50 protein-coding genes and 6 pseudogenes are annotated in these 56,971 nt (G+C 58.2%); 35 read left to right on the top strand and 21 right to left on the bottom strand.

The window, feature by feature from the left end:
* Positions 1-37 precede the first annotated feature (37 nt).
* Positions 38-250 carry a hypothetical protein gene (locus AACY30_RS11300; RefSeq protein WP_339540325.1) on the top strand — a complete coding sequence of 71 codons (213 nt, stop codon included), beginning with the start codon at positions 38-40 and terminating at the stop codon, positions 248-250.
* 56 nt (positions 251-306) lie between these two features.
* On the opposite strand, the gene AACY30_RS11295 is transcribed toward AACY30_RS11300, so the two are convergent.
* The 3 genes from AACY30_RS11295 to AACY30_RS11285 form a co-directional block, all read right to left on the bottom strand.
* The gene (locus AACY30_RS11295) at positions 307-1,146 is read right to left on the bottom strand and encodes a hypothetical protein (RefSeq protein WP_339540324.1); all 840 of its coding nucleotides are present in this window, start codon (positions 1,144-1,146) and stop codon (positions 307-309) included.
* A gap of 282 nt (positions 1,147-1,428) precedes the next feature.
* Positions 1,429-1,758, bottom strand: a complete 330-nt coding sequence (locus tag AACY30_RS11290) for a hypothetical protein (RefSeq protein WP_339540323.1) — start codon at positions 1,756-1,758, stop codon at positions 1,429-1,431.
* Positions 1,748-2,935, bottom strand: coding sequence for an MFS transporter (locus AACY30_RS11285; RefSeq protein WP_339540322.1), 1,188 nt, complete (start codon positions 2,933-2,935; stop codon positions 1,748-1,750). The genes AACY30_RS11290 and AACY30_RS11285 overlap by 11 nt, the downstream gene beginning before the upstream one ends.
* Before the next feature lie 424 nt (positions 2,936-3,359).
* Between AACY30_RS11285 and mqo the strand changes: the two genes are divergently transcribed.
* Positions 3,360-5,006 carry a malate dehydrogenase (quinone) gene (gene mqo, locus AACY30_RS11280; RefSeq protein ID WP_339428392.1) on the top strand — a complete coding sequence of 549 codons (1,647 nt, stop codon included), beginning with the start codon at positions 3,360-3,362 and terminating at the stop codon, positions 5,004-5,006.
* A gap of 100 nt (positions 5,007-5,106) precedes the next feature.
* Here mqo and AACY30_RS11275 read toward each other — a convergent pair.
* Positions 5,107-5,374 (bottom strand): annotated as a pseudogene (locus tag AACY30_RS11275) (NADPH-dependent F420 reductase); the annotation flags it as partial.
* Between AACY30_RS11275 and AACY30_RS11270 the strand changes: the two are divergent.
* Positions 5,373-5,846 (top strand): annotated as a pseudogene (locus tag AACY30_RS11270) (LysR family transcriptional regulator). The pseudogenes AACY30_RS11275 and AACY30_RS11270 overlap by 2 nt on opposite strands.
* 4 nt (positions 5,847-5,850) lie before the next feature.
* Here AACY30_RS11270 and AACY30_RS11265 read toward each other — a convergent pair.
* Entirely contained in the window at positions 5,851-6,699 is an 849-nt protein-coding gene (locus AACY30_RS11265; protein WP_339471931.1) for a LysR family transcriptional regulator, read from the bottom strand.
* A 97-nt stretch (positions 6,700-6,796) separates the two neighbouring features.
* Here AACY30_RS11265 and AACY30_RS11260 point away from each other — a divergent pair, with 97 nt between their 5' ends.
* Positions 6,797-7,696 (top strand): DMT family transporter, encoded by a 900-nt coding sequence (locus AACY30_RS11260; RefSeq protein WP_339540321.1) that lies wholly within the window; start codon positions 6,797-6,799, stop codon positions 7,694-7,696.
* Positions 7,697-7,825: 129 nt separating this feature from the next.
* The gene (locus AACY30_RS11255) at positions 7,826-8,155 is read left to right on the top strand and encodes a YXWGXW repeat-containing protein (protein ID WP_049709392.1); all 330 of its coding nucleotides are present in this window, start codon (positions 7,826-7,828) and stop codon (positions 8,153-8,155) included.
* A gap of 154 nt (positions 8,156-8,309) precedes the next feature.
* Here AACY30_RS11255 and AACY30_RS11250 read toward each other — a convergent pair.
* The 5 genes and pseudogenes from AACY30_RS11250 to AACY30_RS27430 all read right to left on the bottom strand — a co-directional run.
* Positions 8,310-8,549: pseudogene (locus AACY30_RS11250) on the bottom strand (PIN domain-containing protein); the annotation flags it as partial.
* Positions 8,546-8,803 (bottom strand): AbrB/MazE/SpoVT family DNA-binding domain-containing protein, encoded by a 258-nt coding sequence (locus AACY30_RS11245; protein WP_339471929.1) that lies wholly within the window; start codon positions 8,801-8,803, stop codon positions 8,546-8,548. The pseudogene AACY30_RS11250 and the gene AACY30_RS11245, both read right to left, overlap by 4 nt.
* Positions 8,804-8,976: 173 nt before the next feature.
* A complete protein-coding gene (ppnN, locus tag AACY30_RS11240) occupies positions 8,977-10,350 on the bottom strand; it encodes a nucleotide 5'-monophosphate nucleosidase PpnN (RefSeq protein WP_339540320.1) in 1,374 nt (457 codons plus the stop codon).
* Positions 10,351-10,500: 150 nt separating this feature from the next.
* A pseudogene (locus tag AACY30_RS27435) lies at positions 10,501-10,680 on the bottom strand (aspartyl/asparaginyl beta-hydroxylase domain-containing protein); the annotation flags it as partial.
* Positions 10,668-10,844, bottom strand: a complete 177-nt coding sequence (locus AACY30_RS27430) for a hypothetical protein (RefSeq protein WP_445261423.1) — start codon at positions 10,842-10,844, stop codon at positions 10,668-10,670. The pseudogene AACY30_RS27435 and the gene AACY30_RS27430, both read right to left, overlap by 13 nt.
* A 309-nt stretch (positions 10,845-11,153) precedes the next feature.
* On the opposite strand from AACY30_RS27430, the gene fabV reads away from it, so the two are divergent.
* Positions 11,154-12,347: an enoyl-ACP reductase FabV gene (fabV, locus tag AACY30_RS11230; protein ID WP_339540319.1), complete on the top strand. Its 1,194-nt coding sequence runs from the start codon at positions 11,154-11,156 to the stop codon at positions 12,345-12,347.
* A 64-nt stretch (positions 12,348-12,411) separates the two neighbouring features.
* On the opposite strand, the gene AACY30_RS11225 is transcribed toward fabV, so the two are convergent.
* Complete coding sequence (locus AACY30_RS11225) at positions 12,412-13,647, bottom strand: anthrax toxin-like adenylyl cyclase domain-containing protein (RefSeq protein WP_339540318.1); 1,236 nt, start codon at positions 13,645-13,647, stop codon at positions 12,412-12,414.
* Positions 13,648-13,943: 296 nt separating this feature from the next.
* Here AACY30_RS11225 and AACY30_RS11220 point away from each other — a divergent pair, with 296 nt between their 5' ends.
* Positions 13,944-14,567, top strand: a complete 624-nt coding sequence (locus tag AACY30_RS11220) for an HAD family hydrolase (RefSeq protein ID WP_339414842.1) — start codon at positions 13,944-13,946, stop codon at positions 14,565-14,567.
* Here AACY30_RS11220 and AACY30_RS11215 read toward each other — a convergent pair.
* Positions 14,564-15,469, bottom strand: coding sequence for a LysR family transcriptional regulator (locus AACY30_RS11215; protein WP_339540317.1), 906 nt, complete (start codon positions 15,467-15,469; stop codon positions 14,564-14,566). The two genes, AACY30_RS11220 and AACY30_RS11215, sit on opposite strands and share 4 nt — an antisense overlap.
* A gap of 102 nt (positions 15,470-15,571) precedes the next feature.
* Between AACY30_RS11215 and AACY30_RS11210 the strand changes: the two genes are divergently transcribed.
* Positions 15,572-16,750: an aspartate aminotransferase family protein gene (locus tag AACY30_RS11210; protein WP_339540316.1), complete on the top strand. Its 1,179-nt coding sequence runs from the start codon at positions 15,572-15,574 to the stop codon at positions 16,748-16,750.
* Here the strand turns inward: AACY30_RS11210 and punR are convergent.
* Positions 16,722-17,645 (bottom strand): DNA-binding transcriptional activator PunR, encoded by a 924-nt coding sequence (punR, locus tag AACY30_RS11205; RefSeq protein WP_339414839.1) that lies wholly within the window; start codon positions 17,643-17,645, stop codon positions 16,722-16,724. The genes AACY30_RS11210 and punR overlap by 29 nt on opposite strands.
* 122 nt (positions 17,646-17,767) lie before the next feature.
* On the opposite strand from punR, the gene punC reads away from it, so the two are divergent.
* A complete protein-coding gene (gene punC, locus AACY30_RS11200; protein WP_339471921.1) occupies positions 17,768-18,952 on the top strand; it encodes a purine nucleoside transporter PunC in 1,185 nt (394 codons plus the stop codon).
* 42 nt (positions 18,953-18,994) lie between these two features.
* On the opposite strand, the gene AACY30_RS11195 is transcribed toward punC, so the two are convergent.
* Positions 18,995-19,828 (bottom strand): nucleoside-binding protein, encoded by an 834-nt coding sequence (locus AACY30_RS11195; protein WP_339540315.1) that lies wholly within the window; start codon positions 19,826-19,828, stop codon positions 18,995-18,997.
* Between the two features lie 158 nt (positions 19,829-19,986).
* Between AACY30_RS11195 and AACY30_RS11190 the strand changes: the two genes are divergently transcribed.
* Positions 19,987-21,489 carry a nucleobase:cation symporter-2 family protein gene (locus AACY30_RS11190; protein ID WP_339540314.1) on the top strand — a complete coding sequence of 501 codons (1,503 nt, stop codon included), beginning with the start codon at positions 19,987-19,989 and terminating at the stop codon, positions 21,487-21,489.
* Positions 21,490-21,975: 486 nt separating this feature from the next.
* On the opposite strand, the gene AACY30_RS11185 is transcribed toward AACY30_RS11190, so the two are convergent.
* Both AACY30_RS11185 and AACY30_RS11180 read right to left on the bottom strand, forming a co-directional pair.
* On the bottom strand, positions 21,976-22,908 hold the full coding sequence (locus AACY30_RS11185) for a proline iminopeptidase-family hydrolase (RefSeq protein ID WP_339471914.1): 933 nt from the start codon (positions 22,906-22,908) through the stop codon (positions 21,976-21,978).
* Positions 22,909-23,000: 92 nt separating this feature from the next.
* A complete protein-coding gene (locus tag AACY30_RS11180) occupies positions 23,001-23,765 on the bottom strand; it encodes a LuxR family transcriptional regulator (RefSeq protein ID WP_339540313.1) in 765 nt (254 codons plus the stop codon).
* 184 nt (positions 23,766-23,949) lie between these two features.
* On the opposite strand from AACY30_RS11180, the gene AACY30_RS11175 reads away from it, so the two are divergent.
* The 6 genes from AACY30_RS11175 to AACY30_RS11150 are packed head-to-tail and all read left to right on the top strand — an operon-like array spanning position 23,950 to position 30,113.
* Positions 23,950-24,837 (top strand): proline iminopeptidase-family hydrolase, encoded by an 888-nt coding sequence (locus tag AACY30_RS11175; protein ID WP_339414834.1) that lies wholly within the window; start codon positions 23,950-23,952, stop codon positions 24,835-24,837.
* Positions 24,838-24,840: 3 nt separating this feature from the next.
* The gene (locus AACY30_RS11170) at positions 24,841-25,788 is read left to right on the top strand and encodes an ABC transporter permease (RefSeq protein WP_339540312.1); all 948 of its coding nucleotides are present in this window, start codon (positions 24,841-24,843) and stop codon (positions 25,786-25,788) included.
* Positions 25,785-26,642, top strand: a complete 858-nt coding sequence (locus AACY30_RS11165) for an ABC transporter permease (protein ID WP_339456480.1) — start codon at positions 25,785-25,787, stop codon at positions 26,640-26,642. The genes AACY30_RS11170 and AACY30_RS11165 overlap by 4 nt, the downstream gene beginning before the upstream one ends.
* Entirely contained in the window at positions 26,639-27,595 is a 957-nt protein-coding gene (locus tag AACY30_RS11160) for an ABC transporter ATP-binding protein (protein ID WP_339437160.1), read from the top strand. The genes AACY30_RS11165 and AACY30_RS11160 overlap by 4 nt, the downstream gene beginning before the upstream one ends.
* Positions 27,592-28,563: an ABC transporter ATP-binding protein gene (locus tag AACY30_RS11155; protein WP_339471908.1), complete on the top strand. Its 972-nt coding sequence runs from the start codon at positions 27,592-27,594 to the stop codon at positions 28,561-28,563. The genes AACY30_RS11160 and AACY30_RS11155 overlap by 4 nt, the downstream gene beginning before the upstream one ends.
* 35 nt (positions 28,564-28,598) lie before the next feature.
* The gene (locus tag AACY30_RS11150; protein WP_339540311.1) at positions 28,599-30,113 is read left to right on the top strand and encodes an ABC transporter substrate-binding protein; all 1,515 of its coding nucleotides are present in this window, start codon (positions 28,599-28,601) and stop codon (positions 30,111-30,113) included.
* A 76-nt stretch (positions 30,114-30,189) separates the two neighbouring features.
* Here AACY30_RS11150 and AACY30_RS11145 read toward each other — a convergent pair whose 3' ends face one another.
* From AACY30_RS11145 to AACY30_RS11130, 4 genes are all read right to left on the bottom strand, one after another.
* Positions 30,190-30,930 (bottom strand): YciK family oxidoreductase, encoded by a 741-nt coding sequence (locus AACY30_RS11145; RefSeq protein ID WP_339540310.1) that lies wholly within the window; start codon positions 30,928-30,930, stop codon positions 30,190-30,192.
* Between the two features lie 95 nt (positions 30,931-31,025).
* On the bottom strand, positions 31,026-31,697 hold the full coding sequence (mupP, locus tag AACY30_RS11140; protein WP_339428404.1) for an N-acetylmuramic acid 6-phosphate phosphatase MupP: 672 nt from the start codon (positions 31,695-31,697) through the stop codon (positions 31,026-31,028).
* A 4-nt stretch (positions 31,698-31,701) separates the two neighbouring features.
* Positions 31,702-32,400: a bifunctional 2-polyprenyl-6-hydroxyphenol methylase/3-demethylubiquinol 3-O-methyltransferase UbiG gene (gene ubiG / locus AACY30_RS11135; RefSeq protein ID WP_017734479.1), complete on the bottom strand. Its 699-nt coding sequence runs from the start codon at positions 32,398-32,400 to the stop codon at positions 31,702-31,704.
* Positions 32,401-32,464: 64 nt separating this feature from the next.
* Positions 32,465-33,796, bottom strand: coding sequence for a TRZ/ATZ family hydrolase (locus AACY30_RS11130; protein ID WP_339414826.1), 1,332 nt, complete (start codon positions 33,794-33,796; stop codon positions 32,465-32,467).
* A gap of 108 nt (positions 33,797-33,904) precedes the next feature.
* Between AACY30_RS11130 and mtnA the strand changes: the two genes are divergently transcribed.
* The 18 genes and pseudogenes from mtnA to AACY30_RS11040 form a co-directional block, all read left to right on the top strand.
* On the top strand, positions 33,905-34,981 hold the full coding sequence (mtnA, locus tag AACY30_RS11125; RefSeq protein ID WP_339540309.1) for an S-methyl-5-thioribose-1-phosphate isomerase: 1,077 nt from the start codon (positions 33,905-33,907) through the stop codon (positions 34,979-34,981).
* A gap of 424 nt (positions 34,982-35,405) precedes the next feature.
* On the top strand, positions 35,406-38,075 hold the full coding sequence (gene gyrA, locus AACY30_RS11120; protein ID WP_339471898.1) for a DNA gyrase subunit A: 2,670 nt from the start codon (positions 35,406-35,408) through the stop codon (positions 38,073-38,075).
* 242 nt (positions 38,076-38,317) lie between these two features.
* On the top strand, positions 38,318-39,403 hold the full coding sequence (gene serC, locus AACY30_RS11115; protein WP_339471896.1) for a 3-phosphoserine/phosphohydroxythreonine transaminase: 1,086 nt from the start codon (positions 38,318-38,320) through the stop codon (positions 39,401-39,403).
* Positions 39,403-40,497, top strand: coding sequence for a prephenate dehydratase (gene pheA, locus AACY30_RS11110; protein WP_053132458.1), 1,095 nt, complete (start codon positions 39,403-39,405; stop codon positions 40,495-40,497). The genes serC and pheA overlap by 1 nt, the downstream gene beginning before the upstream one ends.
* A 9-nt stretch (positions 40,498-40,506) precedes the next feature.
* Positions 40,507-41,619: a histidinol-phosphate transaminase gene (gene hisC, locus AACY30_RS11105; RefSeq protein ID WP_339540308.1), complete on the top strand. Its 1,113-nt coding sequence runs from the start codon at positions 40,507-40,509 to the stop codon at positions 41,617-41,619.
* 28 nt (positions 41,620-41,647) lie between these two features.
* Positions 41,648-43,858, top strand: a complete 2,211-nt coding sequence (locus AACY30_RS11100) for a bifunctional prephenate dehydrogenase/3-phosphoshikimate 1-carboxyvinyltransferase (RefSeq protein WP_339540436.1) — start codon at positions 41,648-41,650, stop codon at positions 43,856-43,858.
* Entirely contained in the window at positions 43,855-44,544 is a 690-nt protein-coding gene (cmk, locus tag AACY30_RS11095) for a (d)CMP kinase (RefSeq protein ID WP_012722932.1), read from the top strand. The genes AACY30_RS11100 and cmk overlap by 4 nt, the downstream gene beginning before the upstream one ends.
* A gap of 119 nt (positions 44,545-44,663) precedes the next feature.
* Positions 44,664-46,355, top strand: a complete 1,692-nt coding sequence (gene rpsA / locus AACY30_RS11090; RefSeq protein ID WP_012722933.1) for a 30S ribosomal protein S1 — start codon at positions 44,664-44,666, stop codon at positions 46,353-46,355.
* 161 nt (positions 46,356-46,516) lie between these two features.
* Complete coding sequence (locus tag AACY30_RS11085) at positions 46,517-46,801, top strand: hypothetical protein (protein ID WP_049709364.1); 285 nt, start codon at positions 46,517-46,519, stop codon at positions 46,799-46,801.
* Between the two features lie 131 nt (positions 46,802-46,932).
* Entirely contained in the window at positions 46,933-47,229 is a 297-nt protein-coding gene (gene ihfB, locus AACY30_RS11080) for an integration host factor subunit beta (protein ID WP_339540307.1), read from the top strand.
* A gap of 24 nt (positions 47,230-47,253) precedes the next feature.
* Positions 47,254-47,484, top strand: a complete 231-nt coding sequence (locus AACY30_RS11075) for a hypothetical protein (RefSeq protein WP_339540306.1) — start codon at positions 47,254-47,256, stop codon at positions 47,482-47,484.
* A 392-nt stretch (positions 47,485-47,876) separates the two neighbouring features.
* Complete coding sequence (locus tag AACY30_RS11070; RefSeq protein WP_339540435.1) at positions 47,877-48,911, top strand: polysaccharide biosynthesis protein; 1,035 nt, start codon at positions 47,877-47,879, stop codon at positions 48,909-48,911.
* A gap of 3 nt (positions 48,912-48,914) precedes the next feature.
* Positions 48,915-50,033, top strand: coding sequence for a UDP-2-acetamido-2,6-beta-L-arabino-hexul-4-ose reductase (gene wbjC / locus AACY30_RS11065; RefSeq protein ID WP_339540305.1), 1,119 nt, complete (start codon positions 48,915-48,917; stop codon positions 50,031-50,033).
* 71 nt (positions 50,034-50,104) lie between these two features.
* A complete protein-coding gene (gene wecB / locus AACY30_RS11060) occupies positions 50,105-51,235 on the top strand; it encodes a non-hydrolyzing UDP-N-acetylglucosamine 2-epimerase (RefSeq protein ID WP_339540304.1) in 1,131 nt (376 codons plus the stop codon).
* 12 nt (positions 51,236-51,247) lie between these two features.
* Positions 51,248-52,501, top strand: a complete 1,254-nt coding sequence (locus AACY30_RS11055) for a glycosyltransferase family 4 protein (protein ID WP_339540434.1) — start codon at positions 51,248-51,250, stop codon at positions 52,499-52,501.
* Positions 52,502-52,672: 171 nt separating this feature from the next.
* On the top strand, positions 52,673-53,689 hold the full coding sequence (locus tag AACY30_RS11050; RefSeq protein WP_339540303.1) for an MraY family glycosyltransferase: 1,017 nt from the start codon (positions 52,673-52,675) through the stop codon (positions 53,687-53,689).
* Positions 53,690-53,782: 93 nt separating this feature from the next.
* Positions 53,783-55,804 carry a polysaccharide biosynthesis protein gene (locus AACY30_RS11045; protein ID WP_339540302.1) on the top strand — a complete coding sequence of 674 codons (2,022 nt, stop codon included), beginning with the start codon at positions 53,783-53,785 and terminating at the stop codon, positions 55,802-55,804.
* 437 nt (positions 55,805-56,241) lie between these two features.
* Positions 56,242-56,358: pseudogene (locus AACY30_RS11040) on the top strand (transposase); the annotation flags it as partial.
* 111 nt (positions 56,359-56,469) lie between these two features.
* Here AACY30_RS11040 and AACY30_RS11035 read toward each other — a convergent pair.
* A pseudogene (locus AACY30_RS11035) lies at positions 56,470-56,703 on the bottom strand (integrase core domain-containing protein); the annotation flags it as partial.
* 85 nt (positions 56,704-56,788) lie between these two features.
* Between AACY30_RS11035 and tnpB the strand changes: the two are divergent.
* On the top strand, positions 56,789-56,971 hold a 183-nt coding region (gene tnpB / locus AACY30_RS11030), incomplete at its 3' end, for an IS66 family insertion sequence element accessory protein TnpB (protein WP_339540301.1).

Below are 56,971 nucleotides of genomic sequence, written 5' to 3'. Positions count from 1 at the left end.
CGACTCCCGCGCCTCCAGCCCATAGGGAATTGAAAATATGATATCGAACCTCGTCAAGGTCGTGATGGTTGCTTGCACGTTGCTTTTGAGCGCTTGTTCGTCAGGCGTGAGCAGCGATCCTTGTTTTACCGGGGGCTGCCAAGCGTTCGGTGACCACAGCCCCAAAAACGCCGACAGAATGAATTTTGGAGGCGGTGGGCTTGGAAGCAGTTATGGCGAGTACGGGTCGGGGCTACTTCACGACGATTGATGTAGCAATGGGCTGCCGCGCAGCCCCCCCGGGAGCAGCGACCGTCGCCACCTGCATTAGCTCGTCACGACGATTCCTTTAAGGAAAATTTCGCGCCGTGCTCGGCGGCTGATAGTTTCATGTTTGCTTGCTGCGTACACCTCGTCAAAACGCTCCTGATCAACGCCCGCATATTTGGCCAACTCGTCTACAACCATCCGGTCGTAATCCTCCTCGATCACGAACCGAAAAATTTCCCGCCGGTAAAAGAATCCGAATTGAAAGGCCAAGACCTCACTCAGGAAATCCGACGGGGTGAGGAAACAGTTTTCCAGGTCGATGGCCTTGGCGAGAGTGGGCTGTTCTAAGTTGACCATCACGTTGTTGGCCCAGAAATCCATGTGCACCACGCCTTTGCCGTGCAGGCAGTGCAGCAGTTTGAAAGAAGCGCTGATCAGGCTCTGGATGTCGCGCTCCTGCTTGAGCCATTCCATTCCGTTGAGGTAGCCATCCAGCATTTGGGTGAAGATGAAGAATTCCTGGATCAAACCCAATGCCGACTTTCTGTAGCCGAAGCCATACAGGCCAGCAACCGGAGCGCCACGTTTCTGTGCGCCGAGGGTGTTGATGACTTCTTCGACTGGCCAGTCGAATGTGCCGTCGCGCTTTGAGCGGCCGAATGTCACTCTCAGTTTTGGTTTGAGGCTGTCGAGCGGTTGGGACTTGGCGAACAGGTCATTCTCCATCCCTTTCAGCGGGGCGCTGACGCGATCTTTGAGCTCATAGTGAGTGTCGATCAGGTCTTGAATCGCCTGCTGGGCGCTGTCGTCGGCACTCTCCGTGATGAAGATCGTGGCGTTGCGGTGGTTGAGCGTAGAGGGGAAGTTCTGGAGCACGCTGCTGTCGGGAAAGCTCAAAACACGTCCTTGTCATATCATTAATATGACAAGGATATTACAGGCTGGCGCCATTGGATCCAACCTGAGCATTGCCTGAACAGAGTTTAAATGGCCGCTGATGCTGGCCTTTTTATCTTGACGTGCCTGTATGAGTCCTGGGCTTTTCGCGACCTCATCAAAAAAATTGCCGTGAAAAAACCGTGCGCGGCGAAATAATGGCTTAAGGCCGTTATTCCACTTCCCTGCTGGTCTGCGCTGGCTATTTCCTGATCGACAGAGTTTCTGTAATACAGCCTTCCATCAGTTTGACTGCTTGTACTGCCGAATAAAAAACCTGCCTAGTACAAAGACGCTTCCGAGTATCAGCCCTAAAAAGGCACCCAGGAAGGCATACTTTTTGGTGTTCTTAGTGGTGGACGTTTTGATTTCATCCAGGGTAGTGAATGCCTTTAGCGTATTGCCCGCAGCCAGCGCTGCCGTGGTCGCAGTGGTGCGAGCGATATAAAGAACAGGATCACTTCCACCTGGCTTGGGAGGAGTGTCTTTCAGGGCAACGGAATTGGCTGTCATGACACCCATGGCGGAATAGAAAATATCCTTTTGTAGGGTGCTGTACGGCTCAGTGCCCACCCTGCATCCGTCGCGCTATCAGGTAAACGCCCAGCCCGACCAGTGCGGTGACCGCGCCGATATACCCGGTGCTCGTCCACCCCAACCCAGCCGTAATCGCCATCCCACCCAACCACGGCCCCAGTGCATTCGCCAGGTTGAACGCCGCATGATTGGACGCCGCCGCCAGGCTCGGGGCTTCGTGCGCGATGTCCATCAGACGGATTTGCAGCGGCGCAGCCAGGGCGACCATGGTGCCGACGAGGCCCATGCTCAGCAGGACGCCCCATAACGAGGACGCCGCGAAGGGGAAGAACAGCAGCACGGCCATCGACCAAACCAATATCAAACCCACCGCCCGGAACTGCATGCGGTCGAACAGCTTGCCGCCGGCGATGTTGCCGATGATGCCGCCCACGCCAAACGCGGCGAGGCCGAAGGGGATCCACTGCGGCGATACTTTGGTCACTTCGAGCATGGTTGGCGCCAGGTAGCTGAATACGCAGAACATCCCGGCAAAACCAATGGCGCCAATGGACAAGGCCATCCACACCTGGGGTTTGGTAAACGCGCGCAATTCTTTGCGTGGGTCGCTGCGTTGTTCGTCGTGGCGGTGGGGGACGAATTGCCAGACCAGCGCGATGGTGCATAGGGCGATCACGCTGACCAGCGCGAACGCGGAGCGCCAGCCCAGGTGTTGGCCGAGAAAGGTGGCGATGGGGTTGCCCAGCAGCATGGCCAGGGTCAGGCCCATCATTACGCGGGCGACTGCGCCGGCGCGTTTGTCGTTGGGCACCATGCTTGAAGCCACCACGGCCGCAATGCCGAAGTAGGCGCCGTGGGGCAGGCCGCTGATAAAGCGGAAGGCGATCAGTGAGCCGAAGGACGGGGTGAAGGCGGTGGCGAGGTTGCCCAGGGCGTACAGGGCCATCAGTAACAGCAACATGTGTTTGCGCAGCAATTTGGCGCCGAGGATGGCGAGGAGTGGCGCGCCGACCATCACGCCGAGGGCGTAGGCGCTGATGGCGTGGCCGACTTGCGGTTCGCTGAGGTTCAGGTTGTGGGCGATGTCCGGCATCAGGCCCATGATCGCGAATTCGCCAGTACCGATAGCGAAAGCGCCCACGGCCATGGCAGCTTCCATTTTGGCGGCACTGCGCGCGGGCAGCACGTGCCCGTGTGTTTGCTGGATAGTCATGGGTAACTCTGTTTGGATGGATCGCACGAAGGACAGCCACTGATGCTACGCAAGCAGCGACAAAGGTGTCTAGAACAGCCTTTTGTGTGAGAGTTCCTGCCCTGTGACCCCACGTCGCGCCTGCCAAGCTTGACACCGGTGCGTTAAAACCCTCGATTTAGAGCTGTCAATTGGCCAAACGGCGCATAAACGCTGTTTGCCGTGATATTCTGCGCGCCGTCCTGGTCTAGCCTTTCCTGGGTACGTACATCCGTATACGTCCCAGCGATTGGCTGTTGCCCAGGTAGCTGAAGCCAATAATGATAAGAAGTCAGCGCAGAAGGGACTAAAAGTGAGGTCGATACGTCGGTCTTGTGTGCCCACCCTGCGACCTTGAAGACTCAGGGGCGGTAGGGCGGATGGCGTTTTATCATAGGTGCTACTGATGTTTAAAAAAGTAAACACTGCCCTGCTGGGGCTGGCTTTGTCGATGGGGATCACGTCCGTTCACGCGGAAGAGGCAAAGAAAGTCGATGTGCTGCTGGTCGGCGGCGGCATCATGAGTGCGACCCTGGGTGTATGGCTCAATGAGCTGGAGCCGGGCTGGTCGATGGAAATGGTCGAGCGCCTTGATGGCGTTGCCGAAGAAAGCTCCAACGGCTGGAACAACGCCGGTACCGGTCACTCGGCCCTGGCTGAGCTGAACTACACCCCGGAAGACAGCAGCGGCGTCGTTCAGATCCCGAAAGCGGTCGAGATCAACGAAGCGTTCCAGATCTCCCGTCAGTTCTGGTCCTGGCAGGTCCAGCAGGGCGTGCTGAAGAACCCGCGTTCGTTCATCAACTCCACACCGCACATGAGCTTTGTGTGGGGCGATGACAACATCAAGTTCCTGAAAAAACGCTACGAAGCCCTGCAAGCGAGCCCGCTGTTCGCCGGTATGCAGTACTCCGAAGACCCGGCGCAGATCGCCAAGTGGGTTCCGTTGATGATGGAAGGGCGTGACCCGAACCAGAAAATCGCGGCCACCTGGAGCCCGCTGGGTACCGACATGAACTTTGGCGAGATCACCCGCCAGTTCGTCGCCCACCTGCAAACCACGCCGAAGTTTGACTTGAAACTGTCGAGCGAAGTGCAGGACATCACCAAGAACGCCGACGGTTCGTGGCGTGTGAGCTACAAAAACCTGAAAGACGGCACCAAGACTGAAACCGACGCCAAGTTCGTGTTCATCGGCGCCGGCGGCGGTGCACTGCACCTGCTGCAAAAGTCGGGCATTCCTGAAGCCAAGGAATACGCGGGCTTCCCGGTGGGCGGCTCGTTCCTGGTGACCGATAACACGGCCATCGCCGAGCAGCACATGGCCAAGGCCTACGGTAAGGCTTCGGTTGGCGCGCCACCGATGTCGGTTCCGCACTTGGACACCCGCGTGCTGGATGGCAAGCGCGTCATCCTGTTTGGCCCATTCGCGACCTTCTCCACCAAGTTCCTCAAAGAAGGCTCGTACCTGGACCTGCTGACCAGCACCACCACCCACAACATCTGGCCCATGACCAAAGTCGGTATTCGTGAATACCCGCTGGTCGAGTACCTCGCTGGTCAACTGATGCTGTCGGATGACGACCGCTTCAAGGCACTGCAAGAGTACTTCCCGAACGCCAAGCAATCCGACTGGCGGCTGTGGCAGGCCGGCCAGCGCGTGCAGATCATCAAGCGTGACGAAGAGCTGGGCGGCGTCCTGAAACTCGGAACCGAAGTGGTCAGCTCTGCCGACAACACCATCGCAGGCCTGTTGGGCGCATCGCCAGGCGCGTCGACCGCGGCTCCGATCATGCTGACCGTGCTGCAGAAAGTATTCAAGGACAAGGTTGCGACCCCTGAGTGGCAGGCCAAACTGCACCAGATCGTACCGAGCTACGGCACCAAGCTGAACGACAGCCCAGAAGCGGTTGCCAAGGAATGGGCCTACACCGCCGGTGTCCTGCAACTGCCTACACCGCCTGTGATTCCGCAAGCGGCTGCTCCAAAGGCGACCGAGGCTGCCAAGCCTGCGGCTGAGCCGAGCAAGCCAGCGTCTGACCTGGCGCTGTAAGTAACGGCTAAGAAAAAGCCCGCTGAACCGGTAACGGTCAGCGGGCTTTTTTGTGCGCGGGTGTTTATGCGCGGCTGTGGGTTCGCTCAACGGCCGGCACGTTGAACACTTTCACCACGTGTGAATGCGGCAAATGGTCAGCAAGCAGCCGGCTGGTGGTGGTTTCAAACGGTTCAGTTCCGGGATATGCCCATCGCGGTTGGGATAGTAATTATTGGCGTCCAGCACCGTTTACCCTCCAGCCAGTGCGCAGGCACACTGCGGTAATGCTCGAGGGGAATCTCCACGAGCACCACATCGCCAAATTGTGCGGCATCATCTGCGCTGCCCACTTGAACCCCCAGTACGCCGCTCAGCACACTGCTCATGATGGCTGCTGAGCTGGGTTCCTACGCCCGCGCGGCCGAGCGTTTGGGCATGTCTGCGCAGAGGGTGGCCAAGCATGTCACCGCGTTGGAACAACGGCTGGGTGCGCGCTTGCTCAACCGCACTACGCTAAGGCAAAGCCTTACAGAGTTGGGTAGCGCGTATTACGAACGGTGCAAGCACATCCTGACGGCGGCCGAGGCTGCCGACTCTCTCGCGCAGATCTTGAATGACACGCCGCGTGGCAAGCTGAAAATCACCGCCCTGTCGGCCGCCCTGGATGGTTTCGGCATTGTGCTCGGTCCGTAAGACTTCCTGCGTACGGCGTTAGCGAGGGGCGACTTGGTGCGGGTGCTGCCGGACTTTGACGCGCCGAGCCGGGCCATGCATTTGGTCTACACCGCGAATCGGCAACGTACTGCTAAGTTGCGAGGTTTTGTCGAGGCTGTGCTGGAGCGCTTCGGCCCGGCGTGAGAGCTCAAATGTGGAATCCGTGTTTGACTTGGTCGTACAGATGCGATGCCAACACGTTGCTGGCATCGCACAACAGGTACAGATGGTGAACCGGCAGCGGCGGTAACTTGAGCCCGTCAATTACCTGAGTCAGCTCGTCGCCCATGCGGCTTTCTTCGATCAGGCCGACGGCCACGCCGCTGCGGATACAGGCTTCGACCGCTGTCGAGTTGGGGCTTTGCAGCAATACGCGGTGATAGATACCGTGCTCTTTCAACACCCGTAAGGCCGCCGCTCGGTAGGGGCAGCCAGAGATGGGGACGGTGACGGGCAGCGCCGCGTTCGGCGAGTAGTGAAAGTGCCTGGCGGCGACCCATAGCGGTTGCACGGGGCCCAGTCGCTCGCCCTGCGCCAAGGGGGTGGCACTGACAGTGATAGCGAGGTCCAACTGGTTGGTCATAAACAAATCCAGCAATTCACCGCTGGTGCGTGCTTCGACTTCCAACTCCAGCAGCGGGTTGTCAGCGATCAATTGCGGCAGGAAGTCCTCAATGAAGTCGGGCGCGTAGGTGTCAGGTATTCCCAGGCGGATTTTGCCCTCCATGCGCTGTGGCATCAGCGAGATCAGCAGGCGGTCATGGCTCTTGAGAAACTCCGTGGTTTCGCCCAGCAGTTTCTTGCCATAGAGCGTCAGCTCCACACCTTGGTTGCTGCGACTGAACAGGCGCTGGCCGACCTGATCTTCCAGCTTTTGAATTTGCGTGGTCACCGTCGACGCGCTGCGGTGCACATGCTCGGCCGCCTCGTTGAAACGACCAAAACGTGCTACAGCGTGGAAGGTCCGCAATAGGTCGATATTCAGCTGTTTGGCCATGATCCCATTTTTCCGGATTTGTGGTGCTGGTTATTCAAATATACAGAATCATGCTCCGCCCTTAGCCTTTACGTCAATGTCGAAGGCTGGAGGCTGTATGAAGCACTCAACTGCGGTGCGTGTGTTGTTGCAAGGGGCGTTTGTCTTGTCGTGGAGTTCAGGTTATATCGGCGCCAAGCTGGGCACCCAGGGCGGTGGCGCATTCAACCTGCTGTTCTGGCGGTTCCTGTTGGTCACTGTGTGCTTGAGCTTGTTCTTGAACGTCAGGTTGTTGAAGCTTTCATGGGTGCAGATTCGCCATTACGCCATCATCGGTTTCCTATCGCAGTTTCTGTACCTGACGTGCCTCTACGTAGCGATCCAAAATGGTTTGCCCCCCGGAATTGCCGCGATTATCGCTGCGCTGCAGCCGTTGATGACGGCGGCGCTGTCGACCGGCAGCGCTGCCGAGCGCAGTGGTCGCTGGCAGTGGATAGGGCTGACGATCAGCTTTGTCGGGGTGTCGATTGTTATCGCCGGACAGTCCGGCAGCGGTGGTCAAGGCGTGGGTCTGGTGATGTATCTGTTGCCATTGGCGGCGGCATTTGGGCTGACACTGGCCACCCTGTACGAGCGGCGTACCGTGCATCGCGAGGACGTGGGCCTGGTCCTGCCGCTGTTCGTCCAATCGCTGCTGACCTTGATCGGCTTCACGGGGGCTGTGCTCTATACCGATACATTGAGCATTCCCCATGATCCCGACGTACTGATCTCGATTGTCTGGCTGACAGTGTTTTCCACCTTTGTCGCCTACTTGAGCCTGTGGATGCTGCTGCGCGTGATGACTGCAACGCGCGTGGCAGCGTTGGTCTATCTGGAACCGCCGGTCACCCTCGTGTGGGCGGCGCTGATGTTTGGCGACGTGATTGAGGCATCGACCTATGCCGGCATTGGCGTAGTGGTCGTCGGGATGCTTCTGGTGCGTATGAAGCAACCGACCGTCGCATGCACTTCCTGAGGCCCATGGTTCAGCAAGCTGATAGACACTACCTGTTAAAAAATACCCATGGCCGATCAGGAGAGCGGCTGGAAAAGGGGGCATTTTCAATTTTGCAGGTGTTTGGGCGTCAGCGTCCGAGGGTTTTGTATGTTGCTACGTTATGCCGCATTGGCGGCCATGGTTGTCGCCGCATCCGGGTGTGTGCAAGAGCGCGTCGTGCATGAGCGCAGGCCGGTTCAACGTGAGTATGTGGAAGTCGTTGCGCCGCAACCGCCGCCGGTGCAGGTGATCGAAGTCGAACCGCCCGTGCGCTACGGCTATGTATGGTCACGGGGTTACTGGCGCTGGGAAGGTGGGCGCTACGTCGCGGTCCATGGTCATTGGGAGCCGGTACGCGAGGGTTACCGCTATGTGCATCCACACTGGGTGCAACGTAATGATGGGTATCACTGGCAGGGCGGCGGTTGGGTTCGCTGAGCCTTGGCTGGATCGGCGTCCTGGTGCCTGGCAGCCGAACCTCGCGTAACAGCGCCGAGCTTAGTTGTTCGGTGCTCGGCTCTTTATAGCGTTCGCTTTGACCTGAGTGCCGCTGCAACGGCAAGCCTCAGGCCAGTCGTTTCATGCCTGCCGCAGCGTGCTCAATGGTCAACTCACGGGTGCGCAACAGCGTTTCCAGAACAGTTACCACATCACTCTTGGCTGACGGGTAACAACTTTGTAAAACCCACACCAGTTCCACCACGGACACCAAGCTGACAAAACCTGGTGAAAAGGTGGTGAGCGATTCGATCAACGCGGATGCCTTGGGCGATTGGACGGGATCATCCTGGGTGACATAGCGAACCAGCACATTGGTATCCAGCCCGATCATCCAGCTTTCGCTCCTTGTGCCGCGATGGCGCGGTTCATTTCATCCAGTGAGACGGCGTTGGCAGGTTTTCGGATCAGGCCTTTGAGGTCGTGTACGGTGTTGCTCGCTGCCATGATGGAAAATTTACCGTCCTCCATTTCAACGAATTCAACGCGGTCTCCTGTTTCCAGACCCAGGGCGGTTCTGACCTGAACGGGAATGGTGATTTGCCCTTTCGAAGTAAGTGTGGCGGTGGCCATGTTGAAGATCTCCATCGTGATGCTCCTTACCTTAGGGTAAGGATTGATGGTGGACAAGATCCGTTGGTCCATAGGCTTCTCCCTGGTGTGTGTGAGTCGGGACACGTAAAAACCTTAGCCCGACTCACGCCACCTGCACGCTCCTAAAAGCCCTTAAAGCGCTACAACTTATGACTGAAACCGTCGGTTTACTGCGCCACGCGATAGCACGGCACATACGCCGCACCGCCTGGTAGCTTCATACGGTGTTGGGCTACAAACGCCTTCAACAATTCGTCCAGCGGTTTCATGATGGCCGGGTCGCCATGGATCTCATAAGGGCCGTTCTGCTCGATCAGGCGGATGCCCTTGTCTTTCACGTTACCCGCCACGATTCCCGAGAAAGCACGGCGCAAATTGGCGGCGAGTTCGTGGGGTGGCAGCGAGTGGCTCAACTGAAGGCTGGCCATGTTTTCGTGCGTCGGGTCGAACGGGCGCTGGAAGCCCTCATCGATTTTCAGCAGCCAGTTGAAGTGGAAGGCGTCGTTACGTTCGCGACGGAACTGCTTCACCGCCTTGAGGCCAATGGTCATCTGGCGGGCCACTTCGGCCGGGTCGTCGATGATGATCTGGTAGTGCGCCTGGGCCGCCTCGCCCAGGGTGGCGCCGACAAATGCGTGCAGTTGTTGCAGGTACGGGGCCGCATTTTTTGGCCCGGTGAGGATGACCGGAAACGGCAGGTCGCGGTTGTCCGGGTGCATCAGGATGCCCAGCAGGTACAGGAACTCTTCGGCCGTGCCGGCGCCGCCCGGGAAGATGATGATGCCGTGGCCTACACGGACGAAGGCTTCCAGGCGCTTTTCGATATCCGGCAGGATCACCAGCTCATTGACGATCGGGTTCGGCGCTTCGGCGGCGATGATGCCCGGCTCGGTCAGCCCCAGATAGCGCCCGCCGGTGATGCGTTGCTTGGCATGGGCAATGGTCGCGCCTTTCATCGGGCCTTTCATCACGCCAGGGCCGCAGCCGGTGCACACGTCGAGACTGCGCAGTCCAAGCTCGTGGCCGACCTTCTTGGTGTATTTGTACTCTTCGGTATTGATCGAGTGCCCGCCCCAGCACACTACAATCTTCGGCTCGACACCCGGGCGCAGCGTACGGGCGTTGCGCAGCAGGTGGAATACGTAATCGGTGATGCCCTGGGAATTGCTCAGGTCGATGCGCTGGCTGTCCAGTTCATTCTCGGTATAGACGATGTCACGCAGGGCGCTGAACAGCATTTCGCGAGTGCTGGCGATCATTTCGCCATCGACGAATGCGTCGGCAGGGGCATTCAGCAATTCCAGGCGAACACCGCGGTCCTGCTGGTGGATACGAACCTCAAAATCCTTGTAGGCGTCGAGAATGGTCTTGGCGTTGTCGATGTGCGCGCCAGTGTTGAGGATAGCCAGGGCGCACTGTCGGAACAGGGTGTAGATGCTACCGGAACCGGCTTCGCTCAGTTGCTGCACTTCACGTTGGGACAGGGTTTCGAGGCTGCCCTTGGGGCTGACGGAAGCATTGATGACTTGACGTTGGGGCATTCTTAATCCTTGAAAGCACAGCCACCGCACCCGCACAGGGCCGCGATGGCTTGAGAATGGTGGGCGCCGAATTCGGACGCACGAGACGGATGTTTACCTCAGGCGCGAGGCCAAGCGCAAACACCGTCCAGCACCATAATGCCGCAGAACTTACTGAATCAGCTTCCAGTTTTTGTAGAAAACCCGACGCAGGGTAAAGACCATCCCGGCAAATCCAGCGATTACGGTATTGAGAACCAAGGGCAGCGGGGTCGGCCGCAGGATATCGATAAACAGGCAGTAACGCTTTGCATCGTTTTTGTTGAAAGACGCATGCATTAACGTGTCATCGAGGGCGCGTCATACAAGCCATTACGCAGGAAATCGTAAAGGCCGCAGATCACTACCAGGCCGAGAAATACCAGGGTGGTCTCGGGGAAAATATCAATAATCAGCAGCACGCCGAATACCCAGGCGACCGATACTGCCTTTTTACGCAAAGCAGGCTTGTTCATCTAACTCAGCTCCAGCAGGACGCCATTCGACAGGTCCGGATCCGTGGCCGCGAGTGGTGGGGATTTGAAACATATTGAAACAACTGCGTCATGATAAGGCGTTCGGCGTCTGTTAGGCGTTTTAAATAGTGCGAAATTGTGAAGGCTCTACACAGTTTTTAACCCTGGCTGCACTGTGTGGATTGGATTTTGTAAACGGAAGATTTGCGACTATCGTGACGCTTCGGTTTTTCGGACGTCATAGACCGGTACGATTGAAGTTGAATGGCCACCACTGGCCTTCGGCACCTTGGAAGAGGCAGAAATTTTATGATCATCAAACCGCGGGTTCGTGGGTTTATCTGTGTGACCGCTCACCCTGTAGGCTGTGAAGCGAACGTCAAGGAACAGATTGACTACGTCACTGAGCACGGCGCCATCGAAGGTGGCCCGAAGAAGGTGCTGGTTCTCGGCGCATCCACCGGCTATGGCCTGGCCGCGCGTATCAGTGCTGCGTTTGGCTGCGGCGCCGACACCCTGGGCGTGTTTTTTGAAAAAGAAGGCGAAGAAGGCAAGCTGAGCTCCGCTGGCTGGTACAACAGTGCCGCGTTTGAGAAGTTCGCTGTCGAAAAAGGCCTGTACGCCAAGAGCATCAACGGCGACGCCTTCTCCAACGAGATCAAGCGCCTGACCATCGAAACCATCAAGAAAGACCTCGGTAAGATCGACCTGGTCGTCTACAGCCTGGCCGCGCCACGCCGTACCGACCCGCAAGGCGTGGTGCACACTTCCACCCTCAAGCCGATTGGCAAGGCCGTGACCCTGCGCGGTATCAACACCGACAAGGGCGTTGTGGTCGACACCACCCTGGAGCCTGCGACCCAGGAAGAAATCGACGGCACCGTCAAAGTGATGGGTGGCGAAGACTGGCAGCTGTGGATCGACGCCCTGCGTGACGCCGACGTCCTGGCCGAAGGCGCCAAGACCACTGCGTTCACCTACCTCGGCGAGAAACTGACCCAGGATATCTACTGGAACGGCTCCATCGGCGAAGCCAAGAAAGACTTGGATAAAAAAGTCCTGACCCTGCGCGACAACCTTGCTGCACTCAAGGGCGACGCCCGTGTGTCGGTGCTCAAGGCTGTGGTGACCCAGGCCAGCTCGGCAATCCCGATCATGCCGCTGTACCTGTCGTTACTGTTCAAAGTGATGAAAGAGCAGGGCACCCACGAAGGTTGCATCGAACAAGTCTACGGTCTGTTAAAGGACAGCCTGTACGGCAGCCAGCCGAAACTCGACGCAGACGGCCGCCTGCGTGCCGACCTTGCCGAGCTGGAACCTAAAGTCCAGGACGCCGTCGCTGCACTGTGGAACCAGGTCACCGACGACAACGTCAACGAGATCAGCGATTTTGCCGGCTACAAGGCTGAATTCCTGCGCTTGTTCGGCTTTGAAATCGACGGTGTGGACTACGACGCTGACGTCAATCCGACCGTGAAGATCAACGGCCTCATCTCGGCATAAGACGGCTTACACAGCAGCCTCGATAACCCTGTTATGAGGCTGCTGTTTGTGAGCGCACAGAGCGTCAGCCTTGGCGAAAGGCTGACGCCAGCCGCTCTTGGGCATGGGTGAAACCAGAGCGCTTGATACCGACCACTTCTCTCTCCCAAAGTGGATTGAGTGGCACGTGATAGCCACTGTCCTTCGCCGTCTTTATTAGTTCCGCCATTTCCTTGCCGTCGTTGATGATGCTGATTTCATCGAAGCGCCCGAGCTTCGTCGGTAAGAAGAACGTTGCCGGATAGTTGGCGGCCACTTCCGTTACCGGGTTTCCGGAATCCGTGCCGTGGTGGACCACCCGCTCTCCATTGCCGACCAATCTCTGATTAATCAGCTCGATCATTTGCTTGACTCGCGGCGTGACATTACCCAGGTCTGGATCTTCCTTTCGATAAAAATATGCGGCGCTCTGATAGTCTGCGCGTAACTCTTTCGGCACATGGACAGTCTTGTCGCCCGATTGTTGGTGTCTGTAGCGATTGACTCGTTCTGTGAAAACGCTGTGCGCAATATCGGGCACCGGGATTAAATCCTGGGGGCCGAAGTCACTGAGGTGCGGCGCCACCATGTGCAAGTCATAGTCAGCCGTCAGTGCCTTGCCATCGGCCTTTTTCGCGAGCACTTCAACGGGCTTGCCCTCATGGGTAATGAGGTAGTTGTCTCCTAACGGTGACAGGCGTTTGCCTTCGAATGTATACAGCTGCTGACTTGGCCCCTTCGCGTTGAAACGCAGCGTGCCTTCGTGCTCGTTCGATGCCAGTTGAGTGATCTGGCCGAGTTTCATCAATTCGCCAAGACGACTGCGCGAGAGCTTCAAGGGAATTGCGACGGCATGCCCGTCGTTGATGCACTCCTGGATTTGCTCATTGGCGCGGCTGACTTTGCCGGGTGCATCGCTCTTGAATTTTTCGAGCTTGCTGAAGGCCTGGTCCGTGCAGATCAAGCCGGCTTGTGGTCCCCAATTGGCGCTTTTACCCTTGATATGAAAGTCCTTGGTGGGATGACCGGCTTCTATCAGCCCGGTTGCGACGGTTTCCACAGGGCGTACGCCAATGATGGAGTTGGTCGCCAGCGCAATTTTATGCAGGGGAATAAGATGGCTCGACACTATTCCGGTTTTTTCGCGTGCACGCTCAAATGCGACGTTTATCGATTTCTTTGTCGCTTGAGCGGTGTCAGTCGACTGGCTGGGTTGAGCGTGTTGCAAGGTATCCATGCTGAGTGCGGAAGGGGAAATAGCAGGGGTCATTACGCCTTTCATTGAATATCTCCAAGCTATGTTTAATAGACACGTTGGATGATCCCTTCCAGACCAAAGCATTCCTTCTATTGCACGGGGCACACTAAAGAAGTCTTCTTTTTGTGGGGAAGAACAAGTATTACGAGCTGTTTTAAGCACAGTCGGAAAAAGAGCGCGGAAGGCCGGGATATTCGGAGGCGGTGCTCTTTTTGCTGTGCGCGACCCGTGAAATTATCAGAGCGGTCCTACGCTTGTTTACGTGCGGCGTGGTTTCGCTGGCATGCGAGACTGGCGCATCACACGCAGGGGAGGGACGTATGACAATTCGCGCAGTGGTTTTTGATTTCGGCGGTGTCCTGTTCGATTGGAGCCCGCAGCACCTGTACCGCAAGTTGATTACCGACGATTACGAACGGCAATGGTTTCTCGAGCACATTTGCACCCAGGCCTGGAACACCGAGCAAGATGCCGGTCGCACACTGGCTGAAGGCACCCGCAGCCTGATCGAGCAGTACCCGCATCATGAGCGTTTGATCCAAGCCTATTACGACCGTTGGCACGAGATGCTGCGCGGCCCGCTACCGGAAGGCGTGGCGATCCTCAAGGCGTTGCACCATGTTGATATGCCGCTGTTCGGACTCACCAATTGGTCCGCCGAGACGTTCCCCTATGCACGGGCCAATTACCCGTTCCTGCAGTACTTTCGCGACATTGTGGTGTCCGGCGAACTGAAGATGATCAAGCCTGACGCAGCGATCTACCATGCCAGCCTCAGCCAGGTACGGGCCCACCTGCCGAATATCCAGCCGGCTGAAGTGGTGTTTATCGATGATGTCGCCGGCAATATCGACGCGGCCGTCGCCCTCGGTTGGCAAGGTATCCACCACGTATCGGCTGAGCGCACTGCCGCGCGATTGCGTGAGTTGGGCGTGGGCTTCTAGCGTGCCCACTTTTCCATAGCGAAATCGACGAAGGCGCGTAACTTGGGCAGGCGATAACGGTCCTGACCGTAGAGCAGGTGCATCGGGCGGCTGGGCAGTCGATAAGTGGTTAACAAGGCCACTAGCTTGCCACTCTCCAGATCCGGCTGCACCAGTGCATCGGCCAGCATGATGATGCCCATGCCGTTGACGGCTGCCTGGCGCAAGCCTTGCGAGCTGTTGATGGTCAATGAACCGGACACCGGAACCTCCACCTCGACGCCTTCGCCGGTCATGCGCCACAGTTTGTCGGTGTCGCGCCAGTTGTCACTTGTCGGGTAGGCGAACGCCAGGCAGTCGTGCTGGCGCAGGTCATCGGGCGTCTGCGGCGTGCCACGTCGCGCCAGGTAGGCCGGTGACGCGCAGAGCGTTAGGGTGTAGGCCTGCATCGGCCTGGCGATCAGGCTGGAGGCTTCCAGTTCGCCAAGTCGGATCGCGACATCGAAGCCGCTGTCGACCAGGTCCATCCGCTCATTGCTCAGCACCACGTACAGGTTGATCAGCGGGTAGCGTCGGGAAAATTCGCTCAAGGCCGGTGTAAGTTGTTCGGTGCCGAACACGGGTGGGGCGGTGATGCGCAGGGTGCCTTTGGGGATGTCGCTGTTGGCTTGCTCGGCGAGCTGCTCGGAGTCGGCCACCAGCCCCAACACTTCCAGACAGCGCTGATAATACTGCCCGCCAAATTCCGTAAGGCTTTGTTTGCGCGTGGTGCGCTTTAGCAGGCTGACGCCCAGTCGCTGTTCCAGGGCTCGCAGGTGGTTGCCGACCATGGTGGTCGACATGCTGCAGGCCTGGGCCGCTGCGGTCATGCTGCCGGTCTCGACCACCTTAACGTACACCGACATCGCCTGGAACAGATCCATTGTCAAGCCTTGATTTAAAGTCATTGCACGAATGCACAGTTTATCCAGCTCGGGTGGCTAACGATACTGCAGCCATCACAACGAAGTACTGGAGCCCGCACCATGACCGCCGCCTGCCTGATGACCACTTACCAACCCTTGGCCCTGAGTTTTACCCGTGGCCTGGGCACACGCTTGTGGGACCAGCAGGGCCGCGAATACCTCGATGCGGTGGCCGGAGTGGCGGTGACCAATGTCGGCCACTCGCACCCCAGGCTGGTGACGGCGATCAGCGAACAAGCGGGTTTGCTGTTGCATACATCCAACCTCTACAGCATTGACTGGCAACAGAAGCTGGCCCAGCGTCTCACCCAGTTGTCTGGCCTGGACCGTGCCTTTTTCAACAATTCCGGGGCCGAGGCTAACGAAACAGCGCTGAAGTTGGCGCGGCTGCATGGCTGGAAAAAAGGCATCGAAGCGCCGTTGGTGGTGGTGATGGAAAATGCCTTTCATGGCCGTACGCTGGGCACGATGGCCGCCAGCGATGGGCCATCGGTGCGCTTGGGCTTCCAGCGTTTGCCGGGGGACTTTCTCAAGGTGAGCTTTGGTGATATCGCCGCGATCGAGGCGGTCACAAAAGCGTTTGGCACGCGCATCGCGGCGGTCCTGCTGGAGCCGATCCAGGGCGAAAGTGGCGTACTGCCGCCGCCGCCTGGCTACCTCAAAGCCCTGCGCGATCACTGCACACGCCACGGCTGGCTGATGATGCTGGATGAGATCCAGACCGGCATCGGCCGCACGGGCGCCTGGTTTGCCTTCCAGCATGAAGGCATTTTCCCGGACGTGATGACCCTGGCCAAAGGTCTCGGCAATGGCGTACCCATCGGCGCCTGCCTGGCACGGGCCGCCGTGGCGCAATTGTTTACACCGGGCAGTCACGGCAGCACTTTCGGCGGCAACCCATTGGCGTGTCGGGTGGGTTGCACGGTGCTGGACATTATCGAGGAGCAAGGCTTGCTGCAGAACGCGGCGCAGCAGGGTGAGCGTTTGCTCGCGCGGTTGCGGGTGGAGTTGAGTGAGCACTCGCACGTGCTGGCGATTCGCGGGCTGGGTTTGATGATCGGTATAGAGCTGGCCAGTCCTTACCGCGACTTGGCTCTGCGTGCGGCCCAGGAACACGGCCTGCTGATCAACGTGACGCGGGGCAAGGTCATTCGCCTGCTGCCGCCGTTGACCCTGGATGCCAAGGAAGTCGAGATGATCGTGCGCGCCATCACCCGGTTACTGGATCAGGCCCATTGAGCCATTCCTGATTCATGGTTTCAGTATCTCCCAGGTACTCCAACAACCACGCCATGGCCGGGGACAGTTTGCTCTGCGCCCAAGCCACACACGACGGGCTGGCCGGAAACGGCCGGCTCAATTGCAGCGCCACCAACTCGCCCCGTTCGATCCACGGCAGCACTTGATGCGCCGGCGCCATGCCAACGCACAGGCCATCGCGCAGGCAATCGATCGCCGAGGCCCAGTTCGGCACCACCAGACGCCGCTGGTTATCCAGGGTCCACGTGTCGCGCTTGGGCAGGTTGCGTGAGGTGTCGGTCATGCACAGCGAGGCGAAGGGGCGCAGTTGGTCGTCACTCAGCAACCCTTCGACGCTCGCCAACGGATGCCGTGCGCTGACCACGCACAGCCAGTTCAACAAGCCCATGTCGCGGAAAGTGAAGTGACTGGCCACTGGCACTGCACTGGTGGCACCGATCACGATGTCAGTGCGCTCATCCGCCAGGGCATCCCACACTCCGTTGTACACCTCGTATTCCAGCAGCAGTTCCACCTCGGGAAACTGCCGATAGAAATCCAATACCAACTGTCGGCAACGCTGGGGTTTGACGATGGAATCCACCGCCACCTTCAGCTGGCCGCTCCAGCCATTGGCCACCTGCTGGCACAGCCGCCGCGTGCCGAGCATTTTTTTCATCACGCTCCGGGCCTCGTCTATAAATAAACGGCCGGCAGGTGTCAGTTCTACATCCCGATGGCGTCGCACGAACAGTGGCACCGCCAGCCACTCCTCGAGCTGACGCACGGTGTAGCTGATGGCCGACGGCACCCGGTGTAACTCCTGGGCCGCGGCGCTGAAGCTGCCATGGCGCGCCACGGCATCCACAACATCCAGGGAGTATTCGGACCACATAGCGGCCGCCTTCAAATTTATTGATAAGAATGTCCAATTATTATCGCTTCACACAGAAACTGTCAGCTTCATAATGGGTGCCAGTCAGCAAATAGTTTGATGGCAGGATTAACAAGGCTTCAATGAAAAATTCTTTTGGTTTCATTTGGTATCTGGCGGGGCTGAGCATGCTCGGTTATCTCGCCATGGACATGTATTTGCCAGCGTTCGGCGCGATGGGCGAGCAGTTGCAGATTGGCGCCGGTGCAGTGGGCGCCAGCTTGAGTATTTTCCTCGCCGGCTTTGCGGTGGGGCAGTTGCTGTGGGGGCCGCTGTCGGACCGGTTGGGGCGCAAGCCGATCCTGCTCGCAGGCCTTAGCCTGTTTGTGCTGGGCTGCGCAGGCATGTTCTGGGTCGAGACGGCGCCGCAATTGCTGGCGCTGCGCTTTATGCAGGCGATTGGCGTGTGTTCCGCCGCCGTGAGTTGGCAGGCCCTGGTGATCGACCGCTACCCGGCCGACAAGGCTCACCGCGTGTTCGCCAGCATCATGCCGCTGATGTCGCTGTCACCGGCGTTGGCGCCGCTGTTGGGCGCAATGGTTTTGAATCACTTTGGCTGGCAGGCGATCTTCGGCGTATTGCTGGGGGTGTCGCTGTTGTTGCTGTTGCCGACATTGTTCCTGCGCACCCCTCCGAAACGTCAGGCAGAGAAGAGCGAGCCTTCGCACCTCGGCTACGGGCAGTTGCTGACTTCTCGCGTGTTTACCGGCAACGTCATGATCTTCGCCGCGTGCTCGGCCAGCTTCTTCGCCTGGCTGACGGCTTCGCCTTTCATCCTTGGCGACATGGGCTACAGCCCGAATGACATCGGGCTGAGCTATCTGCTGCCCACATTAGCGTTTCTGGTGGGTGGCTACAGTTGCCGCAGCGCGCTGCAGCATTTTCAGGGCAAGACGCTATTGCCATGGTTGCTGCTGGCGTATTGCATCAGCATGGTGGCGCTGTACCTGGTTGCCACCTTGACTGTGCCGACGCTGACCACCTTGCTGATGCCGTTCTGCTTGATGGCCCTGGTCAACGGTGCCAGTTACCCCATCGTGGTGGCGAATGCGCTGATGCCGTTTGCGGAAAATTCCGGCAAAGCCGCGGCACTGCAAAACACCCTGCAACTGGGTCTGTGCTTTCTCGGCAGCTTGATCGTGTCATCGATGATCGACCAGCCGCTCCTGATTACCGCCATCGTGATGCTGGCAACCGCGCCGCTGGCGGTGTTGGGGTACTGGTTGGCGCGGCCCAAAAAGGGTAATTCGGCACTGGCACAAGCCTGAAGTGACAATCGGATCCCACACTTGATCGGACTCCTTCAGCGATTAAAAGGTGATTTCCAGATTCACCGTCGGCGTCGATGTGCGGCTACCCCGGCCGCCGTCCACGCCGAACTTGTTATGCCAGTACTCGTAACCCACCCCGAGATACAGGTTTGGCTTCACATTCTTACCCGGTCGCACCGCCACCATCAGCGCCGTGCGCATCAGGGCTTCGGGCGCGGTGTCGCGGCCGTGGTAGTCCTCACCTTTTTCCCCGACATAATTGATAAAGCCCTGGAATTTCGCCGCGTGATTGGCGATCTCGAACGGTCGCATCCAGGTCAGGTTGAGCATGTAGGTATCGTCGAAGGTGTGGTTCGACTCCTGTGCACCGGGGATGCCGGTGTGGTTCCTCTCCTTGTAGTACATCAGGCTCAGGTCCAGCACACCGACGGTGTTGAACTTCAAGGTCGGGCCGATCACCAGCGCGCGTTTTTTTGCTGAAGCGAAGTTGTTGTTGCGGTTGGCATCGAAGCCCAACGTCAGCGCGTAATCCTTGACCGGGCCGGTACCCAGCGGCACATCGAATACCCGCGATGCGTACAGCTGGTGGCGGTACACCGCGTACACCTCACTCCCCCCATGATCAGTGCCCTTGCGCGGGTCGCGGCTGTCGGACAGGAACACATCGAGGTTGAGGAAATTGCTGCCGTATCGGTAGCCACTGGCGTGGGTGAAGCTGTAGATGCGCTTGCTGAATTGGTCGAGGTTATTCGGATTGGTGAACTGCTGGCCGTAGCGAAACCCTACGCTGTTGTTCATCCATTCCACCGCGACGGCCTCCCCGCCGCCGAGAAGGGTGAGTGCAACGGTGGCGCCCTGTAATGCCTTTTTCATTGTCCTGGGTCCTTTGGCGTTCTGGCTCATCACGGCCGAATTGTTTTTGTAACGCCGGTGGAGGGTAACTTGTCCGGGTGATTGTATACAACTCTATGGACATCCAGTCCGTACATTGCATACAGTGGCCGCACAACAAAAACAGAGAGCCCCTCACCATGACTAACCCGAAGGCGTCACCGCAGCGGCCAGAAGATGAGAATCTCGGCGTCGCCGCCAACATGGCTTACGGCCTGCAACATGTACTCACCATGTACGGCGGCATCGTCGCGGTACCGTTGATCGTCGGCCAGGCGGCCGGGTTGTCGCCGGCGGATATCGGCTTGTTGATTGCCGCATCGTTGTTTGCCGGTGGCCTGGCCACGCTGTTGCAGACCTTGGGCCTGCCGTTCTTTGGGTGTCAGTTGCCTCTGGTGCAGGGCGTGTCGTTTGCTGGCGTGGCGACCATGGTGGCGATTGTCGGCAGTGATGGCGCCGGCGGGATACCGGCGATTCTCGGGGCGGTGATGGCCGCGTCGCTTATCGGGTTGCTGATAACCCCGGTGTTCTCTCGGATTACCAAGTTTTTCCCGCCGTTGGTCACGGGCATTGTGATCACCACCATCGGCCTGACCCTGATGCCGGTCGCGGCGCGCTGGGCCATGGGCGGCAACAGTCGCGCTGCGGATTTCGGCAGCATGCCCAATATCGGCCTGGCGGCATTGACCCTGGTGCTGGTGTTGCTGCTGAGCAAAATCGGCAGCGCTACCATTTCACGTTTGTCGATCCTACTGGCAATGGTGATCGGTACGGTGATCGCGGTGTTCCTCGGCATGGCTGATTTCTCCGGCGTGACCCAGGGGCCGATGTTCGGTTTCCCTGCGCCATTCCATTTCGGCATGCCTACCTTCCATGTGGCCGCGATCATCTCCATGTGCATCGTGGTGATGGTGACCCTGGTCGAGACCTCGGCGGATATCCTGGCGGTGGGTGAGATCATTGACACCAAGGTCGATTCCAAACGCTTGGGCAACGGCCTGCGCGCCGATATGTTGTCGAGTATGTTCGCGCCGATCTTTGGTTCGTTCACCCAGAGCGCCTTCGCCCAGAACGTCGGCCTGGTCGCGGTTACCGGGGTGAAGAGCCGTTTTGTAGTGGCCACGGGCGGGCTATTTCTGGTGATTCTCGGCTTGTTGCCGTTCATGGGGCGGGTGATTGCGGCGGTGCCGACATCCGTACTGGGCGGGGCGGGGATTGTGTTGTTCGGTACCGTGGCGGCGAGTGGTATCCGCACCTTGTCCAAGGTGGACTACCGCAACAACATGAACCTGATCATTGTTGCCACCTCCATCGGTTTTGGCATGATCCCCATCGCAGCGCCCAGTTTTTACGATCAATTCCCCAGCGGGTTCGCGACCATCTTTCACTCGGGTATCAGCTCGTCGGCGATCATGGCGATCCTGCTGAACCTGGCGTTCAACCACTTCACCGCTGGTAACTCGGACCAGCAGTCGGTGTTTGTGGCAGGCACAGACCGCAGTTTGAGCGCCCGAGATGTGTCATCACTGCGTGAAGGGGATTATTTCAGGGGCGGCAAATTGTTTGATGCCGAGGGTAAAGAAATTCCGTTGGTGGCGGATGTGGCGAGGAAAGCGCCGAAGACAGAAACCACCGAGGTCTGACGCCGAACAGGGGGGCAGTGTGGGAGCTGGCTTGCCTGCGATGACCATAGGTATCTACACAAATATTGGTCGATACCCAAATTTGGCGGCGATGCCGCTTTGGCTTTTGATCTGGCTTGTGATTTTGATCTCAGGCGCCCCGTCAACCACGCTGGCCGAACGCAGGCTTGAATCCGTGGGTAACACGGCAGGACGCCGGGTTAGCCGCACTGGGCCAAGGATGGCCCATTGCGGCGGCCCACGGATTCAAGCCTGCGTTCGGGCACACCGAGCCTGGGCGAGGTGCCGAGTGGTGGGGCGAGGACCTTTTGGTTACTTTTGGGTCCTTCCAAAAGTGACCCGCTGTAAGAGCGGAACCCTAGGAGGCCGTTACCGCAGCAATGGATATGTTCCCCGACCAAAAAACTCTAGCGCCTGGTTTAACACAGTCCTCAAAAATGTGTAGATACCTATGGTCATCGCAGGCAAGCCAGCTCCCACATTGATTTAGCCAGCTTTGAGTTCTTTGTACTGCGCTGAACACACCTCATCCAAAAACTTCACCACGGTCCCCATGCACGCCTGGCGTTCTTCCACATGGGGCATGTGGCTGGAATCTTCAAACAGCGCCCAGCGCACATCGGCAATCTCATCCAGGAACGGTTTGACCACCAGCGGCGTGGCCTCGTCATGGCGACCGGAAATGACCAGAGTGGGTACATTGATCGCCGACAGGCGGCCAATGGATTTCCAGTCCTTCAAGCTGCCGATCACGTGGAACTCGGTCGGGCCGCTCATCGCGTGGTACACCGTCGGGTCTGCGTCGACCTGGGCGAACGTGCGCGCCACCTCTTCCGGCCACGGGTTGACCCGGCACACGTGATGGTCATAGAACACTCGCGAGGCGGCGAGGTATTCCGGGTCATGGTAGGTGCCGGCGGCTTCATGCTTGAGCAGGGTTTCATGCACGCCTTCGGGCAACAATTTGCGCAGGCGGTTGGCTTCGCTGACCCAGGTGCGCATGCACGTCGGCGAGTTGGCCGGGATGAAGGCACGCAAGCCTTTAGGCTGCAAAATCGCGTGTTCACTGCCAAGCATGCCGCCCCAGGACTGGCCGAGGATCGCGTAGTTATCGCTGATTTGCAGATGATCCAGCAGGTTGTTCAGTTCTTCCAGGAACAGGCCCACGGTCCAGAAAGACGGATTTTTTTCGGGCAGGTGGGTGGAGCGACCGTTGCCCAGTTGGTCGTAATGGATCACGGCGTGGCCGCTGGCGGCGACGTCCTTGAACGCATCAACATAATCATGGGTGCATCCGGGACCGCCGTGGATAACCACCAGGGGCGTGCGGCCGCTGCAGAGGTCACCTGTGACGCGGAACCAGGTTTGGTAGGCGCCAAACGCCGCATACCCTTCGCGGATTTTTTCGATGAATTCCATTTCGTACCTGCTCTGAAAAAATGATCAGGCACACGATAAAGCGTGGAAGAAGTTTAAGTAACTAGCAAAACAGCTAGGTTTTGCCGAGGGGGTCAGTCTTCCAACAGGCGGTAATGGGTGGCGCGCACCACGGCCTGTACGCGATTCTTGGCCCCCAACTTGTGCATTGCCGAGGCCAGATGCAGGGTGACCACCGCCAGTGAACGGCTCAATTGCGTGGCGATTTCAGCGGCGGTCAGGCCGTCGGCGGCCCATTTGAGGCACTCGCGTTCACGTTTGGTCAGGTGGATATGCGGGTAAGTGCGCAGCTCTTTGCTGAACAGCGGGTAGGCCGCTTCCTGCAGGGCGTGGGAAATCAGGCTGAAATCCGACAAGGTCTGCTGCGCATCCTGCAGGACGTTGCCGGCTTTACCGGTACGCAGGCCGGTCAGCGAGGCGAAGCCGCCACGGGGCAGGTGAATGGGCACGCTGACGCCGCAGGTCAGTTGTTGGTCGTGCAGATAGGATGAAACGGGGGCGTGGCAGGGATCGATGATCTTTTGCAGAGGGGTATCGGCCTTGATGTCGTAGGACCAAACAAACGGCGACACCGTACTCAGGGCCAGGTGTTGCACCGGGTCGATCTGGTAGAACCCTTCGCTGCACCACAAGCTATGCCAGCCCGGCGGGGTATTGCGCAGTTCGAGCACCGCGGGGGTGATCAATGCACCATCCTGGTCGATTGGCACCGGGGTGTAGTCATACACCAGTGCATCGAAACCCAACTGCTGGGCGAGGATGAATGTGTTGTCCATCTGCTCATCCAGGCTCCTGCCCGGCATCAGGCGGTGATTTAAGGCAGTCAGCTTGGCCAGCATCCGTTCTGCTCCCGAATTCATTTGAATCTCGACTTGCTGCAAGTAGAATGCCACGCCCCGGCGAAGGACTGCCAGGCCCAAACCTATAAGAAATGCTAGGTTATGGACGCGCGGCATCCTCGGTAGTGTTGGCCTGATAAACGGCCGCTACCTGCCAGGCCGACACAACACAAGGAATGTATGGATGTGGCGTGAAATTGCCCCCGACCAGCAGTACAACGTGCAAGTCGACGGCCATGACCTCGTGGTCTACAGCTTCGGCGAAGGCGATGAGGTGCTGTTGTGCCTCAACGGCGGGCCCGGCCTGCCGTGTGACTACTTGCGCGACGCCCATGGTTGGCTCAAAGACCATAACCTGCGAGTGGTTGCATTCGACCAGCTTGGCACGGGCGCATCAGCCAGACCGACCGACGTTTCGCTGTGGGAAATCGGCCGTTATGTCGAAGAAGTCGAAACCGTGCGCCAGGCACTGGGCCTGGGCCGCGTGCATTTGCTCGGGCATTCATGGGGCGGCTGGCTCGGTATCGAATACGCCATCCATTACCCCGATGTGCTGAAAAGCCTGATCCTCGAAAACACCGTGGGTGACATTCCACACCTGTCCCAGGAACTGGAACGCCTGCGCGGCGCCCTTGGCAGCGAAACCGTGGCGATGATGCAACGCCATGAAGCCATGGGCACCCTCGACCACCCGCAGTACCAGGCCGCGATCACCTTGCTCAACTATCGCCACGTGTGCCGTCTCGACGAATGGCCCGCGCCGGTCAAGCGTTCCCTCGACGACTGGAACATGGGCCCCTACGAAACCATGCAGGGCCCCAACGAATTCCTCTATATCGGCAACCTCAAGGATTGGAACCGCATCCCTGAGATGGCCGCGTTCAAGATGCCCATGCTGATCACCACCGGCCAGCACGACGAACTCACCCCGGCCTGCGCCCTGCGCATGAAGATGGCGGCCAAACACGCCGAATTGCACGTATTTCCCAACAGCAGCCATATGCCCTTTTATGAGGAACCCCAGGCGTATTTCCCGGTTTTGCTGGACTTCCTCACGCGTCACCGAGGCTGACGGATGAACCTGGCACGTTATCGTTTTGTGCTGTCCCGGCCGCTGCAATTGCTGCCGGTGCTGTTTGGCATCAGCCTGATCACCTTTGTGCTGGTGCGCTCGATCCCCGGCGACCCGGCGCGCGCGCTGCTGGGTTCGCGCAGCACGCCCGACGCCTTGCTGAAAATCCGCGCCCAGTTCGGCCTCGACCAACCTGTGTGGCTGCAATATTTCTACTTCCTGAAAAACCTGCTCAAGGGCGACCTCGGTCAATCGCTGCTGTACAAGGTCGACGCGCTCAAGCTGATCGTCACGCGCATCGAGCCGACGCTGGTGCTGGTGCTCGGCGGCGTGGTGCTGGCGCTGCTGATCGCGGTGCCGCTGGCCACCGTGGCCGCGCGTAACAAAGGTGGCTGGGCGGATAAGCTGATCCGCGTGTTCACGACGGTCGGCCTGGGCATGCCGGCGTTCTGGCTGGGCTTGATGTTGATCTTGTTGCTGAGTGTGCAGTGGGGGCTGTTTCCGGTATCGGGTTACGGGCGGACCTGGCTGGACAAGGCGCACCACATGGTTCTGCCGTGCCTGACGATCGCCCTGGCCCTGTCGGCGGTGCTGGTGCGCAACCTGCGGGCGAGCATGTTGATGGAGTTGCAAGCCGACCACGTCACCGCCGCCCGGGCGCGCGGGTTGTCGGAAGCTGCGGTGTTTCGCCGCCATGTGCTGCCCAATTCCCTGGTACCGGCCGTCAACCTGCTGGCGGTGAATATCGGTTGGTTGATCAGCGGCACGGTGGTGATCGAAAGCCTGTTTGCCATCCCCGGCATCGGCCAGTTGCTGGTGCGCGGGATCTTCACGCGCGACTACATGGTCGTGCAGGGCGTGGCCATGGTGCTGGCGTGCGCGACCGTGGTGGTCAACTTCCTGGCTGACGTGGCCACTGTCGCCCTCGACCCACGGGTGAAGATGCAATGAGCACTCGCCCCTTGATTGCGCCATGGCGTTTGCGTCTGCGGTTTGGTTTTCGCAACGGCCGGCTGACCGCTGCCTGGGGTTTGTTGATTCTGCTGCTGTGGTTGGCGCTGGCGCTGTTTGCGCCGTGGATCGCGCCTTATGACCCGATTGCGCAAAACACGGACTTCAGTCTGCTAGGCCCAAGCCTTGCCCATCCATTCGGCACGGACAACTATGGTCGAGACATTCTTTCGAGGGTGATCTGGGGCGCGCGCATCGATTTGCAACTGGCGATCGTTGGGGTGATCTTCCCGTTCCTGATCGGCACCTTTGTCGGCGCGGTTTCAGGCTATATCGGTGGGCGTTTCGACAGCTTCTGCATGCGCCTGATCGATGTGATCCTGGCATTCCCCTTCCTGGTGCTGATGCTGGCAATCATGGCCATCCTCGGTCCGGGCTTGAAGAGCTTCTATATCGCCATGGCGCTGGTGGGTTGGGTGTCTTACGCGCGGCTGATCCGCTCGCAGATCCTGGTGCTCAAGGAAAGCGACTTCGCCCTGGCCGCCAAGAGCCTGGGCTTTGGTCACGGGCGGATTCTGTTCCGGCATCTGCTGCCGAATGCGATGTTCGGCTCGATTGTGTTTTCCATGTCTGACGCGGTGCTGGTACTGCTCAATGGCGCCGCTGTGAGCTACCTGGGCCTGGGCGTGCAACCGCCGACCGCCGAATGGGGAACGATGGTGGCCGAGGGGCAAGCCTTTATCACAACCGCTTGGTGGATCTGCACCTTTCCGGGGCTGGCCATTGTGACGCTGGCCATGGGCTTCAGCTTGCTGGCTGATGGCGTGGCGCAAGTGCTGGGGGATCGCTCATGAGCCTGCTGCAAGTACGCGACCTCAGCGTGATTGCCAACAATACCGGGCGTGATGTAACCCTGGTCGACCGTGTGTCCTTCGACCTGGCTGAAGGTGAAATCCTCGGCCTGGTCGGGGAGAGTGGCTCAGGCAAGACCATGGCGTGTCGCGGCCTGATGCGCCTGTTGCCGTCGCCTGCGCTGCGCGTGCAAGGTGGCGCGGTTCGGTTGGCCGGCCAGGATCTGCTGCCACTCGATGACGCCGGCATGCGTGCCGTGCGCGGCGGTCAACTGGGCATGATCTTCCAGAACCCCAGCAGCCACCTCGACCCGCTGATGCGTATCGGCGAGCAGATTGCCGAGGGCATTCGCCTGCACCAAGGCGCGTCAAAAAAAGACGCGCGGCTGCAAGCCATCGAGGTGTTGCGCCAGGTTGGCATCCCCGATCCGCAAGCGCGGGTCGACAACTACCCCCACGAGTTTTCCGGCGGCATGCGCCAGCGCGCGATGATCGCGGTGGCGCTGGGCTGCAACCCGAAAGTGCTGATTGCCGACGAGCCGACCACGGCCCTGGATGTAACGGTGCAGGCGCAAATCCTGCGGTTGCTGCTGGAGCTGCGTGATAAACGCGGTCTGTCGATCATCATGATCACTCACGACCTCGGCGTGGTTGCGCAAACCTGCGACGCCATCGCCGTGATGTACGCCGGGCGCCTGTGCGAACACGGCAGCAAATACGAGCTGCTGGCGCATCCGCAACACCCGTACACCGCTGGCCTGATCGACTGCCAGCCCGCCCACAGCAGCGGCCACGCCTTGCTGCGCACGATTCCCGGGCAGCCGCCGTTGCTGGACGCCTTGCCCGCCGGCTGCCGGTTCAACCCGCGTTGCCCGCAGGTCGGTGCCTTGTGCACCGAGGTGCTGCCGGAAGGCGCGCGAGTCGCCTGTCATTACCCTTTGGGAGCGCACCCATGAGCCTGTTGCAGATCAAGGACCTTGAGGTGAAGTTTGCCGCGTCCGGCACGGGGTTGTTCGGCCTGAACAAGCAGTGGGTGAGGGCGGTGAACGGCGTGTCGCTGAACCTGGCAGCGGGTGAAACTTTGGGGTTGGTCGGCGAGTCCGGCAGCGGCAAGAGCACCTTGGGCCGGGCGGTGTTGCACCTCAACCCGATCAGCGCCGGACAGGTGTTGTTTGACGGCATCGACATGGCCCACGGCAGCGCCATCGATATCACTCGCCTGCGCCATGAAACCGCGATGATCTTCCAGGACCCGTACGCCGCACTGAATCCACGCCACACCATCGGTGAAACCATCGCCGAAGTGTTGCGCGTGCAGCGCAAGGTGGCGCCGGATCAGATCCCCGCTCGCGTCAACGAGCTGCTCGACCTGGTCGGGCTGCGCCCCGAACTCGCCAGCCGCAGACCCGGCTCCCTCAGTGGCGGCCAATGCCAGCGCGTCGGCATTGCCCGGGCATTGGCGGTAGAGCCACGGCTGATCATCGCCGATGAATGCGTGGCGGCGCTGGATGTGTCGATCCAGGGCCAGATCATCAACCTGCTGCTGGAACTGCAACAGCGTATGAACCTGGCGATCCTGTTTATCGCCCATGACCTGGCCATCGTGCGGCGCCTGTGCAACCGCGTGGCGGTGATGTACCTGGGCAAGATTGTCGAGGAAGGGCCGGTGGAAGCGGTCTTCACTTCGCCACGGCATCCTTACACGGCGGCCTTGATCCAGGCGATTCCAGAGATTGATCCGCATCGGCCGTTGCCTACGGAGCCCTTGCCGGGTGAGCCACCCAGCCCGCTGAATTTGCCTACCGGTTGCGCCTTTCACCCGCGTTGCCGGCACGCTCGAGCCATGTGTTCCGAGGTGTTGCCGCCAACGCATTTCCTGCACGAGCATCGATACAGTTGCGTGCTTGAAGAACCTTTGCTTTGACCCTTACCTGCCATTCATTAACAAGGAGTTGTGATATGCAAACGCGCCACTTGAAGTTGCTCGCCGCCGCTACGTTGACCGCTTGGTCCCTGACTGCTGGGTTGGCTCACGCCGCCGGCGTCCTGACCATCGGCTGCCGTGAGGACAGCACCACGTTCGACCCGATCAAAAGCGCGCAAAACCGCGACACGTGGGTATTCGCCAACGTCTACGACACCCTGGTGCGCGTCGATAACCTGGGCACCAAGATGGAGCCAGGGTTGGCAGAAAGCTGGGACATTTCCAAGGATGGCCTGACCTACACCTTCAAGCTGCGCGACGCGAAGTTCTCGGATGGCTCGCCGATTACCGCTGAGGATGCGGCGTTCAGCCTGTTGCGTATCCGCGACAACAAAGCCTCGCTGTGGGCTGATCCGTTCAACTTGATCAACACCGCCAAGGCGGCCGATCCGAAAACCCTGGTGGTTACCCTCAAGACGCCGGCTGTCGCTTTTCTCTCGCAACTGGCGTCGCCGACGGTGTCGATCCTGTCGGAAAAGGCCATGACCAAAATGGGTGAAGACGCCTACTCGGAAAACCCGGTGACGTCCGGCGCGTTTACCGTAGACGAGTGGCGTAAGGGTGATCGCGTCATCCTGAAAAAGAACCCGAACTTCTGGCAGGCCAAGAACGTCAGCCTCGATGGCGTGGAGTGGGTCTCTGTCACCGACGACAATACACGCATGCGCATGGTGCAGAACGACGAGCTGGACACAGCGATCTTCGTACCGTTCTCGCGGGTTGAAGAGCTGAAGAAAGACAAGAACGTGGTGATCCACTCCGACCCGTCCACCCGCGAAGATCACCTGTTGATCAACCACGCTCACGGCCTGCTGGCCAAGCAGGAAGTACGCGAGGCGCTGGACATGGCCATTGATAAACAATCGCTGGTGAAAGCCGCCACTTACGGTCAAGGCACCGTGGCCTATTCATACATCCCGAAGGGCTCGCTGTTCCACTACGCCAACAACCTGCAACGCCCGTATGACCCGACGGCCGCCAAGAAGCTGCTGGAGGCTGCGGGTGCCAAGGACTTGAAGCTTAACTACGTGGTCAACGCCGGCAACGAAGCCGACGAGCAGATTGCGGTGATCATCAAGGACCAGTTGGCCAAGGTCGGCGTGACCGCCAACCTGCAAAAGGTCGACCCGACCCAAAGCTGGCAGATGCTGGTGGACGGGGAATACGATATTTCGGTGATGTACTGGACCAACGACATCCTCGACCCGGACCAGAAGACCACCTTCGTACTGGGCCATGACACCAACCAGAACTACATGACCCGTTACAAGAGCGACAAGGTCAAGGAGTTGGTGGCGGCCGCGCGGATCGAGGCCGACCCGGCCAAGCGTGAGCAGATGTATGTCGAACTGCAGAAACTGGCGAAACAGGACGTGAACTGGATCGACTTGTACTACAGCCCGTACATCAACATCTCACGCAAAAATGTGAGCAACTTCCTGCAAAACCCGCTGGGCCGCTTCACCCTCGAAGAAGTGGTGAAAAACTAAGATCCAGAGAGCACTGCACGCAAATGTGGGAGCAGGCAAGCCAGCTCCCACATTTGGTTCTGTGTTGTGTCAGATATTATTGCGCGTCAAACGCCTGCCCATTGATCCCCGCACTGTCCGGCCCCATCAGGTACAAATACACCGGCATGATCTCTTCCGGCGCAGGCCGTTCCAACGGGTTTTCCCCCGGATACGCCTGTGCCCGCATGCTGGTGCGCGTACCGCCCGGGTTGATGCTGTTAGCGCGTACCGCCGCCACGTCTTCGAGCTCGTCGGCCAAGGTCTGCATCAGGCCCTCAGTGGCAAACTTCGACACACCGTAAGCCCCCCAATACGCCCGGCCTTTACGCCCGACGCTGCTGGAGGTGAACACCACCGCCGCATCCTGGGACAGCTTCAGCAGCGGCAGTAGGGTGCTGGTCAGCATGAACATCGCGTTGACGTTCACGTGCATCACGCGCATGAAGTTCTCACCGGACAACTGCTCGATCGGCGTGCGTGGGCCGATGATCGACGCGTTGTGCAGCAGGCCGTCGAGGTGGCCGAATTCTTTCTCGATCATCGCGGCCAGCTCATCGTATTGATGGGGCAGGGCAGTCTCCAGGTTGAACGGAATCACCACCGGTTGCGGGTGGCCCGCGGCTTCGATTTCGTCGTAGACCTGTGCCAGGTTGGCCTCGGTCTTGCCCAGCAGCAGCACGGTCGCGCCATGGGCGGCGTAGGTTTTTGCCGCCGCCGCGCCAATCCCGCGACCGGCGCCGGTCACCAGGATTATCCGGCCTTTGAGCAGTTCTGGACGTGCGGAGTAATCAAACATAAATAGCCTCGACAGAATTCAAGGTGATACAGCTCTCAATGTGGAATCCAATTCCTGTGGGAGCTGGCTTCAGTGTTTGCAGGAGCGGCAAACAATCAGCAACTGCACAGCGCGTTATCCAGCACCTTGCGCAGCTCCAGCGGGTGATCCACCACGACATCGGCGCCCCAATGACGCGGGTTGTCGTCCGGGTGGATGTAGCCGTAAGTGACCGCCGCCGTGCGGGTGCCGGCATCACGGCCGGATTCGATATCGCGCAGGTCATCGCCCACGAACAACACGCTGGCCGGGTCCAGGCCGAGCATCTTGCACGCCAGGATCATCGGCTCCGGGTCCGGCTTGCTGTGTTTCACATGGTCCGGGCAGATCAGCAGGGCCGAACGCTCGGCCAGGCCCAGTTGCTGCATGATCGGCTCGGCAAAGCGCAGCGGCTTGTTGGTGACCACGCCCCAGATCAGATGGGCCTTCTCGATGTCTTCGAGCAACTCGGCCATGCCATCGAACAGTTTGCTATGGATCGCGCAGCCCTTGACGTAGCGCTCGAGGAACTCCAAGCGCAATTCTTCAAAACCTGGGGATTCCGGGTCCATGGAAAAGGTCACGGCGACCATCGCCCGCGCACCGCCGGAGATTTCATCGCGGATGTGCTGGTCGTTGATCGGCGCCAGGCCGCGGTCGGCGCGCATGGCCTGGCAGATGGCGATAAAGTCCGGCGCGGTGTCCAGCAAGGTACCGTCCATATCGAAGAGAACCGCTCGCAACTTCACAGGCTTACTCCTCGCGCAGGGTCTGGATCATGTAGTTGACATCAACATCGCTGGCCAGCTTGTAGTGCTTGGTCAGCGGGTTGTAGGTCAGGCCGATGATGTCCTTGACGGTCAGCCCGGCCTGGCGGCTCCAGGCACCCAGCTCGGACGGGCGGATGAATTTCTTGAAGTCATGGGTGCCGCGCGGCAGCAGCTTCATGATGTATTCCGCGCCGATGATCGCGAACAGGTAGGCCTTGGGGTTGCGGTTGATGGTGGAGAAAAACACCTGACCGCCCGGCTTGACCATACGGAAGCACGCACGGATCACCGAGGACGGGTCCGGCACGTGCTCGAGCATCTCGAGACAGGTGACCACGTCGAACTGCTCGGGCATTTCTTCGGCCAGGTCTTCGGCGGTGATCTGACGGTATTCGACGTTGACGCCGGATTCCAGCTGGTGCAACTGGGCCACGGCCAATGGGGCTTCGCCCATGTCGATGCCCATCACGGTCGCGCCGCGCTGCGCCATGGCTTCGCTGAGGATGCCGCCGCCGCAACCTACATCCAGAACCTTCTTGCCGGCCAGGTTGACGCGCTCGTCAATCCAGTTGACGCGCAGCGGGTTGATGTCGTGCAGGGGTTTGAACTCGCTCTCGCGGTCCCACCAGCGGTGAGCCAGGGCTTCGAATTTGGCGATTTCGGCGTGGTCGACGTTGCTCATGGTGAATCCTCTAAATCTGATAAATCGGTTGGCCGTTTCTGAACGTCAGGGTTCAAAACCGGCGTTATTCGCTGTGCCCGCTGATGCGTTGGCCCCAGGCAATGGCCGTGGCGGTCAACTGTTGTTCATCCATGCAGGTCAATTGCCGGTCGTCGAGCAACTGCTTGCCGGCGACCCAAAGGTGTTTCACACAATCGCGTCCGGTGGCATATATAAGTTGTGAGACCGGATCGTAGATCGGTTGTTGCGCCAGCCCCGACAGATCGAAGGCGACCATATCCGCCGCCTTGCCCACTTCCAGCGAGCCAATCTCGCTTTCCAGGCCCATGGCCCGCGCGCCATTGAGCGTCGCCATGCGCAGGGCACGGTGGGCATCCAGCGCGGTGGCTGAACCGGCGACGGCCTTGGCCAGCATCGCGGCGGTGCGGGTTTCGCCCAGCAAGTCGAGGTCATTGTTGCTGGCGGCGCCATCGGTGCCGATGGCCACATTGACGCCAGCCTGCCACAACCGCTCCACCGGGCAAAAGCCGCTGGCCAGTTTCAGGTTCGATTCCGGGCAATGGATGACGCTGGTGTTGCTTTCTACCAGCAAAGCCAAGTCGTCCTCGCTGATTTGGGTCATATGAACGGCCTGGAAGCGCGGGCCCAGCAGGCCGAGTCGACCCAGGCGTGCCAGTGGGCGCTCGCCGGTCTGCTCAACCGCTTGCTGCACTTCAAAGGCGGTTTCGTGAACATGCATATGGATCGCGGCGTCCAGCTCCTCGGCGATTACCCGGATTTTTTCGAGGTTGTCGTCGCACACCGTGTAGGGCGCGTGCGGGCCGAAGGTGATTTTGATGCGTGGGTGGTGCTTGAGGTCGCCGAACAGCTCGACACCCTGGCGGATCGCCTCATCGGCGGTGCTGGCGCCGGGGATCGGGAAGTCGAGGATCGGAATCGCGATCTGCGCGCGCATGCCGCTGTTGTGCACGCAGTCACTGGCGACCTTGGGGTAGAAGTACATGTCGGAAAAGCAGGTAATGCCACCTTTGAGCTGTTCGGCGATGGCCAGGTCGGTGCCATCACGTACGAAGGCTTCATCGACCCACTTGGCTTCGGCGGGCCAGATGTGTTTTTCCAGCCAGGTCATCAGTGGCAAATCGTCGGCCAGGCCGCGAAACAGGCTCATCGCCGCATGCCCGTGGGCGTTGATCAGGCCGGGGCTGAGCAGCATGCCCGGCAGTTCGCGCACCTCAACGGCCGAAAGCTTCAAGGCCGCGGCCCGTGGCCCGATAAAGGCAATGCGCCCATCGCGGATGCCCAGACCATGCTCCTTGAACACCACGCCGGCAGGTTCGACAGGTACCAGCCAGGTTGGCAGCAACAACAAGTCGAGCGGGGCGGCAGTGGCGGTCATCGCAGGCTTCTTCCCAGGCAGCTATAAAAGAAGGGCGAAGTATACCCGAGCGTCCTGGCTGGCGGATCGCTATAATCGGCGGCTTTGTTCATGAGTGCGGAGTAAGGGATGCGCGATCGACTGTTGGCAGCGGAGAAAGTGAAGGCCATCGATTGGCGTGATGGCGCGCTGTACCTGCTCGACCAGCGTGCCTTGCCGTCCCGGGAAAGCTGGGTGGCCTGCGTTACGGTCGATGAGGTGGCTGCAGCCATTCGCTCGATGGTGGTACGCGGTGCGCCGGCTATTGGTATCAGTGCCGCGTATGGCTTGGTGCTGGCGGCCCGCGAGCGCATCGCCGAAGGCGGTGATTGGCAGGCCGCCTGGGAAGAAGACTACGCATTGTTAGCCGATACCCGATCGACCGCGTCGAATCTGTTCTGGGCACTGAAGCGCATGCGCGACCGCCTGGACCGCGTCAAGAAGCACGCCGATCCGCTGGCGGTGCTGGAAGCCGAGGCGATTGCGATCCACGAAAGCGACCGTGAAGCCAACCTGACCATGGCCCAGCTGGGCGTTGAGCTGATCCGCAAGCACCAGGGCAATGCCCAGGCAATCCTCACCCATGGCAACGCTGGCGCCCTGGCGACCGGTGGTGTCGGTACGGCCCTTGGCGTGATTCGTGCGGCCTATCTGGAAGGCATGGTCGAACAGGTTTACGCCAATGAAACCCGGCCCTGGCTGCAAGGCTCGCGCCTGACCGCCTGGGAGCTGGCGGGCGAGGGCATCCCGGTGACGGTGAATGCCGACTCGGCCGGTGCACATATCCTGAAGACCAAAGGCGTGACCTGGGTAATCGTCGGTGCCGACTGCATCGCCGCCAATGGTGATGTGATCGGCAAGATCGGCACCTACCAGCTGGCCGTGTGTGCGATGCACCACGGTGTGCGTTTCATGGTGGTGGCACCGAGTTCGACGCTGGACATGATGATGGCCACTGGCGATGACGTTGCGCTGGAAGAGCGTGATGCGGATGAGCTGCTGGAAGTTGCGGGTCAGCGTTTCGCGGCCGATGTGACGGCTTACAACCCGGTGTTTGATGTGACGCCGGCTGATTTGATCGATGTGATCGTGACCGAGAAAGGCGTCGTTGAGCGGCCGGATACGGCCAAATTGGCCAAGTTGATGTGCCGTAAGCGGTTGCATTGAGGGCTTTGGCGCCTGTCCGATTGCTATCGCAGGCAAGCCAGCTCCCACCTTGGATAATGGTCACAGATCTAAGTGTGGGAGCTGGCTTGCCTGCGATTGGCCATTTAAGTCAATAAAATCCTTGGATCCACGCTCGAAAAATAGCACCACCCCACTTCTGAGCCCCTCTCGTCCCCCTCAAGCCTGTCATCCGTCAACTTACTATGCTCCATGCGCATCAGGGGGATAGGTGCGTGGCGGCGATTGTGATAACATCCGGCGGTTTCCAGGGCTGCCCCAAGGGGTGGCCTATAACGTGCAGATCCGTGTCATAACTCGTTGATTTGTCGTAAGTCGTTGTCAGGCACTCTGCCGGCAGCGGCGAGCTTCGTTCGTCCCATATGGATGTGACGAGGTTTCACCCGAAAAAGGAATCAGGCTTCTCATGGGCGAACTGGCCAAAGAAATCCTCCCGGTCAATATCGAAGACGAGCTGAAACAGTCCTACCTCGACTACGCGATGAGCGTAATTGTCGGTCGGGCACTGCCTGATGCGCGCGATGGCTTGAAGCCCGTGCACCGGCGTGTGCTGTTCGCGATGAGCGAGCTGGGTAACGACTGGAACAAGCCGTACAAGAAATCTGCCCGTGTTGTCGGTGACGTGATCGGTAAGTATCACCCTCACGGCGACACTGCGGTGTACGACACCATCGTTCGGATGGCCCAGCCGTTTTCCCTGCGCTACCTGCTGGTAGACGGCCAGGGTAACTTCGGTTCGGTCGACGGCGACAACGCCGCGGCCATGCGATACACCGAAGTGCGCATGACCAAGCTGGCACACGAGCTGCTGGCCGACCTGCATAAAGAAACCGTGGACTGGGTGCCGAACTACGACGGCACCGAAATGATCCCGGCGGTCATGCCAACCCGTATTCCCAACCTGCTGGTCAACGGTTCCAGCGGTATTGCCGTGGGCATGGCCACCAACATCCCGCCGCATAACCTCGGTGAAGTCATCGACGGTTGCCTGGCGCTTATCGACAACCCTGAGTTGACCGTCGATGAGCTGATGCAATACATCCCCGGTCCGGACTTCCCGACCGCCGCGATCATTAACGGTCGCGCCGGCATCATCGAAGCCTACCGCACCGGTCGCGGCCGCATTTACATGCGCGCCCGCTCGATGATCGAAGACATCGACAAAGTCGGTGGCCGCCAGCAGATCGTCATCACCGAACTCCCGTACCAGCTGAACAAGGCGCGTCTGATCGAGAAGATCGCCGAGCTGGTCAAAGAGAAGAAGCTTGAAGGCATCACCGAACTGCGCGACGAGTCCGACAAAGACGGTATGCGCGTAGTGATCGAGCTGCGTCGTGGCGAAGTGCCTGAGGTGATCCTCAACAACCTTTACGCCCAGACCCAGCTGCAAAGCGTATTTGGTATCAACGTAGTTGCACTGATCGACGGTCGCCCGCGCATCCTGAACCTCAAGGATCTGCTGGAAGCGTTTGTCCGTCACCGCCGCGAAGTCGTTACCCGCCGTACCGTATTCGAACTGCGCAAGGCCCGCGAGCGCGGCCACATCCTGGAAGGCCAGGCTGTTGCGCTGTCGAACATCGACCCGGTCATCGCCCTGATCAAAGCCTCGCCGACCCCGTCGGAAGCTAAAGAAGCACTGATCAAGATGCCGTGGGAATCCAGCGCCGTAGTGGCGATGGTTGAGCGCGCCGGCGCCGATTCGTGCCGCCCTGAGACCCTGGACCCGCAATACGGTCTGCGCGACGGCAAGTATTTTCTGTCGCCGGAACAGGCCCAGGCCATCCTCGAACTGCGCCTGCACCGCCTGACCGGTCTGGAGCACGAGAAGCTGCTGGCCGAGTACCAGGAGATTCTCAACCAGATCGGCGAGCTGATCCGCATCCTCAACAGCGCCGTGCGCCTGATGGAAGTGATCCGCGAAGAGCTGGAAGTGATCCGCGCCGAATACGGTGATGTGCGCCGCACCGAGATCCTCGATGCACGCCTCGACCTGACCCTGGGTGACATGATCCCGGAAGAAGAGCGCGTCGTGACCATCTCCCACAGTGGCTACGCCAAAACCCAGCCATTGGCTGCGTACCAGGCCCAGCGTCGTGGTGGTAAAGGTAAGTCGGCTACCGGCGTCAAGGATGAGGACTACATCGCTCACCTGCTGGTCGCCAACAGCCACACCACGCTGTTGCTGTTCTCCAGCAAAGGCAAAGTGTACTGGCTGAAAACCTACGAAATTCCGGAAGCCTCCCGCGCCGCCCGTGGTCGCCCACTGGTCAACCTGCTGCCGCTGGACAGTGATGAATACATCACCACCATGCTGCCGGTCGAGGAATACACCGAAGGTCACTTCATCTTCATGGCGACCGCCAAGGGCACCGTGAAGAAGACCCCGCTGGAATCCTTCAGCCGTCAACGCAGTGTGGGCCTGATCGCCCTGGAACTGGATGAAGGCGACGTACTGATCTCCGCGGCCATCACCGATGGCGAGCGTGAAGTCATGCTGTTCTCCGACGGCGGTAAGGTAACACGCTTCAAGGAATCCGACGTTCGCGCCATGGGCCGTACCGCTCGCGGTGTGCGCGGCATGCGCCTGCCGGAAGGGCAGAAGCTGATTTCGATGCTGATCCCGGAAGAAGGCAGCCAGATCCTCACCGCTTCCGAGCGTGGTTATGGCAAGCGTACCGCTATCAGCGAGTTCCCGGAGTACAAGCGTGGCGGCCAAGGCGTGATCGCCATGGTCAGCAACGACCGCAACGGCCGTCTGGTCGGCGCAGTCCAGGTGCTCGATGGCGAGGAAATCATGCTGATTTCCGACCAGGGCACCCTGGTACGTACCCGTGTGGCTGAAGTGTCGAGCCTGGGCCGTAACACCCAGGGCGTGACCTTGATCAAGCTGGCCAAGGACGAAAAACTGGTCGGCCTGGAGCGTGTCCAGGAGCCGTCGGAAGTGGAAGGCGAAGAGCTGGAAGGCGACGAGCTTGAAGGTGAAGGCTTCGATGGCGAGGTGATCGCAGCCGGCGATGACAACGTCGACGAGCCAACCCTCGATGCAGCCGCAGACGAAGAAGAACCGCAGGAATAAGCGGACACACAGGGGGCGGATGAAGATTCGCCCCCTTGTTGTTTGTCCCTTATGAAATACACGACCTTTGTCCGGACGCGGCTCATGTGGGAGCTGGCTTGCCTGCGATAGCATCACCGAGGTATCACTGAGCTACCGAGGTGCGTGTATCGCAGGCAAGCCAGCTCCCACAAGGGTTCGCGCCACAGAAAGGTTGTTGCCGAACATGATTGCAGCCCCACCAGATCAGAGTGAGATTGGATGTGAGCAAGAGAGCCTATAACTTCTGTGCCGGTCCCGCGGCGCTTCCTGAAGCAGTCCTGCAGCGTGCGCAGGGTGAACTCCTCGACTGGCATGGAAAAGGCCTCTCCGTGATGGAAATGAGCCATCGCAGCGATGAGTTCGTGTCCATCGCCACCAAGGCCGAGCAGGACCTGCGCGACTTGCTGGGCATCCCATCCGACTACAAAGTGCTGTTCCTGCAAGGCGGCGCCAGCCAGCAATTCGCCCAGATCCCGCTGAACCTGCTGCCGGAAGACGGCACTGCCGACTATATCGACACCGGTATCTGGGGCCAGAAGGCGATTGAGGAGGCCTCGCGTTACGGTCACGTCAATGTGGCGGGCACCGCCAAGCCCTACGACTACTTCGCGATTCCCGGTCAGAACGAGTGGAAGCTGTCGAAGGACGCTGCCTACGTGCACTACGTGCAGAACGAGACCATCGGCGGCCTGGAGTTCGACTGGGTGCCGGAAGTGGGTGACGTGCCGCTGGTGTGCGACATGTCTTCGGACATCCTCTCGCGCCCGATCGATGTGTCCAGGTACGGCATGATCTACGCCGGCGCGCAAAAGAACATCGGCCCGAGCGGCATCGTGGTCAACATCATCCGCGAAGACCTGCTCGGCCGTGCCCGTTCGCTGTGCCCGACCATGCTCAACTACAAGGTCGCGGCGGATAATGGCTCGATGTACAACACCCCGCCAGCGTTCGCCTGGTACCTGTCTGGCCTGGTTTTCGAATGGCTGAAAGAGCAGGGCGGTGTGGCAGCCATGGGCAAGCGCAACGAAGAGAAGAAGCGCACCCTGTACGACTTCATCGACGCCAGCGGCCTCTACAGCAACCCGATCAACCTCACTGATCGCTCGTGGATGAACGTGCCGTTCCGCCTGGCGGACGACCGTCTGGACAAACCGTTCCTGGCCGGTGCCGACGAGCGCGGCCTGCTGAACCTTAAGGGCCACCGTTCGGTCGGTGGCATGCGCGCCTCCATCTACAACGCTGTCGACATCAACGCGATCAACGCGCTGGTTGCCTACATGGCAGCGTTCGAAAAGGAACACGGCTAATGTCTGAGCAAGAACTCAAGGCCCTGCGTGTACGCATTGACAGCCTGGACGAGAAAGTCCTGGAGCTGATCAGTGAGCGCGCGCGGTGCGCGCAGGAAGTGGCACGGGTGAAAATGGCGTCCCTGGCAGAAGGCGAAGTGCCGGTGTTCTACCGGCCTGAGCGTGAAGCCCAGGTGCTCAAGCGTGTGATGGAGCGCAACAAGGGCCCGTTGGGCAATGAAGAGATGGCGCGGTTGTTCCGTGAAATCATGTCGTCATGCCTGGCGCTGGAGCAACCGCTGAAAGTGGCGTACCTCGGCCCGGAAGGCACCTTCACGCAAGCGGCGGCCATGAAACACTTCGGCCACGCGGTGATCAGCAAGCCGATGGCTGCGATCGACGAAGTGTTCCGTGAAGTGGCGGCCGGTGCGGTGAATTTTGGCGTGGTCCCGGTGGAAAACTCCACCGAAGGCGCGGTCAACCACACCCTGGACAGCTTCCTCGAGCACGACATGGTGATCTGCGGCGAAGTCGAGCTGCGTATCCACCACCATCTGCTGGTGGGCGAGAGCACCAAGACCGACAGTATCAGCCGCATTTATTCTCACGCCCAGTCCCTGGCGCAGTGCCGCAAGTGGCTGGACGCGCATTACCCGAATGTTGAGCGCGTGGCAGTCTCCAGCAATGCCGAAGCCGCCAAGCGGGTCAAGGGTGAGTGGAACTCGGCGGCCATCGCCGGTGATATGGCGGCGGGCCTGTATGGCCTGACGCGCCTGGCCGAAAAAATCGAGGACCGCCCGGACAACTCCACGCGTTTCCTGATGATTGGCAGCCAGGAAGTGCCGCCGACCGGCGACGACAAGACCTCGATCATCGTCTCCATGAGCAACAAGCCCGGCGCGCTGCATGAGCTGCTGGTGCCGTTCCACGACAACGGGATTGACCTGACGCGCATCGAGACTCGTCCTTCGCGCAGCGGTAAATGGACTTACGTGTTCTTTATCGACTTCATCGGCCATCACCGCGACCCACTGGTCAAGGGCGTGCTCGAGAAAATCAGTCAGGAAGCCGTGGCACTCAAGGTGCTGGGCTCTTACCCGAAAGCGGTTTTGTGAGGCGTTAACATGAGTGGCAATTTTCTCGCCCAGGCTCAGCCGGGCGTGCAACAACTGTCGCCTTACGTTCCGGGCAAGCCTGTGGACGAGTTGGCGCGTGAGTTGAATCTGGATCCTTCCAAAATCGTCAAATTGGCGAGTAACGAAAATCCGCTGGGCCCGAGCCCTAACGTGCTCGCGGCGATTCGCGAAGAGCTGGCGGAGCTGACGCGTTATCCCGACGGCAATGGCTTTGCGCTTAAGTCGCTGTTGGCGCAGAAGTGCCGCGTCGAGCTGAACCAGGTGACGTTGGGCAACGGTTCCAATGACATTCTCGAGCTGGTCGGCCGTGCCTACCTGGCGCCGGGCCTGAATGCGGTGTTCAGCGAGCACGCGTTCGCGGTGTATCCAATTGTCACGCAGGCTGTTGGCGCTGATGCGCGCATCATTCCTGCGAAGGACTGGGGCCACGACCTGCCGGCCATGTTGGCGGCCATCGACGCCCAGACCCGCGTGGTGTTTATTGCCAACCCGAACAACCCGACCGGTACCTGGTTTGATGCTCAAGCGCTGAACGACTTCCTGCAAGACGTGCCTGAGCACGTACTGGTGGTGCTGGACGAAGCCTACATCGAATACGCCGAAGGCAGCGACTTGCCGGACGGCCTGGACTTTCTGGCGGCCTACCCGAACCTGCTGGTATCGCGCACGTTCTCCAAGGCCTATGGCCTGGCGTCGTTGCGGGTCGGCTACGGTCTGTCCACTGCGGTGGTTGCCGATGTGCTGAACCGCGTACGCCAACCGTTCAACGTCAACAGCCTCGCGCTGGCCGCGGCCTGTGCGGCGGTTAAGGATACCGAGTACCTGGAAGAGAGCCGTCGCGTCAACGAAAGCGGCATGCTGCAATTGCAGGCAGACTTTCGTGAGATGGGCCTGGGCTGGATTCCGTCCAAGGGCAACTTCATCTGTGTCGACCTTGGCCAAGTGGCTGCCCCGGTGTTCCAGGGGTTGTTGCGCGAAGGCGTGATCGTGCGTCCGGTGGCCAACTACGGCATGCCGAATCACCTGCGTATCACCATCGGTTTGCCGGCTGAAAACAGCCGCTTCCTGGAAGCGCTGGCCAAGGTTCTGGCCCGTGGTTGATGTCACCGCATTGCAACCTGCTGTGCCTATGATCGGTCGCCTGGTGGTGGTCGGTCTGGGCTTGATCGGCGGCTCCTTCGCCAAAGGCCTGCGTGAAAGCGGGCTGTGTGGCGAAGTAGTCGGTGTGGACCTTGACCCCAAATCGCGTCAGTTGGCGGTTGAGTTGGGGGTGGTGGATCGCTGTGAAGCGGACCTGGCGCTTGCGTGCCGTGGCGCTGACGTGATCCAGCTCGCGGTGCCAATCCTGGCCATGGAGAAATTGCTCGGCGTGTTGGCCGGCATGGACCTCGGCCAGGCGATCCTGACGGACGTCGGCAGTGCCAAGGGCAATGTGGTGCGCGCGGCGCAACAGGCGTTTGGCGGCATGCCGGCGCGGTTCGTGCCGGGCCATCCGATTGCCGGTTCGGAGCAGAGTGGGGTAGAGGCGTCGAATGCGCAGCTGTTCCGTCGCCACAAAGTCATCCTCACACCGCTGGAGCAAACCGACCCCGCTGCATTGGCGGTGGTGGATCGTCTGTGGCGTGAGCTGGGCGCGGATGTCGAGCACATGCAGGTTGAGCGTCACGACGAGGTGCTGGCGGCGACCAGTCACTTGCCGCATTTGTTGGCATTTGGCCTGGTGGACTCCCTGGCCAAGCGCAACGAGAACCTCGAGATATTCCGTTATGCCGCCGGCGGCTTCCGTGACTTCACGCGGATTGCCGGCAGCGACCCGGTGATGTGGCACGACATCTTCCTTGCCAATCGCGAAGCGGTGTTGCGCACCCTGGACACCTTCCGCAGTGATCTCGACGCCTTGCGTGATGCTGTCGACGCGGGGGACGGCCATCAATTATTGGGCGTGTTCACCCGTGCACGGGTGGCGCGTGAGCATTTCAGCAAGATCCTGGCTCGCCGGGCCTATATGGAAACCGCTGTGAGCGCTGATGAACTGACCTTTCTCGCCAGCCCGGGGGGCCGCTTGAGCGGGCGCATTCGGGTGCCGGGCGACAAGTCGATCTCCCATCGGTCGATCATGCTCGGTTCGTTGGCTGAAGGTGTGACCGAGGTCGACGGTTTCCTCGAGGGCGAAGACGCCCTGGCGACCTTGCAGGCGTTTCGCGACATGGGCGTGGTGATTGAAGGCCCGCACCATGGGCGTGTGACCATTCATGGCGTGGGTTTACATGGCTTGAAACCGGCGCCGGGGCCGATTTACCTCGGTAACTCTGGCACCTCCATGCGCCTGCTGTCCGGCTTGCTGGCAGCGCAGAGCTTTGACAGCGTGCTGACGGGCGACGCGTCCCTGTCCAAGCGCCCGATGAGTCGCGTGGCCAAGCCGCTACGGGAAATGGGCGCGGTGATCGAGACCGGGCCGGAAGGGCGTCCGCCGCTGACCATCCGTGGTGGCCAGTCGTTGAAGGGCGTGGCGTATGACATGCCGATGGCCAGCGCCCAGGTCAAATCCTGCCTGTTGTTGGCGGGTTTGTATGCCGAGGGCAAGACCGCGGTGACCGAGCCGGCACCGACCCGTGACCACACCGAACGTATGTTGCGCGGCTTTGGTTATCCGGTGGCGGTGCAGGGCGCGACGGCTTCGGTTGAGTCGGGGCATTCGTTGACGGCTACCCATATAGAAGTGCCGGGGGATATCTCTTCTTCTGCGTTCTTCCTAGTGGCTGCGTCGATTGCCGAGGGCTCCGAGTTGTTGCTGGAGCATGTCGGTGTCAATCCGACGCGTACCGGCGTGATCGACATCCTGCGGCTGATGGGCGCAGATATAACGCTGGAAAACCTGCGCGAAGTCGGCGGTGAGCCTGTCGCGGACCTGCGGGTGCGCGCGGCGGCGCTGAAGGGGATCGAGATTCCCGACGCGCTGGTGCCGTTGGCAATCGATGAGTTTCCGGTGCTGTTCGTCGCGGCGGCCTGTGCCGAGGGGCGCACGGTGTTGCGCGGAGCTGAGGAGCTGCGCGTGAAGGAGTCTGACCGTATCCAGGTGATGGCCGATGGTCTATTGGCGCTGGGGGTGAAGTGTGAACCGACCCCCGATGGGATTATCATTGACGGTGGCCTGATGGGGGGTGGCGAAGTGCATGCCCATGGCGATCACCGCATCGCCATGGCGTTCAGTGTGGCTTCCCTAAGGGCGGCGGCGCCGATTCGTATCCGCGACTGCGCCAATGTTGCTACGTCTTTTCCGAATTTTCTTACACTGTGTGCCCAAGTCGGCATCCGTGTTGCCCAAGAGGCTCAATTGTGAATATCAAAGCACCGGTGATTACCATCGACGGGCCAAGCGGTTCGGGCAAAGGCACGATAGCCGGCATCCTGGCCAAGCGCCTGGGTTGGTGCCTGCTGGATTCCGGCGCGCTTTACCGCCTGTTGGCGTTTGCCGCTCGCAACCATGGCGTCGACCTGACCAACGAAGAATCCCTGAAGCTGCTGGCCGCACATTTGGATGTGCAGTTCGTCGGCGCGACGGAAGGTCATCCCCAGCGCATCATCCTCGAAGGCGATGATGTGACCGATGATCTGCGCAACGAACAAGTCGGCTCCTGGGCGTCCCAGGTCGCCGCGCTGCCTGCGGTGCGTGACGCTTTGCTGCAGCGTCAGCGGGCGTTTCAGGAACCGCCGGGCTTGGTGGCCGATGGCCGCGACATGGGCACCGTGGTATTTCCAGAGGCGCCGTTAAAGATTTTCCTGACCGCCAGTGCCGAGGAGCGGGCTCGCCGCCGTTACTTGCAGTTGAAGGGCAAAGTCGATGGTGTTAGTCTGTCGAGTCTGCTAGATGAGATCCGTGCACGCGATGAGCGTGATACCCAGCGCGCAGTAGCCCCGCTAAAGCCGGCGGCTGATGCCATACAGCTGGATTCCACGGAGTTGTCCATTGAGCAGGTGCTGGAACGCATCATGAGCGAGATCGCTATTCGCGATATCGCCGGGTGACCAAGAAGGCCGCAGGGGACCAGTCATAGTCCTGTGGTGCTTCTTTTAATTGAAACTGACCCACACCGTCTGGGGTGTGGAGATGGGCGTATTCTTCGCCCTTATCAACAGGAATTAAAATGAGCGAAAGCTTTGCGGAACTCTTTGAAGAAAGCCTAAAAACCCTGAACCTTCAGGCAGGCTCCATCATCACCGGTGTTATCGTTGATATCGATTACCAAGCTCGCTGGGTAACCGTTCACGCTGGTCTGAAGTCTGAAGCTCTGATCCCGCTGGAACAGTTCTACAACGATGCTGGCGATCTGACAATCAATGTCGGTGACGAAGTTCACGTTGCTCTGGACTCGGTTGAAGACGGTTTCGGTGAAACCAAGCTGTCCCGTGAAAAAGCCAAGCGCGCTGAATGCTGGATTGTTCTCGAAGCAGCCTTCGCAGCTGAAGAAGTGGTCAAGGGCGTTATCAACGGTAAGGTTAAAGGCGGCTTCACTGTCGACGTTAACGGCATCCGTGCGTTCCTGCCAGGTTCTTTGGTCGACGTTCGTCCTGTGCGCGACACCACGCACCTGGAAGGCAAAGAACTCGAATTCAAGGTCATCAAACTCGACCAGAAACGCAACAACGTTGTCGTTTCCCGTCGCAGCGTCCTGGAAGCAGAGAACTCCGCCGAGCGTGAAGCTCTGCTGGAATCCCTGCAGGAAGGCCAACAAGTCAAAGGTATCGTCAAGAACCTCACCGATTACGGCGCATTCGTCGATCTGGGTGGCGTCGATGGCCTGCTGCACATTACCGACATGGCTTGGAAGCGTATCAAGCATCCTTCCGAAATCGTCAACGTTGGCGACGAGATCGATGTCAAGGTTCTGAAATACGATCGCGAACGCAACCGTGTTTCCCTGGGCCTGAAGCAACTGGGTGAAGATCCATGGGTCGCTATCAAAGCCCGTTACCCAGAAAGCACTCGCGTTACCGCGCGTGTTACCAACCTGACCGACTACGGCTGCTTCGCTGAGCTGGAAGAAGGCGTGGAAGGCCTGGTACACGTTTCCGAAATGGACTGGACCAACAAAAACATCCACCCTTCGAAAGTCGTACAAGTCGGCGACGAAGTGGAAGTTATGGTTCTGGACATCGACGAAGAGCGTCGTCGTATCTCCCTCGGCATCAAGCAGTGCAAATCTAACCCATGGGAAGATTTCTCTGGCCAGTTCAACAAGGGCGATAAAATCTCCGGCACCATCAAGTCGATCACCGATTTCGGTATCTTCATTGGTCTGGACGGCGGCATCGACGGCCTGGTTCACCTGTCCGACATCTCCTGGAACGAAGTGGGCGAAGAAGCTGTTCGTCGTTTCAAGAAGGGCGACGAGCTGGACACCGTTATCCTGTCGGTTGACCCAGAGCGCGAGCGCATCTCCCTGGGCATCAAGCAACTGGAAAGCGACCCGTTCTCTGAATACGTTCAGGACAACGACAAAGGCGCAATCGTTAAAGGCATCGTGAAAGAAGTTGACGCTAAAGGCGCCATCATCACTCTGGCCGACGATATCGAAGCGACTCTGAAAGCCTCCGAAATCAGCCGTGACCGCGTTGAAGACGCGCGCAACGTTCTGAAAGAAGGCCAGGAAGTAGAAGCCAAGATCATCAGCGTTGACCGCAAGAGCCGCGTAATCCAGCTCTCCATCAAGTCGAAAGACGATGCTGAAGAGAAAGAAGCCATCCAAAGCTTGAAAGACAAGCCTTCGGATAGCATCGCTGCTGGTCCTACCACTCTGGGCGACCTGTTGCGTGCACAAATGGAAAAACAGAACTAAGTTCTGTCAGACCATAGAAAAAGGGCGACTTCGGTCGCCCTTTTTTGTGCCTGAAATTCGTTGAATCAACACCGAGAACCAAGATGCACAGCTCAGTGTCAGAACTGACTATAGTCTTACGAAAAAGTGGTTTCCGTGTTGCGACTTCAATAAGGATTTGAATGAACAGGCTTATCTTGATATTCGCAGTGGTAATGCTTGCAGGCTGCACCGCCACCAGCGCCAAGACCCACGCCAAGCGAGGCGTCAGCGGCATCGAGATCGATTGCTCGGGCCTGGGCAACAACTGGAGCAAGTGCGACAAGCGCGCGGCCAGAGAGTGCAAGATGCAGGGCTACAAGGTCATCACCAAGTCCAGCGACGCCAAGGACGAAGAGGGCGACTATCCATTCGGCTGGAACCCCGCCGGCGCGGTAACGCGTACGATGTTGGTGATCTGCAATTGAGTGCGAGGTCTATCCGCAACAGGTGTTTATTCAGTCCACAGATAAGTTTATGCATGGGCTGTTCAAATTCATCAAGTCATGCTAAAACCTTCGAAGCGCTTTTCCTAGCTGCTTGAAAAAGAAGGGAAAATATGACCAAGTCGGAATTGATCGAACGCATCGTCACCCATCAGGGCCTGCTCTCGCCTAAGGACGTCGAGTTGGCCATCAAGACCATGCTTGAGCAGATGTCCCAATGCCTGGCCACCGGCGATCGCATCGAGATTCGCGGTTTTGGCAGCTTCTCTCTACACTACCGCGCGCCCCGCGTAGGGCGTAACCCGAAAACCGGCCAGTCCGTTAGCCTGGACGGCAAATTTGTGCCTCATTTCAAGCCGGGGAAGGAGTTGCGGGATCGGGTGAATGAGGATGAGGAAGATGTCGTCTGAGTTTTGTGGATTCGGGAGAGAGCTATGCGTAGGGCCAAAAGCTTCGCATTAATTGTTACAGCGTCACTCATCGCTCTTTTTGTGCTGGCCTTTGTGCTGGAAAACCAGAGGAGCGCTTCACTGGCGTTTTTTGGTTGGTCTACAGCCGAGCTTCCTATTTCGGTGTTTGTGACGTTGGCATTAATACTCGGGCTGCTTGTTGGGCCTGTGCTTGCGCTATTGGTAGGTCGCAAGGCGCCTCACTATAAAGGTTAAGCTGGTTGGCACGCCGTAGCCTTCTCTGCGGAAGGTGGGCTGGGTGACGCAGCTATCGGAATCCCGGCAACCGTCTGTGCTCATCCCCCCCCAATGCCGGTTACATCCTCATGAGACGGTTCAGGCGTGCCTCTGCACGTCAATTATCTGCGTTCGCTTTTGACATTGAGAATGCAGCGCTTAAAATGGGTTCCATTTTAAAATCCCTCATTTTTAAATGCACCACGTAAAGCTGGTTTTCAGGCTGTAGGCAAGCTAACTCCGACCTCCTCCTTGCATATCTTCATCGCTGACCATGTCGTGCGGGTTAGTAGATCGATGGGATGGTAGGTTATGAGGTGACTGACCAGCTACAAGCTTGTTGTGCCGTGCGCGTTGCTTTAGGACTCATTATGTTTAGCGGAAAAACACTTCTTATCACCGGTGGCACTGGCTCATTCGGCAACGCAGTACTCAAGCGTTTCCTCGACAGCGATATCGCTGAAATCCGCATCTTCAGTCGAGACGAGAAGAAGCAGGATGATATGCGCAAGCGTTACGCCAATGCCAAGCTGAAATTCTATATCGGTGACGTGCGTGATTATCAGAGCGTACTCAACGCCACCCGTGGTGTGGATTACATCTTTCATGCCGCCGCGCTCAAGCAGGTTCCATCCTGCGAGTTTCACCCGATGGAAGCGGTTAAAACGAACGTTATCGGTACCGAAAACGTTCTTGAAGCTGCGATCCAGAACGCAGTCAAGCGCGTAGTCTGCTTGAGCACCGACAAGGCTGTGTATCCTATCAATGCCATGGGTATTTCCAAGGCAATGATGGAAAAAGTGATGGTGGCCAAGTCCCGCAATGTGGATGATCAGAAAACCGTCATCTGCGGCACTCGCTATGGCAATGTCATGGCTTCGCGTGGCTCTGTCATTCCGCTCTTCATCGAGCAGATTCGTGCAGGGCAAGCGTTGACTCTGACTGATCCAAACATGAGTCGGTTCATGATGACGCTAGCGGATGCCGTCGATCTGGTGTTGTACGCCTTCGAAAACGGTCGCAACGGTGACTTGTTCGTGCAAAAGGCTCCAGCCGCGACGGTTCAGACCCTGGCCAAGGCGTTGACCGCCATGGTGGGCAAGCCTGAGCACCCGATTCAAGTGATCGGTACGCGTCACGGCGAGAAGCTTTTCGAGGCGCTGTTGAGTCGTGAGGAGATGGCGTGTGCCGAAGACAAGGGTGATTATTATCGAGTGCCGCCTGATCTACGCGACTTGAACTACTCCAAGTTTGTGGAGCAAGGTGAAGAGAAAATTTCCCGTACGGAAGATTACAATTCCCACAATACGGAACGACTGGATGTGGCTGGTATGCAACGCCTCTTGCTCAAGCTTGAGTTTATGCAGGCGATTCAGCGTGGCGAACACGCAACGCCCGAGGAGTAAGTGATGAAGGTATTGATCACCGGCGCCAATGGCTTCGTCGGTAAGAACCTGATTGCGCACCTCAAGGAGCGCAAGGATGTAGAGGTCGTCTCTTTTACTCGGGAAAACAGTACCACCGACTTAGCGGCGCAACTGATCGATTGTGACTTTGTGTTTCATCTAGCTGGTGTTAATCGGCCGCAATCACCCGAAGAATTCAAAGTCGGAAATACCGATCTGACGTTTGCGCTCTGTCAAGCGATCGAGGCAAGCGGTAGGCACATACCTGTGCTTTATACCTCGTCCACCCAGGCCGATCGTGATAACCCCTACGGTGTCAGCAAATTGGCGGCCGAGCAGGCATTGCTTGATCTACGGTCCAGCCAAGGTTCCAGGGTAGAGATTTTGCGCTTGCCCAATGTATTTGGTAAGTGGGCGCGTCCTGATTACAACTCTGCCGTCGCCACTTTTTGCCACAACATCACCCGTGGCTTGCCCATTCAAGTCAATGATCGGGAGGCTGTGATCAACTTGGTCTACATCGACGATGTCGTCGATTGTTTCATCAAGGTCATGGACGCTGCGGCGTCCACAGGCGCTGATGCGCGAGTACAGCCGGTATACAGCATCACTGTCGGTGAGCTGGTGGATCAGTTGTGTGCATTCCGTGAGAGTCGTGACACGTTGATTAGTGAAGCGGTTGGTACAGGGCTGGTGCGTGCGCTCTATTCTACCTACGTCAGTTATTTGCCTGTCGAGCAGTTCACTTATGAGGTGCAAAAGCACGGTGATCCGCGTGGTGTTTTTGTCGAGATGCTGAAGACCAAGGACAGTGGCCAGTTCTCTTATTTCACGTCCCATCCAGGTATCACTCGCGGTGGACATTACCACCACAGCAAAACTGAAAAGTTCCTGGTGATCAAAGGCAACGCCTGCTTTCGCTTTCGGCATATCGTTTCTGGCGAGTTTTACGAGTTGTACACCGATGGCGAGAGGCCACAGGTCGTAGAAACGGTGCCTGGCTGGACGCACGATATTACAAACGTTGGTGCCGACGAGATGGTTGTCATGTTGTGGGCTAACGAGATCTTTGATCGCGAACGGCCGGATACTTTTGCAATGTCGGTTGGAACTCAAGCCTGATCTATAAGGTGCCTGAGGCCGCGATTTCGGTCGATAATTCCGATGTTAATGATTCTGGAAAGAGTATTTAGATGAAAAAGTTGAAAGTTGTCACGGTCGTGGGCACTCGTCCGGAAATCATTCGCTTGTCGCGGGTGATCGCCAAGCTGGACGAGCATTGTGAACACATCCTGGTGCACACAGGGCAGAACTATGATTACGAACTGAACGAGATTTTTTTCCAGGATCTCGGTATTCGCAAGCCGGACCACTTTCTCAACGCGGCGGGTTCCAGCGGTGCGCAGACCATCGGCAACGTGATCATTGCTGTTGATCGCGTGCTGGAAGAAACGAAGCCAGAAGCCTTGTTGGTGCTCGGTGACACCAACAGCTGCATGGCGGTCATTCCGGCCAAGCGTCTAAAGATTCCTACATTTCATATGGAAGCCGGCAATCGTTGTTTCGATATGCGCGTTCCAGAAGAGATCAATCGTCGTATCGTTGACCACACAGCAGACATTAATCTGACCTATAGCAGTATCGCGCGTGATTACTTGCTACGCGAAGGCCTGTCCCCGGACATGGTGATCAAGACTGGCAGCCCGATGTATGAAGTGCTCAACTACTACCGTGAAGGTATTGATGCTTCGGATGTTTTGGAGCGACTAGGTCTTGAGGCCGGAAAGTTTTTTGTCGTGAGTGCCCATCGTGAGGAGAATATCGATTCCGATAAAAATTTCCTCAAATTGGTGGAGGTGCTTAATACCGTTGCGGCCCATTATGACTTCCCGGTAATTGTAAGTACGCATCCACGTACCCAAAAGCGTGTAGATGCCATGGGTGTGGTCTTCCACAAAAATGTGCAACTGCTCAAGCCTCTTGGCTTCAAAGATTACAACAAGCTGCAACTGACGTCCAAAGCTGCGCTTTCGGACAGCGGTACGATCAATGAGGAGTCTTCAATCCTCAACTTCCCCGCACTGAACATGCGTGAAGCCCACGAGCGTCCAGAAGGGATGGAAGAGGCCGCTGTCATGATGGTCGGCCTGGAAGTTGAGCGTGTCATGCAGGGTTTGCAATTGCTGGAAAGCCAAGCCAGTGGCCAGGAACGCACGCTGCGCCTAGTCGCAGACTACAGCATGCCGAATGTCTCCGAGAAGGTCGCGAGGATCATCCACAGCTATCGCGACTACGTCATGCGTACTGTATGGAAGCAATACTGATTGGATAGGCTCATTCAGGAACGCCCGCTCAAGGTTTTGGTGGTCACCCAGTATTTTTGGCCCGAAAACATGCGCATCAACAACATGGTCGAGGGGTTTGTCGCCAAAGGCCATAACGTCACGGTGCTCACGGGGCAACCCAACTATCCGGAAGGGCAGGTCTATACCGATTACCTGCGTGATCCTGCACTGTTCTCTCGATATCAGGGTGCGGGTGTCATTCGAGTGCCGATGTTAGCGCGAGGCAAGCGGAGTATTACGCTTGCCTTGAATTACCTCTCGTTTTTTTCTAGTGCTTCAACGTTCGGTTGCTACAAGTTACGGGGGCAGTCTTTCGACGCCATTTTCGTATATGGCGTATCGCCTATTATGGCGGCGATTCCAGCATTGGTACTAGGGCGTTTGAAAAACGCCCCGGTATTCGTTTGGATCCTGGATTTGTGGCCGGAAACCTTGAATGCGGTGGGGGTAGTCAAGAACCCGAAGTTGCTTGGTTTGGTCGGGAAAATGGTGTCCTGGATCTACAATCGCGCCGATTATCTATTGCTACAGTCGCGCTCCTTTGACAAGGATGTAAAGAAATACTGCACTCGTTCGATTGCCCCAGATCGACTGGTGTATTTTCCAAGCTGGGCCGAGGACGACTTTTCTAGCGATGTTCAGGCGGCTTCTGACTTGCTGACCCGCGACGAGTCAGTCTTCACCATCCTCTTCGCCGGGAACATCGGTGAGGCTCAGGACTTTCCAGTCATAATGGAAGCCGCAAAAGCAATCAAGACTGAATTGCTCGTGCGCTGGGTGATCGTCGGGAATGGCCGGGCCGCTGAGTGGTTAACCAAACATGTAGCGGAACACCAGTTGGATAACGTTCTGCTGCTGGGACGGCATCCGCTGGAAAAGATGCCTGCACTTTTCGCTACGGCAGACGCGCTGTTGGTGTCATTGAAGACAAATGAAGTCTTCGGAAAAACCATTCCGGGCAAGGTTCAAGCGTACCTAGCATCAGGAAAGCCCGTCATCGCCATGATCGACGGTGAGGCTGCTCGGGTTGTTGTCGAGTCGGCCGCAGGTATGGCCTGTGCTTCCGGCGATGCCACGGGACTGGCCGAGATCGTACGTGCCATGAGCGCATTGCCTGCGTCTGAGCTTGAGGCGATGGGTGAGTCTGGCAGGCGTTACTACCTTGAGCACTTTTCAAAGACGACATTGTTTGAACGCCTTGAGATGCTTTTCAGGAAAGGTACCTTGAGGCGAAGTGAAAGATGATGACCTAGATGTTGTCCAGCCTGGTGCTCCAGCATTTCTGCACGTACTAAAGTGACAAGTAATTGTAATAAATAGCTAAATAGTCTTCGAAAAATCTTATCAGCTTGATAGGCGCTGTGGTGCATGTTGAGCCTTTCTTGCCCGCATTTTGTTTCAGGAACCTAATCTTACATGACCCTCTGGTTGGTATTCGCGGCGGTGCTAATAGCGTCGCTTCTGTTGACTTGGGTACTACGCCGCTATGCCTTGGCGCGTAGCCTGATGGACATACCCAACGGACGCAGCTCCCACACCGTACCGACGCCGCGAGGTGGCGGCGTTGCTATCGTTTTGACGTATTTGGCAGCAATAGGCTTGATGGCTTGCGCCGGGTCGATCAGTTGGGAGACTACTTGGCCATTGCTGGGGAGCGGAGCACTGATTGCTGTTGTCGGCTTCCTTGATGATCATGGCCACATCGCTGCCCGCTGGCGCTTACTGGCGCATTTTGTTGCGGCAGGTTGGGCGCTTTTCTGGATGGGAGGCTTGCCCGTTATCGAGGTGCTGGGGGTTGATCTGGACCTCGGCTGGCTTGGGCATTTGTTGGCCGTTATGTACTTGGTCTGGATGCTCAACTTGTATAACTTCATGGATGGAATCGATGGGATTGCGAGCGTCGAAGCAGTCTGCGCCTGCCTGGGCGCCTGCCTTGTGTACTGGCTGACGGGGCATCAGGCAATCATGCTGGGGCCCTTACTGCTCGCAGTCTCTGTGTTCGGGTTCTTGTATTGGAATTTCCCGCCGGCGCGCATTTTCATGGGAGACGCAGGAAGCGGATTTCTTGGTATTTCGATTGGCGTGCTTTCATTGCAGGCGGCATGGGTAGCGAGAGAGCTGCTTTGGGTCTGGCTGATTTTGCTGGGCGTATTTATTGTTGATGCGACCTTTACCCTAGGACGGCGTTTGCTGCGGGGGGATAAGGTCTACGAGGCGCATCGCAGTCATGCCTACCAGTACGCATCACGTCAGGCAGGGCGACATTTGCCCGTGACGCTGCTGGTGGCAGCCATCAACGTGTTTTGGCTGCTGCCTATTGGCATCTGCGTCGGATTAGGCTTCGATGGCGTCTTGGGGCTGCTGCTGGCGTATGCTCCACTTGTACTGCTGGCTATCAAGTTTCATGCTGGTGAGCTGGAAAAAATCGGATAATTTGTTGGTGGCATCGTTGGAACATCACACGAAGCACAACATGGAACTGCCGTTTTTTCTGGCGGTACTAAGGACTGAGGTATAAAAGGGTTTATGGATAATCTACGCACGCGCCTGGTGGGCTTGCCACGTAGGAAAAAACGCATTTTGCAAGTTGCCACCGATATTGTGCTCGTATGGGTGGCGCTATGGCTCGCGTTTGTCGTTCGTTTGGGATTTGATGATCTGAACAGCCCATTTGTCGTCCATTTGTGGCTGTTCCTCTGTGCGCCGGTTATCGCTATTCCACTTTTTATCAATTTCGGCATGTACCGTGCCGTCCTGCGCTATTTCGGAAATGACGCGTTAATTGCCATCATCAAGGCGGTTAGCCTGTCAGCTTTGTTGTTAGCGTTAGTCGTATACCTTTATAGCAATCATCAAACAGTTGTTCCTCGTTCGATTGTTTTCAATTATTGGTGGCTGAGCATGGTCATCATTGGCGGCTTGCGCCTAGGTATGCGTCAGTATTTTCTTGGCGACTGGTTTGCCGCTACCCAACACGTGCCTTTTACTAATCGCGATGATGGTCTACCAAAGGTGGTTGTTTACGGCGCCGGTGCGGCTGGTAATCAACTGGTGGCGGCCTTGCGCATGGGTAAACTGATGCGCCCGGTAGCATTTATTGATGACGACAACAGTATTGCTGATCGCGTGATTTCCGGTCTGCAGGTGTATAAGCCAAAACATATCCAGCGAATGATCGACGAGACCGGTGCTGAGGAACTGCTGCTGGCGATTCCCTCATCTACTAGGGCGCGTCGCAGGGAAATACTGGGGTACCTTGAAGGCTATCCGCTGCACGTGCGCAGCGTCCCAGGGTTCATGGACTTGGCGAGTGGTCGAGTCAAGGTGGATGATATTCAGGAAGTAGATATTGCCGACCTGCTGGGGCGGGATCCTGTGCCGGCTCAGTATGAGCTATTGGAACGATGCATCAGGCAACGCGTGGTGATGGTAACGGGGGCAGGCGGCTCTATTGGCTCAGAACTCTGCCGTCAGATATTAATGCTTGGGCCGACGACTTTGCTGTTGTTTGATCATGCTGAATACAATTTGTACTGCATTCTGTCCGAGCTCGAGCAGCGGGTTCAGTCGGAAGCCCTGAACGTAAATCTGTTGCCTATTCTTGGTTCCGTGCGGCATCAGGACAGGTTACTTGAGGTCATGAAGGCCTGGTCCGTCAATACGGTCTATCACGCAGCTGCCTATAAACATGTGCCCATGGTTGAGCATAATATTGCCGAGGGCATTCTCAATAATGTGATCGGCACACTTAATACGGCTCAAGCCTCCTTGCAGGCAGGCGTCGAAAACTTCGTACTTATTTCAACCGACAAGGCTGTACGGCCGACCAATGTCATGGGCAGTACCAAGCGTCTTGCGGAGCTGGTGTTACAAGCATTGAGCAAAGAGCTGGCTCCGGTTCTATTCGGCGATGCATCGAAAATCTCTCACGTCAACAAAACTCGTTTCACCATGGTTCGCTTTGGCAATGTACTGGGCTCGTCAGGCTCGGTTATTCCTTTATTTCACAAGCAGATCCAGGCGGGGGGGCCATTGACCGTCACGCACCCCAAGATCACACGTTACTTTATGACCATACCCGAGGCTGCCCAGTTGGTGATTCAGGCGGGTTCTTTAGGTCTGGGCGGAGATGTGTTCGTGCTTGATATGGGCGAACCTGTAAAGATCGTTGAGCTCGCTGAAAAGATGGTTCATCTGTCGGGCTTGAGTGTCCGCTCAGATAAAAACCCACATGGAGATATCCTGATAAATTTCACTGGGTTACGTCCGGGTGAAAAGCTTTATGAGGAGTTGTTGATAGGTGACAACGTCGTAGCCACGAGCCACCCGATGATTATGCGAGCAAGTGAGGAGTTTTTAACGTGGGATGTTCTAAAAGTAAGGTTACAAGCATTGTTGGCCGGCGTTGAAGAGAACGATTACGTGCTCGTCAGACAAATTTTGAAAAGCACCGTAAGCGGCTACAGCCCGGAAGGCGAGATAGTTGATTGGATGCACACTCAGCGCCGCTGTGATGCTGAGTTGTCCATTCGCTCTCCGTCAGGTTGATTGCTGATAGAGCCGCAAGCACGTTCAGCGTTAGGGCCATACACAGCAAAGCTGTAGTCACGGGTAGGAGAGGGCTGCCAAGTAACTCATAAACACCTCGCTGCCACATTCGTGAGCCGGAACACGGCCTTTGATAGCTTTCTCCTTGGAAGCTCTGCTCACTCCGAGCTCATATTCGGATCGGTCAAATTCAATACCTCATCAGATGGAAAGTATCCGCTCCACGAACCCCACATTCCAAACGAATAGCTGACAGCTGATGCTGTGCTCCCGATTTCCCTCAGGAGTAAGCGCCTGGGCAACCCGCCTTGTAAAGTGCGCGCTGAGGATGGGTACATTTCCTTCCAAATGGCAGTGTCACACGAGTGGTGTATGTAGTGGTCTAATGAAACCGGACACCCATTTAGGCGAGAATGCTCGCCAAATCGAGGTGTCAGATGACCAAACAACGCCGTTCCTTTTCTGCTGAATTCAAACGCGAGGCTGCTGACCTCGTACTCAAGCAAAACTACAGCTACATCGAAGCCAGCCGCTCACTTGGCATTGGTGAATCGTAAGCGATCCACCAAGCACACCTACAATCAGGTACGGTTTCCGTTTGCCGTGGCATTTCCGGTGAGCAGTTCGGTAATCCCCCCATTCCTAAAACTCACCAGAAGTAGACCTCAGGCCACCAGGGCCAACTTCTGTTTTGGGGTAATGCCGCCGAGGGCCATATTCGGGCGCTCGTGATTGTATGTCCAGATCCAGTTCGTACCATAGTCCTGAACTTCGGCTATCGACTCAAACAAGTAATGTCCCAGCCAGTCATAGCGCACAGTCCGGTTATAACGTTCAACGTAAGCATTCTGCTGTGGATTACCTGGTTGAATAAAGTCCAAGCGGATGCCTCGTTTCTTCGTAAGCGATCCACCATGTACACATTCAAAACTGCCCGTTGAAGCCTGATGCTGTGCTCCCGATTCCCATCAGGAGCCCGCAGTTATGATGCGCCCCGACGCCAAAGTTGAAAAAGTCTACCTCTACCCCAGGCCTGTCGACTTCCGAAAATCCATCGACGGCCTCGCCGCCTTGGTCGAATTGGATATCAAAGTGGCGGTGTTCGACCCCGTGCTTTTTGTTTTTCTGAATCGCCCCCGTAATCGGGTGAAAATACTTTATTGGGAG

It is taken from the genome of Pseudomonas sp. RA_5y_Pfl1_P24 (assembly GCF_963970945.1).
GTDB lineage: Bacteria > Pseudomonadota > Gammaproteobacteria > Pseudomonadales > Pseudomonadaceae > Aquipseudomonas > Aquipseudomonas tritici.
This window is presented reverse-complemented; position numbering and strand designations above follow the sequence as displayed.

What these genes read in the sequence shown, in the direction of transcription:
- AACY30_RS11300 (WP_339540325.1), top strand. Translation starts at nt 38, where the DNA reads ATGATATCGAACCTCGTCAAGGTCGTGATGGTTGCTTGCACGTTGCTT.
- AACY30_RS11285 (WP_339540322.1), bottom strand. Translation starts at nt 2,935, where the DNA reads ATGACTATCCAGCAAACACACGGGCACGTGCTGCCCGCGCGCAGTGCC.
- mqo (WP_339428392.1), top strand. Translation starts at nt 3,360, where the DNA reads ATGTTTAAAAAAGTAAACACTGCCCTGCTGGGGCTGGCTTTGTCGATG.
- AACY30_RS11265 (WP_339471931.1), bottom strand. Translation starts at nt 6,699, where the DNA reads ATGGCCAAACAGCTGAATATCGACCTATTGCGGACCTTCCACGCTGTA.
- AACY30_RS11260 (WP_339540321.1), top strand. Translation starts at nt 6,797, where the DNA reads ATGAAGCACTCAACTGCGGTGCGTGTGTTGTTGCAAGGGGCGTTTGTC.
- AACY30_RS11255 (WP_049709392.1), top strand. Translation starts at nt 7,826, where the DNA reads ATGTTGCTACGTTATGCCGCATTGGCGGCCATGGTTGTCGCCGCATCC.
- AACY30_RS11245 (WP_339471929.1), bottom strand. Translation starts at nt 8,803, where the DNA reads ATGGAGATCTTCAACATGGCCACCGCCACACTTACTTCGAAAGGGCAA.
- ppnN (WP_339540320.1), bottom strand. Translation starts at nt 10,350, where the DNA reads ATGCCCCAACGTCAAGTCATCAATGCTTCCGTCAGCCCCAAGGGCAGC.
- AACY30_RS27430 (WP_445261423.1), bottom strand. Translation starts at nt 10,844, where the DNA reads ATGAACAAGCCTGCTTTGCGTAAAAAGGCAGTATCGGTCGCCTGGGTA.
- fabV (WP_339540319.1), top strand. Translation starts at nt 11,154, where the DNA reads ATGATCATCAAACCGCGGGTTCGTGGGTTTATCTGTGTGACCGCTCAC.
- AACY30_RS11225 (WP_339540318.1), bottom strand. Translation starts at nt 13,647, where the DNA reads ATGAAAGGCGTAATGACCCCTGCTATTTCCCCTTCCGCACTCAGCATG.
- AACY30_RS11220 (WP_339414842.1), top strand. Translation starts at nt 13,944, where the DNA reads ATGACAATTCGCGCAGTGGTTTTTGATTTCGGCGGTGTCCTGTTCGAT.
- AACY30_RS11215 (WP_339540317.1), bottom strand. Translation starts at nt 15,469, where the DNA reads ATGGATCTGTTCCAGGCGATGTCGGTGTACGTTAAGGTGGTCGAGACC.
- AACY30_RS11210 (WP_339540316.1), top strand. Translation starts at nt 15,572, where the DNA reads ATGACCGCCGCCTGCCTGATGACCACTTACCAACCCTTGGCCCTGAGT.
- punR (WP_339414839.1), bottom strand. Translation starts at nt 17,645, where the DNA reads ATGTGGTCCGAATACTCCCTGGATGTTGTGGATGCCGTGGCGCGCCAT.
- punC (WP_339471921.1), top strand. Translation starts at nt 17,768, where the DNA reads ATGAAAAATTCTTTTGGTTTCATTTGGTATCTGGCGGGGCTGAGCATG.
- AACY30_RS11195 (WP_339540315.1), bottom strand. Translation starts at nt 19,828, where the DNA reads ATGAAAAAGGCATTACAGGGCGCCACCGTTGCACTCACCCTTCTCGGC.
- AACY30_RS11190 (WP_339540314.1), top strand. Translation starts at nt 19,987, where the DNA reads ATGACTAACCCGAAGGCGTCACCGCAGCGGCCAGAAGATGAGAATCTC.
- AACY30_RS11185 (WP_339471914.1), bottom strand. Translation starts at nt 22,908, where the DNA reads ATGGAATTCATCGAAAAAATCCGCGAAGGGTATGCGGCGTTTGGCGCC.
- AACY30_RS11180 (WP_339540313.1), bottom strand. Translation starts at nt 23,765, where the DNA reads ATGCTGGCCAAGCTGACTGCCTTAAATCACCGCCTGATGCCGGGCAGG.
- AACY30_RS11175 (WP_339414834.1), top strand. Translation starts at nt 23,950, where the DNA reads ATGTGGCGTGAAATTGCCCCCGACCAGCAGTACAACGTGCAAGTCGAC.
- AACY30_RS11170 (WP_339540312.1), top strand. Translation starts at nt 24,841, where the DNA reads ATGAACCTGGCACGTTATCGTTTTGTGCTGTCCCGGCCGCTGCAATTG.
- AACY30_RS11165 (WP_339456480.1), top strand. Translation starts at nt 25,785, where the DNA reads ATGAGCACTCGCCCCTTGATTGCGCCATGGCGTTTGCGTCTGCGGTTT.
- AACY30_RS11160 (WP_339437160.1), top strand. Translation starts at nt 26,639, where the DNA reads ATGAGCCTGCTGCAAGTACGCGACCTCAGCGTGATTGCCAACAATACC.
- AACY30_RS11155 (WP_339471908.1), top strand. Translation starts at nt 27,592, where the DNA reads ATGAGCCTGTTGCAGATCAAGGACCTTGAGGTGAAGTTTGCCGCGTCC.
- AACY30_RS11150 (WP_339540311.1), top strand. Translation starts at nt 28,599, where the DNA reads ATGCAAACGCGCCACTTGAAGTTGCTCGCCGCCGCTACGTTGACCGCT.
- AACY30_RS11145 (WP_339540310.1), bottom strand. Translation starts at nt 30,930, where the DNA reads ATGTTTGATTACTCCGCACGTCCAGAACTGCTCAAAGGCCGGATAATC.
- ubiG (WP_017734479.1), bottom strand. Translation starts at nt 32,400, where the DNA reads ATGAGCAACGTCGACCACGCCGAAATCGCCAAATTCGAAGCCCTGGCT.
- AACY30_RS11130 (WP_339414826.1), bottom strand. Translation starts at nt 33,796, where the DNA reads ATGACCGCCACTGCCGCCCCGCTCGACTTGTTGTTGCTGCCAACCTGG.
- mtnA (WP_339540309.1), top strand. Translation starts at nt 33,905, where the DNA reads ATGCGCGATCGACTGTTGGCAGCGGAGAAAGTGAAGGCCATCGATTGG.
- gyrA (WP_339471898.1), top strand. Translation starts at nt 35,406, where the DNA reads ATGGGCGAACTGGCCAAAGAAATCCTCCCGGTCAATATCGAAGACGAG.
- pheA (WP_053132458.1), top strand. Translation starts at nt 39,403, where the DNA reads ATGTCTGAGCAAGAACTCAAGGCCCTGCGTGTACGCATTGACAGCCTG.
- hisC (WP_339540308.1), top strand. Translation starts at nt 40,507, where the DNA reads ATGAGTGGCAATTTTCTCGCCCAGGCTCAGCCGGGCGTGCAACAACTG.
- AACY30_RS11100 (WP_339540436.1), top strand. Translation starts at nt 41,648, where the DNA reads ATGATCGGTCGCCTGGTGGTGGTCGGTCTGGGCTTGATCGGCGGCTCC.
- rpsA (WP_012722933.1), top strand. Translation starts at nt 44,664, where the DNA reads ATGAGCGAAAGCTTTGCGGAACTCTTTGAAGAAAGCCTAAAAACCCTG.
- AACY30_RS11085 (WP_049709364.1), top strand. Translation starts at nt 46,517, where the DNA reads ATGAACAGGCTTATCTTGATATTCGCAGTGGTAATGCTTGCAGGCTGC.
- ihfB (WP_339540307.1), top strand. Translation starts at nt 46,933, where the DNA reads ATGACCAAGTCGGAATTGATCGAACGCATCGTCACCCATCAGGGCCTG.
- AACY30_RS11075 (WP_339540306.1), top strand. Translation starts at nt 47,254, where the DNA reads ATGCGTAGGGCCAAAAGCTTCGCATTAATTGTTACAGCGTCACTCATC.
- AACY30_RS11070 (WP_339540435.1), top strand. Translation starts at nt 47,877, where the DNA reads ATGTTTAGCGGAAAAACACTTCTTATCACCGGTGGCACTGGCTCATTC.
- wbjC (WP_339540305.1), top strand. Translation starts at nt 48,915, where the DNA reads ATGAAGGTATTGATCACCGGCGCCAATGGCTTCGTCGGTAAGAACCTG.
- wecB (WP_339540304.1), top strand. Translation starts at nt 50,105, where the DNA reads ATGAAAAAGTTGAAAGTTGTCACGGTCGTGGGCACTCGTCCGGAAATC.
- AACY30_RS11050 (WP_339540303.1), top strand. Translation starts at nt 52,673, where the DNA reads ATGACCCTCTGGTTGGTATTCGCGGCGGTGCTAATAGCGTCGCTTCTG.
- AACY30_RS11045 (WP_339540302.1), top strand. Translation starts at nt 53,783, where the DNA reads ATGGATAATCTACGCACGCGCCTGGTGGGCTTGCCACGTAGGAAAAAA.